The following is a 50,039-nucleotide window of genomic DNA, read 5'->3' as shown; positions in this document are numbered from 1 at the left end:
CACCCCGCCATCCCACGGATTGCCCGCTTTTGACGTTGCGGTTGCCGTTGATGTTGATTCGGCGGGTGCAGGGCGCAGCCCTGCATCAAACCCACCCCCCGTTACTTCTTCAGGAAGTTGTCCACCAGCAGATGCTTCACATCGTCGAACCGGCCGTTCAATACCGCCTTGGCCGCATACAGCGCGGTACCCGCGACCTGCTTCGCCTCGATCTGCGGCGGCATCACCAGCTCTGCGCGGCTGGTGTGCACATCCAGCAACGCCGGGCCGCGCTGGGACAGGAAGTCCTGCACCGCCTCTTCCAGATCCTCGCTGCGGGTGACGGTTCGGCCATGGAAGCCGATCACCTCGGCCAGGCGGCCGAAATCCGGGTTCTTCAGGTCGGTGTAGTTGTCCAGCAGGCCTTCCACCTTCTGTTCCAGCTCGACGAAATTCAGCGAGCCGTTGTTGTACACCACCACCTTGATCGGCAGGTTTTCCTGCACGGCGGTCAGCAGGTCGCCGAGCAGCATCGCCAGGCCGCCGTCGCCGGACAACGAGATCACCTGCCGCCCCGGGAACGCCTTCTGCAGGCCCAGCGCCTGTGGCATCGCGTTGGCCATCGTGCCGTGCAACAGGCTGGTCAGCGTACGGCGGCGGCCGTTGACCCGGATATGCCGCAGCACCCACACCATCGGTGAGCCACCGTCGGCGGTGAACAGCGCGTCGTCCGTCGCGTATTTCGACAACAACGCCGTCAGGTGCTGTGGATGGATCAGCTCGCCCTCGCCCGGCTGCTCTTCCTGTTCGCGCTTCTTCAGCGCCTTGTCGCGGCGCTCGATGCATTCGTCCAGGAAACTGCTGTCCTCGCGCGGCGGCAGCATCGGCAACAAGGCGTCCAGCGTCGGCGCGATGTCACCGACCACGCCCAGGTTCACCGGATGGCGGCGGCCCAGATGGCTGCCGTCGCGGTCGATCTGGATGATCGTGGCCTTGTCCGGATAGAACTGGCCCCACGCGAAATCGGCACCGAGCAGCAGCAACGTGTCGCACTCCATCAGCGTGTGGAAGCCCGACTCGATGCCGAAGATCCCGGTCATGCCCATGTTGAAGGGGTTGTCGGGCTCGACGAAATCCTTGGCGCGCGAGGTGTGCGCGACCGGCGCCTGCAGGCGCCGCGCCAGTTCCAGCAGCTGCGCGTGCGCGCCCTGGCAACCGGCACCGGCATAGATGCCGATGCGCCTGCCCTGCCCCAGCAGCTCGGCGATGCGCTGCAGCTCGGCATCAGAGGGGCGCAGCACCGGCTGGGTGTAGTGCACCGAGAACGGCACATCGTGCTTCACTTCGGCCTCGCTGATGTCGGCCGGCAGGATCACCACCGCCACGCCGCGGCGGCTGATCGCGGCCTGGCAGGCCAGCGCCACCACGCGCCGCGCCTGCGCGGGGCTGTGCACCTGTTCGCAGAACACCGTGCAGCTGCCATAGACCGCCTTGAAATCCACTTCCTGCGGGAACTCCATGCCCAGCTCGCTGGTGACGATCTGGCTGGCGATCAGCACCATCGGCGCGCGATTGCGATTGCTTTCGAAGATGCCGTTGATGAAATGCAGGCCACCGGGACCACAGGAACCGGCGCAGGCGGTCAATTCGCCACTCACCAGCGAATCGGCACCGGCAGCGAATGCGGCCACTTCCTCATGCCGCACGTGCACCCAGGCGATGTCACTGCCATGCATCGCATCGGTCACATGGTTGAGCGTATCGCCCACGATGCCATAACAGCGGCGGACGCCTGCCTGCTGCAGGGTGTCCACCACAATCTCGGCCACGCGCTTGCTCATCGGATACATCCTCGAACGGGGGAACGTCCGAGGCTAGACCCGGCGAAGTGATGCCTCCGTGGGCAAATTGCGCATCACCTCGATGTGCAAACTGCGGACGGATGTCCGGTCAATCGTTGACGTTGATCCAGCCCAGCACCGCACCGCGTTTCGGATTCTGGTAGCGCAGCTTCATCCAGCCGTCCTGTTCATCCAGCATTTCCACACGGTCGCCCTGCACCAGGTAACGCGGGGTGCTGGACGCGCCGGGCCTGTCGAACAGGAACAGGCGCGCTGGCACCACCGTTGCCTGCTGACCGCGCAGCGGCCCGTCGGGCGGTGCGCCCAGGCCATCGGCGATGGCGCTCTCACGTACTTTTCCAGCGGGGTCATAGGTCCGCCAGACCGCCAGTGGCCCTTGCTCGTCGCTTTGTTCCCAATGCAGCGCGGCGTTCAGCGTGTCGCCCAGCATCAATACGCTCTCGGCGCGGTACAGATAGAGCTTCGAACCTGCAAACCGGTACTGGTCGGCGTACCACATCGGGCCACTGCGGCAGCTGCTGGTCAGGGTGCGACTCGCACGATCGACCGTCAGCCCCATCAGGTCACCGCAGCTGTCCTTGCCATGGGTTTCAGCCCGCAGCGCACGGAACCCGCCACTGGCCGGATCAAAGCGGTACACCGCCACCGCTTCATTGACCATGCCCACCGATGCGCGTGCAACCAGTTCAGGGTAGCCATCGAAATCGACGTCCTCCAGTGACCAGCGCGAATTACCGTCGGCGTCCGCAGCGCCCGCCAGCGTCTGGCGCTTGCCCGACGGCGAGAGCTGCACCGCGATGCTGCCGCCCTGCTGCGGATCGGCGTGCGCCTGCACGTGAGCGGCCACCTGGAACCGCAGGGTTTCGCTGCCGTCCCCGCCCGCCTGCGCCGACGGTGCCAGCACGCCAGCCAGCACCACGCCCAGCACCCACTCCCTGTAATCCATCATCGCTCCCTGCGGCACCGCGGCGGCACCTTCAACTCAGAACGATACCTCGACCGGCTGCCGCGACCACAGCACCGACTGATGCCTGGTCTGCTGCTTCCAGGCCAGGCGGATCGCCTCGATGTCCGCCCGGCGCTGCGGGGTGTCCTCGTGCAGCACCACCAGCACCTTGGTGCGCAGGCGGTTGGGCGAGGCATCGCCGCGGAACAGCCACTGGCCGTAGGCATCGAACACGGTCAGGCCATCCGGGAAGCGCGGGGTCACTTCCTTGTCCAGGAACGCGCGCCACTGCGCCTCGCTGATGGTGTCGGCCTGCGGACGGCTGCCTGCGCCCTGCTCTTCGCCCACGCCGAAATACAGCTCGCTGCGCACCCAGCCGTGGCCGTCGGACGGGCGTGCCGCATCGCCCTTCAGTTCGGCGGTGGTGGCCGTGGCATACGCACTGGGCGCCTGCGAAGAGAGGCTGGCGCAGCCGCTGGTGGCCAGCAGCACGGCAAAGACGAGGCCAAGGTGTTTCATCGGTACAGCTCCGGGCAAATGGGGGGGACAGGGCGAGCCGGCAGCGTACAGCGCCACCGGCCCGGCGTGCTGATGCCGGCAGGGCATCAGCTCATGCCGGACCGGCAGGGGCTTGCATCGGCAGCGGTCATCACGCGAAGATAATATATCGCTTCATCCGGATGGATGTAAGTGAAACCATCTCCCCCTTCCCCGTCGTCGTTGTTGCTGGAGCCCCCATGTCCGCCCGCCTGCCCGCGTCGCCGCTCGGCCTCGCCATCGCCCTCGCGCTCTCCTCCGCCGCCGTCCCCGCCCTGGCCCAGGACGCCACCAACCTCGATACGGTGATCGTCACCGGCACCCGTGCCGCCGACCGCACCGTGCTCGAATCCACCTCGCCAGTGGACGTGCTCACTGCCGAGGACATCCGCAAGGCCGGCGTGGTCAACGGTGAACTGGGCAGCGCGCTGCAGGCGTTGCTGCCGTCGTTCAACTTCCCGCGCCAGTCCAACTCCGGCGGCGCCGATCACGTGCGCGCCGCGCAGCTGCGCGGCCTGTCGCCGGACCAGGTGCTGGTCCTGGTCAACGGCAAGCGCCGCCACCACACCGCGCTGGTCAACACCGACAGCAAGATCGGCAAAGGCACCACCCCGGTCGACTTCAACTCGATTCCGGTCAGCGCGATCAAGCGCATCGAAGTGCTGCGCGATGGCGCCGGTGCGCTGTACGGCTCGGATGCCGTGGCCGGCGTGATCAACGTGATCCTCGACAACGGCGGCGACGGTGGCGAGATCGAAGCCAGTTACGGCGCCAACCACACCGACCTCAAGCCGATCGGCCGCACCCTCACCGACGGCCAGACCGGCAACATCAGCGCCAAGGTCGGTACCGCGCTGGGCGAGGATGGCGGCTTCCTGCGCGTCGGCCTGGAGTACAAGCACCGCAACGGCACCAACCGCGCCGGCTTCGACCAGATTCCGCCGTGGGACCAGACCCCGGACAACCTCGCGTTGCAGGGCAAGCGCAACTACGTGCTGGGCGATGGCAAGAGCAAGGACATCAACCTGTGGCTGAACACCGAGATCCCGGTGGGCCAGACCTCGACCTTCTACGCCTTCGGCACCTTCAACCAGCGCGATACCGAAGGCGCGAACTACTTCCGCTACCCCGATGGCGATGCCAACTGGAAGCAGGTCTATCCGAACGGCTACCGGCCGATCTCCGAGGGCGAGAACCGCGACGTGCAGGCCGTGGCCGGGGTGCGCGGCCAGTGGGGCGAGTGGAACTACGACGGCAGCCTGGATTACGGCCAGAACGACTTCACCTACCGCCTGCGTGATTCGCTCAACGCGTCGCTGGGCCCGACCAGCCCGACCCGCTTCAAGACCGCCGATTACGAGTATGCGCAGACCGTGGGCAACCTCGACCTGAGCCGTGTGTTCACCCAGAGCGACAGCATCAGCCACACGCTGGGCCTGGGCGTGGAAGCACGCCACGAGCGCTACCAGACCCGCCCCGGCGACCCGGCCAGCTACGCCGCCGGCCCGTACACCGACCGCCCGACCGGTTCGCAGGCCGGTGGCGGTCTGACCCCGCAGGACGCGGCTACCCTGTCGCGCGATGTCGCCAGCGCCTATGCCAGCCTGTCCAGCCAGTTCGGCGAGAAGTTCTCCACCGACCTGGCAGCGCGCTACGAGCACAACGATGACTTCGGTGGCGAACTGACCGGCAAGCTCGGCCTGCGCTACGAATTCACCCCGGCCTTCGCGCTGCGCGGCGCGATCTCCAACAACTTCCGTGCACCGTCGCTGGCGCAGATCGGCTACGAATCCACCTCCACCGGCTACAACGCCGGCGGCCAGCTGGTGCAGGGCCGCCTGCTGTCGGTCAACAATCCGATCGCGCGCGGCCTGGGTGCGCAGAACCTGAAGCCGGAAAAGTCGCTCAACACCTCGCTGGGCTTCACCAGCCGCATCGGCGAGCACTTCGACCTGTCGCTGGACTTCTTCCAGATCGACATCGATGACCGCATCGCACTGTCGGAGAGCATCACCGGCGATGCGCTGACCGACTACGTGGCGGCCAACTACGGCGTCAGCGGCCTGCAGAGCGCCAGCTTCTTCGTCAACGCCGCCGACACCCGCACCCGCGGCGCCGAACTGGTGAGCAACTGGCGCCAATCGCTGGGCAACGGCCAGCTGCTGTTGACCGGCACCTATGCGTACACCAAGACCACGCTGAAGAACGTGCTGGCCACGCCGGCACAGCTGCGTGCACTGAACCCGGACTACGTGCTGTTCGGCATTGAAGAGACCAACACCCTCACCGACGCCACCCCGCGTACGCGCGGCAGTTTCTCGGCCGCATGGAGCAATGATCACTGGTCGCTGAGCACCCGCGTGAACCGCTACGGCAGCGCCACCCGCGTGTTCAACTTCGGTGATGGCTACATCCCGCGCCAGACCTACCAGGCCGAATGGCAGCTGGATGCGGAAGTGGAGTACCGCATCACCCCGCGCTGGAGCGTGGCCATCGGCGGCCAGAACCTGACCGACAACTACCCGGATCGATCCAACAGCGATATCCACTACTTCGGCAACCTGCCGTATGACGTGTTGTCGCCGATCGGCAGCAACGGCGCGTACTACTACGGCCGGGTCCGCTACACGTTCTGATTCACCCGTCCGGCACTACCCCAATTCGTAGCCTGACCTCGACCCCACGTACACGCCCACGCTGGCAAGCTGGGCATCATGGCTGAACCGCTCCCCCTGCGTCCGCCACCGCCATTGCTGGACGACGCCTGCGCGTTGTTCCTCGATGTCGACGGCACCCTGATCGAATTCGCTGCACGCCCGGATGCCGTGCAGTTGCTGCCGGATGTGCGTGAAGCCATCGGCCGCATCAGCGACCGCTTGGAAGGTGCCGTGGCACTGGTCAGTGGTCGCCCGCTTGAACAGCTGGACCAGCTGTTTGCACCGCTGCAACTGCCTGCCGCCGGCCTGCACGGCCACGAACTGCGCGCCCAGGACGGCCGCGTGCTGCGCGACGCGCACGACGACGATACCGCCGAGTGGCTGCACGCCCTGCACCAGCAGGCGATGCGCTTCGCCCATGGCCATCCCGGCGTACTGGTCGAAGACAAGGGCGTCGGCCTGGCGCTGCATTGGCGCGGCGCTCCGCACGCGGCCAGTGAGGTGCGCGCCTTCGCCGACCGCCACGTGCGCGGCCGTACCAGCTATCGCCTGCAGCCGGGTGACCATGTGGTCGAATTCGTTCCGGTGGGTACCGACAAGGGCCGCGCGGTGCGACGGATGATGCAGTACCTGCCCTTCCGCGGACGCCTGCCGGTGTTTCTCGGCGATGACCTCACCGACGAATTCGGCTTCGACGCCGCCAACGGCCAGCATGGCTGGAGCGTGCTGGTGGGCGAACGTGAACCCAGCGCGGCGGTGTTCGCGCTGCCCGACATACGCAGCGTGCACGCCTGGCTGCGTGAGAATGCCTATTGACCCGGCCACCCCCACGGCCGCAACCGACGAGATGTACCGCGTGATGACCCAACCCGATCTTGATCTGGGCGTGGTCGGCAACGGCAGCTTCGGCGCCCTGGTCGACAAACATGCCCGCGTTGTCTGGAGCTGCCTGCCCACCTTCGACGGCGATCCCACCTTCTGCGCCCTGCTCGGCCCCAACCAGCAGACCGGTGGCGACTTCGCCATCGAGCTGGAAGACTTCGCCAGCAGCGAACAGGAGTACCTGACCAACACCGCGATCCTGCGCACCGTGCTGCGCGATGCGCACGGTGGTGAACTGGAAATCCTCGACTTCGCCCCACGCTGGCGCCAGAACGACCGCTTCTACCGCCCGGTCAGCCTGATCCGGCAGGTGCGCCCCTTGGCCGGCAGCCCACGCATCACCGTGCATGCGCGCCCTCTGGCGGACTGGGGGGCACGCGTGCCCGAGTCCACCTGGGGCAGCAACCACGTGCGCTGGATCCTGCCCGAGCACGTGCTGCGGCTGACCACCGATGTGCCGGTGCGCTTCGTACGCGAGGGCCTGCCGTTCGTGCTCAACCATCCCATCCACCTGATCCTGGGTGTCGATGAATCACTCAACCGCTCGATCAGCGGCTATGTGCAGGAAGCCTTCCAGCGCACCCGCGATTACTGGCGCGAGTGGGTGCGCTACCTGTCCATTCCGCTGGAATGGCAGGACGCGGTGATCCGCAGCGCGATCACCCTGAAGCTCTGCCAGTACGAGGACAGCGGCGCGATCATCGCGGCGATGACCACCTCCATTCCAGAGGCACCGGGCAGCGTGCGCAACTGGGACTACCGCTACTGCTGGCTGCGCGATGCCGCGTTCGTGGTGCGTGCGCTGAACCGCCTGGGCGCGACGCGCACGATGGAACAGTTCCTCGGCTACATCTTCAACCTGGCCACCACCGACGGTACGCTGCAGCCGCTGTACGGCATCGGCTTCGAGGCCAAACTTGATGAGGACGAAGTGCCCAGCCTGTCCGGCTATCGCGGCATGGGCCCGGTGCGCCGTGGCAACCTGGCCTGGGTGCAGCGCCAGCACGATGTATACGGCAGCGTGGTGCTGGCCTCCACGCAGCTGTTCTTCGACCGCCGCCTGCAGGACCCGGGCGACGCGCACACCTTCGCCCGCCTGGAACCCCTGGGCGAACAGGCCTTTGCCCTGCATGACGTACCCGATGCGGGCCTGTGGGAATTCCGCGGCCGCACCGAGGTGCACACCTACACCAGCGCGATGTGCTGGGCGGCGTGCGACCGCCTGTGCAAGATCGCCGTGCGCCTCAAGCGCGACGACCGCGCACGCTACTGGCGCGAACGTGCCGACACCATCCACGCGCGCATCATGGCCGATTCCTGGAGCGAAGAGCTGGGCCACTTCACCGATACCTTCGGTGGCCATCGCCTGGATGCCTCGCTGCTGCTGCTGGCCGACATCGGCTTCATCGATGCGCTGGACGCCCGCTTCATCGCCACCGTCGACGCCATCGGCCGCGACCTCAAGCATGGCAATTCGCTGTACCGCTACGTCGCCCCGGATGACTTCGGCGAGCCGGAAACCAGCTTCACCATCTGCACGTTCTGGTACATCGACGCGCTGGCCGCGATCGGGCGCCTGGACGAGGCGCGCGCGATGTTCGAAACGCTGCTGCAGCAGCGCAACCACCTGGGCCTGCTGTCGGAGGATCTGGCGTTCGACAGTGGCGAGGCCTGGGGCAATTTCCCGCAGACCTATTCGCACGTCGGCCTGATCACCGCCGCGATGCGCCTGTCGCGGTCCTGGCAGGAGGCATCGTGAGTCGTCTTGTAGTGGTTTCAAACCGCGTGGCGGTGCCCGGCGAGAACCGTGCCGGCGGCCTGGCGGTCGGCCTGCTGGCCGCGTTGAAGGAACGCGGCGGCATGTGGTTCGGATGGAGCGGCAAGAGCGTACGCGAGGGTAGTGGCACGCTGCACACGCAGAAGGACGGCGACATCGAGTTCGTCACCCTGGACCTGAGCAAGCGCGAAGTTGACGGTTACTACAACGGCTTCGCCAACCGCACGTTGTGGCCGCTGCTGCACTTCCGCCTGGACCTGGTCGACTACGACCGTGGCACCCGCGAGACCTACCACAAGGTCAACGCATTGTTCGCCGACAAGCTCGCCCCGCTGCTGCGCGAGGACGACATCGTCTGGATCCACGACTACCACCTGATCCCGCTCGGTGCGCTGCTGCGCGAACGCGGCATCGGCTGCCGCATCGGCTTTTTCCTGCACATCCCGATGCCCTCGGCCGACCTGCTGCAGGCCATGCCCGATCACCTGCGCCTGTTCTCCGCGCTGTATGCCTACGACCTGGTCGGCTTCCAGACCCAGCGCGACGCCGATCGCTTCCAGACCTACCTGCGCCTGTTCGGCGGCGGCCGCGTGCTCGACAACGGCGAACTGGAAGCTCCCGGCGGGCGCCGTTTCCGCGCAGCCGCCTTCCCGATCGGCATCGACACCGACCTGATTGCGCGCCAGGCCGGCACCGCCGCCACCAAGGCCGCGGTGAAGAATCTGCGCAACAGCCTGCGTGACCGCCAGCTGGCGATCGGTGTCGACCGCCTGGACTACTCCAAGGGCCTGCCCGAGCGCTTCCTCGGCTTCGAGCGCTACCTGCAGCGCCATCCCGACCAGCGCGGCTCGCTGACCTACCTGCAGATCGCCCCGGTCTCGCGCGGCGACGTGACCGAGTACCGGCAACTGCGCAGCCAGCTGGAACAGATCGCCGGCCACATCAACGGCGGCCACGCCGAGCCGGACTGGACACCGCTGCGCTACGTCAACCAGAACTTCACCCATGCCACCCTCACCGGCTTCTACCGGGCGGCGGCCGTGGGCCTGGTGACACCGCTGCGCGACGGCATGAACCTGGTGGCCAAGGAGTACGTGGCCTCGCAGGACCCGGAGGATCCCGGGGTGCTGGTGCTGTCGCTGCTGGCCGGTGCCGCCGATGAACTGAAACAGGCGCTGCTGGTGAATCCACACGACCTGGACGGCGTGGCCGATGCGATCGCCACCGCTGCGACGATGTCGCTGCGCAGGCGCAAGGAGCGTTGGCACGCGATGATGGACCACCTGCGCACCTACGACATCAACCACTGGCGGCGCAGCTACCTGGACGCGCTGGAGAACTGAGGGATCGCGCCACCAGTCCAGCCATGAAGCGACAGAGGAGCGCCATGTGCGCTCGCAGATTGTCGCTTTAAGCCCGAAAGTAGGTGCACGTGAAACCATTCGCCGAACAGCAGAATGGCGCCCCTGCCCGTCCCAGCCGTCCCGGGCAGGCACGTAAGGCTCGCGTCGCACAAGGCCTCATCGTGTCCTGCCGCACGCTCTGCCGCATCGCCCGCCGGAACGAAAGATGCACCACCGCCAGCCTTTCACCATGCATTGACGCGCGCTCCCCAGAGTGGCGCCCCCAGAGATATCGCAATCCGTCGCGCTCGCTGCGCGGCGCGACGCACATCACATTCCGGGGAGTCACTGCATGTCTGCGTACGACCGTTTCATCGAAGATGCCGCAACACGCCTGGAGCTGGGCCATCGCGCCCGCTGGGTGGTGGAGGTCATCAGCGTCTGGATAACCTCCCATCACCAGGGCCTGGACGGTCTGCAGCAGCGGTTTGAACAGGCAGGTCTGGCCTCCCGTTTTCATTCCTGGCGGCAACCGGCAGCGTTGCGGCTGCCCATCGTCGCCAGTGAGCTCGAACGCGCGCTGGGCGCGCACACGCTGGCCATGATCGCGCACCGTTGTGGCATGTCACCCGGTGCTTTCAGGGTGGTCGCCTGCCATCTTCTGCCCGGGGTGGTCACGCTGATGGATGCGCCCGGCGGCCTGGTGCCTTCCCCCCATGTCCATCGCAGCATCGCGGGCCCATCGCCCCGGCGCATGACCGGCACGGTGCCATCGCGCGCGATGTATGGGAGGGCCGTGCGCAGCCTGTTGTGGCTGCTGGCCATCGTCGTTGTCCTTGGCCTCACCACCTGGCTGCAGCTGAAGGCCCGCACGCCCCTGTGGACGGTGCCGGACATTCCACTCGAACACGACGCCTACCTGTCCCTGCAGCAACACGGCACACAGATGCAGGTGCACGGCAACCTGCCCACCGAGGGGGATCGTCGCCGTATCTGGAGCACGCTGCTGGCGCTACACGGCCGGCAGAACGTGCAGGGCGGGATAACGCTGGACCCACGCGCACGCGCGCCGCGCTGGCTGGATCGCCTGATTGCCGATCTTCCGCAGCTGCAGGGCGACGGGCTGCGGCTGGAATTCGCCGGATCGCAGCTGCGCATCGACACATCGCTGATGGAGGACGCGCAGCGGCTGGCCATCTCGCACAGGTTGCGCCAGGACTTCCCGTCACTGGACATGAGCGGCCTGTGGGGCACGGGACTGGCGGCGCTGTCGCAGCTGCCGACGCACGCCGATGCCGCGCAGCGGATTGAAGCGCTGAACCAGACCACGCTGAAGTTCCACGCCGGTTCGTCCGAGTTGACCGGCGACTCGCGGCAGACCCTGGAGGCCGTCGCGGATGCGCTGCGCAGAGCGCCCGACGGCAAGCGCATTGAGATCGGCGCGCACACCGATGGTCGCGGCCACGCCCAAGCCAACCTGCAGCTCAGCCAGCAGCGCGCCGAGGCGGTATCACACGCGCTGCAGGCGCTGGGCGTCCCCGCCACCTCGCTGGTCGCGGTGGGCTACGGCCAGGACTGGCCGGTCGCCGACAATCGCAGCGACATCGGACGCGCGCAGAACCGTCGCATCGCCTATCAGCTGCTCGACTGAAAAAAGGGGACGGAGGGAATCAAGTCGTTTATGCATGAACGACTTGATTCCCTCCGTCCCCTTTTTGTTCAATCCAGGAAGCGCGCGGCCTGTTCTGGCGGCGGCAAAAGGCAGGCGTCATGCCGCCCGAACCAGCGGTAACGATTGCGCGCCAGCACCCCATACGCCGCATCACGCCAGCTTCGCGGTAGCGCACGCAGCACACCGCTCAGGCGCCAGGCGCCGCCCAACCCGGCCAGCACGCGCAGGATCGCGTCGGTGTCGGTCCATGCGCCCTGCGCATCCAGCAGCAGGAATGACCTGGGGTCCTGCGGATCCAGTCCATGCGCGCGCAGCAGCGCACTGCCCCGGGTGCCCTGCATCGCCGCGAAGCGATAGCGCCCGTTGGGATCGAAACGCAGCAGGAAGCGCACCCACCGGTTGCACAGCGCGCAGACACCGTCGAACACGATCACCGCGCCGTCGGCGGTGGTCTCACTGCGGTTCGAGCCAGCCTTCATAGCGGATCAGGGCTCCTGCCCAGGGCAAGGTCACATCAACCCGAAAAGTGTAACGCTGCCCCTGCCCTGCTTCGCGGCAGCGCACGCCGCCAAACCAGCGCGTGGGCAGCGGCAGCACCCCGAACGCCCACACCCGGCGCACCGACCAATCGATGCCGCCCTCGCGGGCCTGCAGGTCGAACTCGAAACGCACCGCGCCCAGCTGCTCACGCAGATGGCCCTCGTGCGCCCACAACCGCGACACCATCGGCCAGCGGCCGAACCGGCGCGCCCAGCGTTCGCCCTGCCCGTGTGCACTGAACACCACTTCGGTCGGCAGTGCCTCGCCCTCCCTCGGCAACTGCGCCAGGGCGGCCAGCAGCGGCACCAGCCAGTGCCGTCCGCGCTCGATCCGCGCCTGCCCCACGTAGCGGCAGGGCAGCGCAGCGGTATGCAGCGCCTGTACCGGCGCTGCCAGGGTGGCAAAGGCCGGCCCCAGCACGCGCGCGAACAGGGGCGTGCTCAGCGCGCGATCCAGGCCAGCGTCGCCATGCGCCCGGTGCGACGGTCGCGCCGGTGCGAGTACAGGTCCGGGTCGGCCATAGTCGACACCGTGCCGCCATACACCTGCGCCGGGTCCATGCCAGCGGCCTGCAGCCGTTGGCGGGCCAGGGTGAACAGGTCCACCTTCCAGTGCCCGGGCCGGGTCGCCGCGAAAGCCGCCTCCGCAGCCGGGTCGTGCCCGACAAAAGCGTGGAAGACCTCTTCGCCGATCTCGTAGTCTGCCGGCCCGGCGGCCGGGCCCAGCCAGGCCCGCAACTGCGCGGGCGGGGTCTGCAGGGCGGCCACGGTGGCCTCCAGCATGCCGTCGGCCAGCCCGCGCCAACCGGCATGGGCCGCGCCCACCTCGCTGCCATCGGCAGCGGCGAACACCACCGGCAGGCAATCCGCGGTCAGGATCGCCAGCACCACGCCCGGCACCGAAGTCACCGCGGCGTCGGCCACCGGCTCACTGGCGCCCAGCACCGGCGGCGCATCGAAGCGCAGCACGGTACTGCTGTGCACCTGGCGCAGCCAATGCGGCGCGGACGGCAGCGCCAATCCCTGCTGCAGCAGCTGGCGGTTGTGCTCGACATTGGCCGGGGTATCGCCATCGGCCGCGTGCCGGTTGCCCAGGTTGAACTGTGCGAACGGCGCCGGCGAGATGCCCGCGCCATGCCGGCGCGTGGTCAGCGCATGGACGCCTGCTGGCGCTGGCCAGTCGGCCTGCAGCAACGGCAGCGCGGCCGCCATCACCAGCGGTCCCGCTCGCGTGCGGCGAAGGCTTCGCTGTCTTCGCGCAGCACCTTCATCAGGTGCAGCATGTCTTCCGGCACCGGCGCGGTGTTGCGCACCGGCTCGCCGGTGATCGGATGGGTGAACTCCAGGGTCTCGGCGTGCAGGGCCTGGCGCTTGAAGCCGCGCAGCGCGGCCACCAGCTCGTCACTGGCGCCCTTGGGCAGCTTCAGCGCGCCGCCGTACAGCGGATCGCCGATGATCGGGTGGCGCACATGCGCCATGTGCACGCGGATCTGGTGGGTACGGCCGGTTTCCAGGCGGCACTCCAGCGCGGTGTGCGCACGGAAGCGCTCGCGCAGGCGGTAGTGGGTGATCGCTTCCTTGCCGTCCTCGCGCACGGCCATCTTCAGGCGGTCGCGCGGGTGGCGGTCGATCGGCGCATCGGCAGTACCGCCGGCCACCAGTGCGCCCATCACGATGGCCAGGTACTGGCGGTGCACGTCGCGTGCGGCCAGCTGCTCGACCAGCGCGGTCTGCGCCTCCAGGGTCTTGGCCACCACCATCACGCCGCTGGTGTCCTTGTCCAGGCGGTGCACGATGCCGGCGCGTGGCAGCACCGCCACCGACGGGTCGCGGAACAGCAGGGCATTGACCAGGGTGCCGCTGTGGTTGCCCGCGCCGGGGTGGACCACCAGCCCGACCGGCTTGTTGATCACCAGCAGGTGCTCGTCCTCGAACAGCACGTCCAGCGGGATGTCCTCCGGCTGGGCGTCGGTCTGGGTCTCGAGCACCACCGTGAGGGTGACCACCTCGCCGCCGCGCAGCGGGTCGCGCGGGCGCACCTGGGCGCCATCCAGCAGGACGTCGCCCGCCTTGATCCACTCGGTCAGGCGCGAACGCGAGTATTCGGGGAACAGTTCGGCCACGACGGCGTCGAAACGACGGCCGGCCGCGGTGTCGGGGACGATGGCCTGGCGGGCCGATTCAGAGGGTTGTTCAGACATGGCAGGGGGCATTCTTTGAAATTTTGGGGTCCCGGCGGCCGGTTTCAGTCGCTGGACAGGACACTAGGCTATCATCGACCCTTCGTATTCCAGCCGCGTCCCGCCTCGACCCCATGATCCGACGCTCCGCCATGCTCTCTGCGCCCGTCCGCCTCACCGCCCTGCTGCTGGTGCTGGTCATCGCCGCCACCGGCTGCCACCGTGGCGCCAAGAAGGGCGATCGCCCCGATGAAGGGACGCCGGTCGAACAGTTGTACGAGAAGAGCCACAAGCTGATGCAGGGTGGCAACTGGAGCGGTGCTGAGACCAGCTTCCGCCGCCTGGTGGCCCAGTATCCGTACGGTCCCTATACCGAGCAGGCGATGATCGAAACCGCCTACGCCCAGTACAAGGCCGGCAAGCACGACGATGCGGTGTCCAGCATCGACCGCTTCATCCGCACCTACCCGACCCACCGCAACATCGCGTACCTGTACTACCTGCGCGGTCTTGCCAACTCCAACCGCAGTACGGTTTTCCTGCGACGCGTATGGTCGCTGGACGCCAGCCGCCGCGACCTGTCCACGCCGCATCAGGCGTATTCGGACTTCAACATCGTGGTCGACCGCTACCCGAACAGCCGCTATGCCGCCGATGCGCGCAGCCGCATGCTGGAACTGCGTGACGTGTTTGCCCAGCACGAGCTGGACAACGCCCTGTACTACATGCGCCGCGGCGCCTGGGTCTCGGCGGCCGGCCGCGCCAACTACCTGCTGGAAACCTACCCGCAGAGCGCGTTCCAGTACGATGCCGTCGCCGTCCTTGCCGATTCCTACACCCACCTGGGCAACAAGACCCTGGCCGACGACGCCCGCCGCGTCCTGCAGCTGAACCAGCCGGACCACCCGTGGCTGGAAGGCAAGTGGCCGAAGTACCCGTGGATGATCCGCAAGCTGAACCCGTTCGCCGGCGAGAAGTCCGCCAGCACCGGCCAGCGCAACGCGCGACTGGAAAAGAAATAAGAAAGGGCCCCGCAAGGGGCCCTCTTCTTTTCTAGCGGTAGTGCCGGCCGCTGGCCGGCAACCCGATGGCCTGTCTGAGGGCCATGCAACAGCCGGCCAGTGGTCGGCTCCAGCCATCGGCCGGGCCACGCCCGGCGCCCCTGCCTCAGCCCTTGTAGCCGTTGCTGATCGGGTAGCGACGCTCGCGCCCGAACGCACGCCGCGATACCTTCGGGCCTGGTGCGGCCTGGTGCCGCTTCCACTCGCTGATGCGCACCAGGCGCAGCACGCGGTCGACCACGGCCGCATCGTAGCCGGCGGCCACGATCTCCCCGCGCGACTGCTCCTGATCGATGTAGCGGTACAGGATGCCGTCCAGCACGTCGTAGGCCGGCAGCGAATCCTGGTCCAGCTGGTTCTCGCGCAGTTCGGCCGACGGCGGGCGGCTGATCACCGCCGGCGGGATCACCGGCGCGCCACCCACGGTATTGCGCCACTTGGACAGGCCGAACACTTCGGTCTTGTACAGGTCCTTCAGCGGCGCATAGCCCCCGCACATGTCGCCGTAGATGGTGGCGTAGCCCACCGCGTACTCGCTCTTGTTGCCGGTGGTCAGCAGCAGTCCGCCGAACTTGTTGGCCAGCGCCATCAGGATCACGCCGCGGCTGCGCGACTGCAGGTTCTCCTCGGTCACGTCCGGCGTGGTGCCTTCGAACATCGGCGCCAGCGATTCCATCAGGCCCTTGAATGCCGGCTCGATCGACACCGCTTCCAGCTTCACCCCCAGCGCCTGGCACTGCTCGGTGGCCAGGTCGTTGGACAGGCCAGCGGTATAGCGCGACGGCAGGCGCACGGCGGTCACGTTCTCCGCGCCCATCGCATCCACCGCCAGCGCCAGCACCAGGGCCGAGTCGATGCCGCCGGACAGGCCCAGCCACACCTTCTTGAAGCCGTTCTTGCGGCAGTAGTCCTGGATGCCGCGCGTCACCGCACGCCAGGCCAGCGCGTCCATGCTCTCGTCGCCGTCGTCCATCCACACGTGCGGCAGGAACCGGCGGCTCTGGCCGTCGTAGTCCACCACCAGCCATTGGTCGACGAAGGCAGCGGCCGCCGGGTGCACGGTGCCGTCGCCATCGGCCACCACCGAGGCGCCATCGAACACCAGCGCATCCTGCCCCCCCACCACGTTGAGGTAGGCGATCGCCGCCCCGCTCTCGCGGGTGCGCGCGGCCAGCACCGCGTCGCGCTGGGCGTGCTTGCCACGCTCGTACGGCGACGCGTTGGGTACCACCACCAGCTGCGCACCGGCGCGCACGGTATCGGCCAGCGGTTCGGCGAACCACAGGTCCTCGCAGATCAGCAGTCCCACCGGAACGCCATTGACCTCGAACACGCAGCTGCCGCCGTCCGGGTCCACATCGAAGTAGCGACGCTCGTCGAATACCGCGTAGTTGGGCAGCTCGCGCTTGCGGTAGGTCTGCTCGACCAGGCCATCGCGCAGCACGCTGGCGGCGTTGTAGACCACCGCGCCGGCGGCCTGCGGCCAACCGACCACGGCGGTGATGCCGCGGCAGGCGGCGGCAATGCGGCCCATCGCCTGCTCGCACTCGTACAGGAAGCCCGGGCGCAGCAGCAGGTCCTCCGGCGGGTAACCGCTCACGGCCAGCTCGGGGAACATCACCAGCTCGGCGCCGTACTCGTCGCGCGCCTGGCCGATCATCTCGATGATGCGCTCGGTATTGCCGGCGACATCGCCGACCGGGAAGTCGAACTGCGCCATCGCGATGCGGATCGAAGCCATGGGAATCCAGCCTGTGGTTGCAATGCGCCCATTGTAGCGCCGCACCGTGTACGCACCCTGCCCAGCAGATCCACGCCATGGGTGGATGGGGTTGCCCGGATGGCCTGGACACCCGACGCAGAAAGGCCGCCCGGGGGCGGCCTTTCTGTTTCAAGCAGCCGGCCAGCGGCCGGCTCTACAGAATCGTCTGCCGGAGGCAGTCGATCTTATTTCACCAGCTTGGCGATGGCAGCGCCCAGGTCGCCCGGCGAACGCACGGTGACGACGCCAGCGGCTTCCATGGCGGCGAACTTGCCTTCCGCCGTGCCCTTGCCACCCGAGGCGATCGCACCGGCGTGGCCCATGCGCTTGCCGGCCGGAGCCGATGCACCGGCGATGAAACCGACGACCGGCTTCTTCACGTGGTTCTTGATGTACTCGGCACCGGCTTCTTCAGCGTCACCGCCGATTTCGCCGACCATGATGATGCCTTCGGTCTGCGGGTCTTCGTTGAACAGCTTCAGGCAGTCGACGAAGTTCAGGCCGTTGATCGGGTCACCACCGATGCCGATGCAGGTGGACTGGCCCAGGCCGACTTCGGTGGTCTGCTTGACCGCTTCATAGGTCAGGGTGCCCGAACGCGACACGATGCCGATCTTGCCCGGCTGGTGGATGTGGCCCGGCATGATGCCGATCTTGCACTCACCCGGGGTGATGACGCCCGGGCAGTTCGGCCCGATCAGCACGGTGTCCGGATGCGAACGGGTCAGCACGTTCTTGACGCGCAGCATGTCCAGCACCGGGATGCCTTCGGTGATGCAGACGATGACCTTGATACCGGCAGCAGCGGCTTCCAGGATCGCGTCAGCAGCGTACGGCGGCGGCACGTAGATGACCGAAGCGTTGGCGCCGGTGCTCTGCACGGCGTCGGCAACGGTGTTGAAGACCGGCAGGTCGATATGGGTGGTGCCACCCTTGCCCGGGGTCACGCCGCCCACAACCTGGGTGCCGTACTCGATCATCTGAGTGGCGTGGAAGGTGCCCTGCTGGCCGGTGAAGCCCTGCACGATCACCTTGGTGTTCTTGTTGATCAAAACAGACATTGGAATTCCTTGGTGTCGGTATCAGGCGGCGTTCTTGACAGCTTCAACGATCTTCTTGGCGCCATCGTTGATGTTGTCAGCCGGGATGATGGCCATGCCGCTGTCGCGCAGCAGCTGCTTGCCTTCTTCCACGTTGGTGCCTTCCAGGCGCACCACGACCGGAACCTTGACGCCCACTTCCTTCACGGCGGCGATGATGCCTTCGGCAATCATGTCGCAGCGGACGATGCCGCCGAAGATGTTGACGAAGATGCCTTCGACCTTGTCCGAGGACAGGATCAGCTTGAAGGCTTCGATGACGCGCTGCTTGTTGGCACCGCCGCCCACGTCCAGGAAGTTCGCCGGCTCGCCGCCGTTGAGCTTGATGACGTCCATGGTGGCCATGGCCAGGCCGGCGCCGTTCACCATGCAGCCGATGTTGCCGTCCATGGTGACGTAGTTGATGTCCAGCTCCGAAGCGATCACTTCGGTCGGATCTTCCTGGGTCTTGTCGCGCATGGCGACCAGCGCCTTCTGGCGGAACGCGGCGTTGTCGTCGCTGTCGAACTTGCCGTCCAGCGCGTACAGGTTGCCGTCGTCCAGGATGGCCAGCGGGTTGATTTCAACCAGGGCCAGGTCCTTCTCGTTGAACAGGCGGTACAGGTTCACCATGATGCTGGCGAACTGGCCGGCCTGCTTGGCGGTCAGGCCCAGCTTGAAGCCGAAATCACGGCCGTGGTAACCCTGCACGCCTTCGACGAAGTCGACGTTCAGCGAGTGGATCAGCTCCGGGGTTTCAGCAGCGACCTGCTCGATTTCCACGCCGCCTTCCGAAGAGGCGATGTAGGTGATGGTCTTGGTGCCACGGTCGACCAGCACCGACAGGTACAGTTCCTTGACGATCTCGCCGGCGGTGGTCACCAGCACCAGGTTGACCGGCAGTTCAACGCCAGCGGTCTGGTAGGTGGCCATCTTGGTGCCGAGCATCTTGGCCGCAGCGGCCTTCACGTCGTCGGTGGTCTTGCAGAACTTGACGCCGCCAGCCTTACCGCGGCCGCCAGCGTGGATCTGCGCCTTGACCATCCAGGGGCCCTGGCCCAGGGAGTTGGCAGCGGCAACCGCTTCGTCCGGGGTCGCAGCGACCTTGCCGGCCGGGACCGGGATGCCGTACTCGGCAAGCAGTTGTTTTGACTGGTATTCGTGGAAATTCATGCGTCACCGTGGGAATAGGAACGACCGCACGCAATTCCTCAGGGCCCCGGCGGGGCGCCGGCATGGACCGCGGCGGGCCCACTATTGTGGCCGAGCCAGCGCCGGGGCGCAAAGAAGTCTGTACAAAACGCCAGACCCGGCCAGATTTCCACCGTCATTCAGGCAGTTGCGCCGGGCCCGGCGCTGGCCACCGGTGTCCGCGGGCGGCCAAATGCGCGATCCGGGCCACTCCCACGGCACGCTTTGCGGGGGCCTATACTGGTCAGCCAGGGTGTGCAGCGTCGAGCCTGCTCGACCGCTTCCACCACGGGCCACATAGAAGCGACGCGCCGGCCCGGCTTCAGGGGACGCCGGACCGGTGCATCGCAGATTCCAGACCCAGGCAGCCAGAAGGGGAGTTCCGGCGTGTCACCCAGTGCTTCATTGATCGACCGCATCGAATCGATCCCGCGGCGTGAGCTGTATTTCTTCGCGCTGTACCGGGTGCTGATCGCAACCGTCATCGCCGCCCTGCTCTACAGCCCTCTGTCCGGCCTGGTCGGCGAGGCCCATCACCCGCGGCTGGCCGATGTGGTTGCGGTCATCTATCTGGCGTTGTCGCTGCTGGCCCTGGTGATCGGCCGCAACGAACGCTGGCTGCGGCCGATCGTGGTCAGCGGCGTGCTGGTGGACATCGTTGCCGCCACCCTGCTGTCGCATGCCCTGCCCGGTGCAAGCGCCGGCATCTCGATGTCGCTGCTGTTCAACATCGCCGCCGCCGCCACCCTGCTGCCACTCAGCCTCGGCCTGGGCCTGGCGCTGGCCGCCAGCCTGGCCACCGGCGTCGAATACACCTGGAAGCTGCTGGAAGGCGGCGACCCCACCCGCACCCTGGCCGAGCTGGCGATGTTCACCACCAGCTACCTGGCCCTGGCCTTCATCAGCTACCAGGTCGGCAACCGCGCCCGCCGCAACCAGCAGCTGGCCAACCAGCGCGGCGACGAAGTAGCCAACCTGTTCCAGATCAACGAACTGATCATCCGCCGCATGCGCACCGGCGTGCTGGTGGTGGACGCCGACAACCGCATCACCCTGGCCAACGAGGCCGCCTCGATGCTGCTGGGCGACAGCGACGGCAACGGCGAGAGCGGGCGCCTGGACCTGGCCAGCGCCGCGCCGGAACTGACCCGCCGCCTGCAGCGCTGGCGCAATGGCTGGGCACAGGACGAACTGCCGCTGCAGCTCAACCCCGACCAGCCGGAAGTGCAGCCGCGCTTCGCGCGCCTGCTGGCCGGCAGCGACCTGGCGCTGGTGTTCCTGGACGATTCCAGCGTGGTGTCCCGCCGCGCCGAATCGCTCACCCTGTCGGCGATGGGCCGCTTCTCGGCCAGCCTCGCCCACGAGATCCGCAACCCGCTGGCGGCCATCAACTATGCCGTGCAGCTGCTCGAGGAAGGCACCGGCTTCAACGAAAGCGAGCGCCGACTGCTGCAGATCATCCGCCAGCAATGCCAGCGCACCAACGGCATCGTCGAAAGCGTGCTGGGGCTGGCCCGACGCGAGCGCGCCACGCCCGAGAACGTGGACCTGGCCGCCTTCGTGCGCCGCTTCGTGCTGGAGTACAAGCAGGGGCAGACGCTGGAGACGGACAGCATCGAACCGATCATCAATGACACCGCGGTGATGGCCCAGGTCGATACCCGCCACCTGTACCAGGTGCTGACCGTGCTGGTGCACAACGCGCTCAAGTACGGGCGCATCGGCCAGCAGCCGGCGCGGGTGCGCCTGCGCGTGGCCCAGCACGAGCGCAGCGCGGTGATCGACGTGATGGACCGCGGCCCGGGCATTCCCGAGAGCGTGGCCGCGCAGTTGTTCCGCCCGTTCTTCACCACGTCCGAGCACGGCACCGGCCTGGGCCTGTATATCGCCCGCGAGCTGTGCCGGGCCAACCAGGCGCGGCTCGACTACATCCCGGTGCCGGCCGGTGGCTCCTGCTTCCGCCTGGTGCTGCCCGGTCCGCACACGCTGCTGCCCACCTGATTCCGATTCCGTGCGTCAAACATTTGTCGCATCCAGCCCCCTCGTTTATCTTTCACGCCCATGAACGAAACCCGCAGCGCCCTCGTCGTCGACGACGAACGCGACATCCGCGAACTGCTGGTACTGACCCTCGGCCGCATGGGGCTGCGCATCAGTACCGCCGCCAACCTGGCCGAAGCACGTGAACTGCTGGCCAGCAATCCGTATGACCTGTGCATCACCGACATGCGCTTGCCGGATGGCAACGGCATCGAACTGGTCAGCGAGATCGCCCAGCACTATCCGCGCACGCCGGTGGCGATGATCACCGCCTTCGGCAGCATGGATCTGGCGGTGGAAGCGCTGAAGGCCGGGGCCTTCGACTTCGTCAGCAAGCCGGTGGACATCTCGGTGCTGCGCGGCCTGGTCAAGCACGCACTGGAACTCAACAACACCGAACGCCCCACGCCCGGCCCCAGTGCCGAACAGGGTGCGCGCCTGCTCGGCGATTCGCCGGCCATGGACGTGCTGCGCACCACCATCGGCAAGGTCGCGCGCAGCCAGGCGCCGGTCTACATCCTGGGCGAGTCCGGGGTGGGCAAGGAGTTGGTCGCGCGCACCATCCATGCCCAGGGCGCGCGTGCGGCCGGCCCGTTCGTGCCGGTCAACTGCGGCGCCATCCCCGGCGAGCTGATGGAGAGTGAATTCTTCGGCCATCGCAAGGGCAGTTTCAGCGGCGCGCACGCCGACAAGCCGGGCCTGTTCCAGGCTGCCCATGGCGGCACCCTGTTCCTGGACGAAGTGGCCGAACTGCCGCTGCAGATGCAGGTGAAGCTGCTGCGCGCGATCCAGGAAAAATCGGTGCGCGCGGTCGGTGCACCCAACGAGGAACCGGTGGACGTGCGGATTCTCTCGGCCACCCACCGCGACCTGGCGGAACTGGTCGAAGACGGGCGCTTCCGCCACGACCTGTACTACCGCATCAACGTGATCGAACTGAAGGTGCCGCCGCTGCGTGAGCGCCGCCAGGACCTGCCGGAACTGGCCGCGGCAGTGCTGGCGCGGCTGGCCCGCAGCCATGGCCGCGCCACCCCGCTGCTGGCGCCGTCGGCACTGGAGGCGCTGGCCCAGTATGCCTTCCCCGGCAATGTGCGCGAGCTGGAGAACATCCTGGAACGTGCGCTGGCACTGGCCGAGGAAGACTGCATCGGTGCCGATGACCTGCGCCTGCCGCAGCACGCCCCGCGCGCCCCAGGCAGTGCCGCCCCGGCCGAAGCGGTGGCCGACCTGCAGCCGGGCAGCGCCGCCCTGCCCTCCTACATCGAGCAGCTCGAGCGCAGCGCCATCCAGCGCGCGCTGGAAGAGAACCGCTGGAACAAGACCCGCACCGCCGCGCAGCTGGGCATCACCTTCCGCGCGCTGCGCTACAAGCTGAAGAAGCTGGGAATGGAGTAGAGCCGGGACCACGCAGTCCCGATCACGAACGCAGACCCAAGCGGTAGTGCCGGCCGCTGGCCGGCAACCTCATGCATCGCGGCATCCACGCATGGCGTGGATCTACCTCAATCCTTGGTGACGCGATTGATCTCGGCCAGGCTGGTAATGCCCGCGGCCGCCTTCTTCAATGCCGACTGCCGCAGATCATTCACGCCGATCTGCTGCGCCGCTTCGGCAATCTGCAGCGCGTTGCCGCCCGCCAGCACGATCGTGGCGATCTCATCGGTCATCGGCATCACCTGGTAGATGCCGGTGCGGCCCTTGTAGCCCTCGGTGCACTCGTCGCAGCCGACCGCCTCGTACAGCTGGATGCCCGCATCCAGCTGCGCCTGGGTGAAGCCCTCGGCCAGCAGCGCATGCTCGGGCAGCGTGGCCAGGCGCTTGCAGTTGCCACACAGGCGGCGCGCCAGGCGCTGGGCGATCACCAGCGTCACCGAGCTGGTGATGTTGTACGGCGCGATGCCCATGTTCATCAGGCGCGCGATGGTCTGCGGCGCATCGTTGGTATGCAGCGTGGACAGCACCATGTGGCCGGTCTGCGCCGCCTTGATCGCAATCTCCGCCGTTTCCAGGTCGCGGATTTCGCCGACCATGATGATGTCCGGGTCCTGGCGCAGGAACGAGCGCAGCGCAGCGGCAAAGGTCATGCCGCGCTTGTTGTTCTGCTGCACCTGGTTGACGCCGGGCAGGCGGATTTCCACCGGGTCTTCGGCGGTGGAGATGTTGCGCGTCTCGTCGTTGAGGATGCCCAGCGCCGTATACAGCGACACGGTCTTGCCCGAACCGGTCGGGCCGGTCACCAGCACCATGCCGTAGGGCTTGTGGATGGCATCCTGGAACAGCTTCTGCTGGTCCGGCTCGTAGCCCAGCTTGTCGATGCCCAGCTTGGCCGCACTGCCATCCAGGATACGCAGCACCACCTTCTCGCCGAACAGGGTCGGCAGTGTGCTCACGCGGAAGTCGATCTGCTTGGTCTTGGACAGGTTGAGCTTGATGCGGCCGTCCTGCGGCACGCGCTTCTCGGCGATGTCCAGCTGCGCCATCACCTTCAGGCGCGCGGCGATGCGCTGATTGAGCTTCACCGGCGCGCGCGCCACCATCTTCAGCAACCCGTCGATGCGCAGGCGCACCCGGTAGTCGTCTTCATAGGGCTCGAAGTGGATGTCCGAGGCGCCCTTGCGGATGGCATCGACCAGCACCTTGTTGACGAACTTCACCACCGGGGTGTCGTCGCCCTTGGCATCGATTCCGGAATCACCGCCGGTGCCCAGGTCCTCGTCACCGGCGGAGACCTCCAGGTTGCCCATGCCTTCGTCGTCACCGCCCAGCGCGTCACCGAGCGTGTCGTGGCTGGCATGCCACTGCTCCAGCGTACGGCGGATCTGGTCTTCATCCACCAGGATCGGTTCCACCACCAGATTGGTGTGGAACTTGATCTCATCCAGCGAGTGGGTCGGGTTGCTGGTACCGACGAACAGCTTGCCGCCGCGTTTGAACAGCGGCAGCACGTTGTGCTTGCGCAGCAGTTCCTCGCTGACCAGGTTCATCGCGTTCTGGTTGGCGTCGAAGGTGGAGACATCGAACAGCGGCATGCCGAACTCGACCGCATTGGCCGCGGCCAGCTGCGCGGCACCGACCACCCTGTTCTGGGCGAACCAGGTTGGCAGAGGCTGGCGTGCGGCGGCAGCCTTGGCCATGGCATCGCGTGCGCCCGCTTCATCCAGGGCGCCGTCCTGGACCAGGCGGCGGGCCAGGCCGGTGATGCCGACGAGGTTGGCGGTGGTTACAGCATTCATATGAATCCTTGGCTCATGGGTCTGGCGGTACCACGCACCTTCCAGAGGCGCAGCACCGGGCAGCAGAACCTGCCACGGCCCCGTGACCGTCGGCATTGCCCATCCATAAGCAACACTGCCATGCCTGAACCTTCCGGCCCGGCAGGCATGATCCTGACTCCCCCGGGCATGATAGCCCCGTCAACGACCCGCCAACATCCCATTGGCGGGCCGGATTTCACTCAACAGCCTGCCGGACGATACCGCGCTTCGAAGGCACTGCCATCGCAGCTCCAGATGCCATCCGCCGCACGGCGGAGGATCAGATCCTTGCCCTGCACCGCGCTACCACCTTGCAGCGTGCAGGTAATGCTGCCGACACCCGCACTGTCCAGCTTCGCTTCAATCGTCGGGCAACGCTGTGTCGGCACAAGGCCGATATAGGCTGCCGTTACAACACTTGCATCTTTCGCATCCTGCGCCACGTACTCCATCGTGGTTTTCCCCGGTCGGATATCCGCCAGAGCAGCACCTACCTGTGCCTTGGCCATGTAGACCTGGTAAAGAGGCACAGCGATGGCAGAGAGGATTGCGATGATCGCGATGACGATCATCAGTTCGATGAGGGTGAACCCCTCTTCGTTTGGATGCTTCATGACCAGTCTGTCCCCAAACAGATTGTCTAAACCTAACCTTCGGACCCGTTGCTTCAACGTACCGATATCCCATAAACAAGAGCCCCGCATCGCGGGGCTCTTGCTCACATCATGAAAACCCGTAATCGATTACGGGTTTGCTGCGGCTTCGCCACAACCGGCCGGACGATACTTATCTTCCAAGTCAGTGGTGCAGGTCCAAGCACCGGCTGCACTGCGGTTCAGGGTGACATTCTTGGTCGCAACCTTGGAATTGCCCTTCAGCACGCAAGCAATCGAAGCGGTGCCGTCCTCGGCATCGCCGGTACCGGAGATGGCGCAGCGCTCAGTCGCCGCCGTCAGACCGATGCCAGCAGCGTCGGCGTAGCTCTTGCCTTCATTCAGCAGAACTTCGGCCTGGGTCTTGCCCGGGGTGATTTCAGCGAGGCCGGCAGTGGCCTGCGACTTGGCCACGTAGTCCTGGTACATCGGCAGAGCGATGGCGGCCAGGATGGCGATGATCGCGACGACGATCATCAGTTCGATAAGGGTGAAGCCCTTCTGGTTCTTCATTGTGGTACATCCCCAAGATAGTGGTGGTTGATATCAGCGGACAGGTTCGGTCCGGCCAGCGGCCAGTTGAGCGGGTCCTGCCCCCTGCGGGTGGATCAACGCAGGTTGCGTGCCAACCCCGGCACGCCTCCCCCTGGATTTCCCCGCGCCCATGATGGCAGCAATTCTGCGGATGGGAACCCCCCATATCCGAATCTGCGATGGACGCGGCAATGTGACGCAGTGCGTCACCTTTGGCCGGCCCCCGGCACGAAATCGCACGCTGGGCCGCCTTCCAACTGCCCAGACGGCCATGAACCGGCTACCATCGACGGCTAGACGCCCGCTGGGGATGGCGGGTCTTGGGGAGCCTATATGTCTGTCAGTGGCAGTGCGATCAAGAAGGAGCCCGTGGCGCGCAGCACCACGGAGCTGCAGCCGTTTGTCTGGGAGGGGACCGACAAGCGCGGAGTGAAGATGAAGGGTGAGCAGATGGCAAAGAACGCCAATCTGCTCAGGGCCGAACTACGCCGACAGGGCATCAACCCGGGCCAGGTCAAGGTCAAGCCCAAACCGCTTTTTGGTGCGGCAGGCAGCAAGATATCGCCGAAGGACATCGCCTTCTTCAGCCGCCAGATGGCGACCATGATGAAATCCGGCGTGCCGATCGTAACGGCGCTGGACATCATCGGCAGCGGGCACAAGAACCCGCGCATGAAGAAGATGGTGGACTCGCTCCGCACCGATATCGAGGGCGGTTCTTCGCTCTACGAGGCGGTCAGCAAGCACCCGGTGCAGTTCGATGAGCTGTACCGGAATCTGGTCAAGGCCGGTGAAGGCGCCGGTGTACTGGAGACGGTGCTTGATACCGTCGCTACCTACAAAGAGAACATCGAAGCCCTGAAGGGCAAGATCCGCAAGGCGATGTTCTACCCGGCCATGGTGCTGGCAGTCGCACTGATCGTCAGCGGCATCCTGCTGGTATGGGTTGTGCCGCAGTTCGAAGACGTGTTCAAGGGCTTCGGCGCGGACCTGCCGGCCTTCACGCAGATGATCGTCAACATGTCCCGGTTCATGGTGTCGTGGTGGTGGCTGATACTCATCGTCATCATCGGCTCCATCTTCGGCTTCATCGCCGCCTACAAGCGCTCGCCCAAACTGCAGCACACGATGGATCGGCTGGTCCTGAAGGTACCGGTGATCGGGCAGCTGATGCACAACAGTGCTATCGCCCGCTTCTCCCGTACAACGGCCGTCACCTTCAAGGCAGGTGTCCCGCTGGTGGAGGCGCTGGGCATCGTGGCCGGTGCCACCGGCAATACGGTGTACGAGGAGGCCGTCCTTCGCATGCGAGACGATGTCTCGGTGGGCTACCCCGTGAATGTGGCGATGAAGCAGCGCAACCTGTTCCCGCACATGGTCATCCAGATGACCGGCATCGGCGAAGAGGCCGGCGCCCTGGATGCGATGCTGTTCAAGGTGGCCGAGTACTATGAGCAGGAGGTCAACAATGCCGTTGACGCCCTGAGCAGCCTGCTGGAGCCGATCATCATGGTGATCATTGGTACCATCGTCGGCGGCATGGTCATTGGCATGTACCTGCCGATCTTCAAGCTCGCTTCCGTCGTCGGATAACACATACATGGCTTTTCTCGACCAGCATCCCGGCCTCGGCTACCCCGCCGTGGCCGCCCTGGGACTGCTGCTGGGCAGTTTCCTGAACGTCGTCATCCTGCGCCTGCCCAAGCGGCTGGAGTGGCAGTGGAAGCGCGATGCGCGCGAAGTCCTGGAGGAACCGGACTACTACGAACCGCCCCCACCGGGCATCGTGGTCGAGCCTTCGCACTGCCCGCACTGCAAGCACAAGCTGAGCTGGTACGAGAACATTCCCCTGTTCAGCTGGGTCATCCAGGGCGGCAAGTGCCGCCACTGTAAGGCGCCGATCTCGCTGCAGTACCCGCTGGTGGAGGCCATGACCTCGCTGCTGGTACTGGCCTGTGTCTGGCAGTTCGGCTTCGGCTGGCAGGGCTTCGGTGCCATCGTGCTGACCTGCTTCCTGATCGCCCTGTCCGGCATCGACCTGCGCACCCAGTTGTTGCCGGACCAGTTGACCCTGCCCCTGATGTGGCTGGGATTGATAGGCAGCATCGACAACCTGTACATGCCGGCCAAGCCCGCCCTGATCGGCGCAGCGCTGGGCTACCTGTCGCTTTGGGCGGTCTGGTGGCTGTTCAAGCAGCTGACCGGCAAGGAAGGCATGGGCCACGGCGATTTCAAGCTGCTGGCGGCACTCGGTGCCTGGTGCGGGCTGAAGGGCATCCTCCCGATCATCCTGCTGTCCTCGGTGCTGGGCGCCATCATCGGCTCGATCTGGCTGTACAGCCGGGGCCGTGATCGCGCCACGCCCATCCCGTTCGGGCCCTACCTGGCCATCGCCGGCTGGCTGTACTTCATGTGGGGCGGGCCGTTGGTGGAGCAGTATCTGGTCCTGAGCGGCCTGCGCTGAGGGGATTCCCCATGAGCCGGTACGTGGTTGGCCTGACCGGCGGCATCGCCGCCGGCAAGAGCGAGGTGACCCGGCGCTTCGAGGCGCTGGGCATCGTGGTGGCCGACGCCGATCTGGCCGCGCGCGCCGTGGTGGCCGCCGGCAGCCCGGCGCTGGGCCGTATCGCCGAACGCTTCGGCGCTGACATGCTGCTGGCCGACGGCAGCCTGGACCGGGCGCGCCTGCGCGCCCACGTCTTCGCCGACCCGGCCGAACGGGTGGCGCTGGAAGCCATCACCCACCCCGCCATCCGCCTGCTGATGCAACAGCAGTGCGAGCAGGCCACAAGCCCCTATGCGATTGCCGCCATTCCACTGCTGACCGAGGTTGGCGGACGCCAGGCCTATCCGTGGCTGGACCGGGTACTGCTGGTGGATGCCCCCGAAGCCGTGCAGCACGCGCGGCTGATGCAGCGCGATGGTATCGACGCCGCACTGGCCGACCGGATGATTGCCGCGCAGGCCAGCCCTGCGCAGCGGTTGGCGCTGACCGATGACGTGGTGGTCAATGATGGGCGGCCGGAGGATCTGCAGGTGCAGGTGGAACAGTTGCATGCGCGGTATCTGGGCTTGGCCGCGGGCTGAGACCTGGTTGCCGGCCAGCGGCCGGCACTACCGAAGCGCGTCCACGCACCGCGCGGCGCTACTCCACCTGTTGCCGCGCGTGGCGGACCAGCTCTCGGGCGCCCAACAGCAAGCCATCAACCACATCCGGGCTGAGCTGCTGGTGGGCACCGCCCTGCTCGCGTGCGGCTGCAGCGGCGTGCAGCACCTGGACCAGCACATCCAGGCCCGCCAACGTACGCCCGAGCCCAGCCCGGGTTGCGGCCTGCGCGGGGCTAAGACCCTGCACATCGCACCGCCGGCCATCCGGGCCGTCATGGCCATCCATGCGAGCCAGCAGGGTAGGCAACAGGTCTTCGGGGTCATCGAGCAGGGCTTCGAGCCGCTCGGCCGCATTGGCAGGCAGCCGGTTGGCGGCATCGCCAATCAGGGCGGAAAGATGGGGAAATTCGGGGCGTGCGGACATGGTGAGTTCCTCGCAGACGGCAAGCCACCTGCAGAAGCAAGGTGGCGGACGGTGCGGGTTGGCGTACCGGACAACTCCCAGATGGATGAAAACTCCGGCGGATTCTGACGAATCCCCACGCACCGTCCGCCATAAGACAGACGCGGTGCATTGTCCGCGACGCCGCGCAGGGCATCGGAAGCTTTCCATCTTGGAGTTGATTTCAGGACGCCAATCCCGGCCAAGGCACCCGCCCCGGCCCAGCCATCACGCCACCTCACGAAGCGCATTTCTGTAGGGAAAATCGCCACTGCAAGGATTCGTGCAACGACACACGCCAGAGGCGCGCAACGCATCACACAGGTGTCGCGATGCACCTCGGCGCTGAGCCGCACCAGTAGCGCCGAGCACGCCGGTTACGACACTCCGCGCGCTCCCTAGGCGGCCGCCTCCTCCGCACGCTGCCACCTGCGTGCCGATGCCTCGGCCACCGTCACGCCGGGCGGATTGAGATAGCAGGTGCGCCAGCGCAGATAGCCCCACTGCCAGTGGTACTCGCGCCCGGTCAGCTGCAATGCTTCATCGAAGTCGTCGGGGCGCTGCCGCCAGTCAGTCAGCGCTTCCAGCTCCTGCACCGACATTCCCAACGGCACCCGCGGCTGGAACATCTGCCCGGAGCGTTGCATGCGCTCGCGCTCCTGCCGATGGGACCGCTCAATCGCATCCAGCTCGCGCATCCGCTGCTGATACGCCTCACGCTCGCGCCGCTGCACGTGAACCCACTCGTCATCGTCCAGCCCGAACGGCTTGAACCACGCCCGCGAGTCGTGCACGTATCCATCCAGAAACGCTGCCACGGGTGCCGGCGGGGCCTGCCGCGAGTCCCAGATCGCTTGGATCTGGCCATCCAGCCACTGCTGTTCCTTTTTGCCCCGCAACCTCGCCTGCACGAAATCCTGCACGGGAATACCCTGGAACCGAGGCGGCGTGGCCATGCCGTGGTGGGCCGCGTAAGGTTCCTCGGTGCGCAGGCGGGCCGTGGCGTTGTTGTAGCGCATCGCCCGCGCCTCCTGCACCAGCTCGGCATTGCCGCCACCCAGGTCCGCGCGGTCCTGCTCAGGCGCCTGCAGGTAGCCCGGCAGGCGATCGAAGTCATCCAGATGCTGCCGACGCCACAGCAGGTACTGGCGATAATGGGCATACATCAGCACCGCGGTGCGGTTGGCCTTGGCGGCGGGGGTGCTGGCCGGCAGGAACGGCGCCATCGCCTGCAGGTACGCGTTGTAGTGCTGGCGCAGTTTCGGGGAGACCTCGAACTGAGCGGCGGTTTCCTTATCCGCTTCGTCCATCGGCAGCAACGGCACCCCTGCTGCCAGCGCATGCCGGTACATGTCGCATAGCGGAATCTGCGAAAGCTTGTCGGCATCCTTCGGCGAACGCCCCTGCTCACCGGGCGTGTAGCCGCCGCCCACATCCGAATGTACCCCGGGGTAGATGATCTGCTCGCAGTTCGCGCCGTCCACCAGGTCCACCGGGAACGAACCGCGTACTTCATGCGCAGCCACCATATGCACACAGCGGCGTACATCGGCTGGAATGCGCAGGTCTTCGGCCGACGCCCAACCACCGTGGCCATCGAACATCGACTCAAAGAAGCTCTGCGCGGCACCTACCGACGCGACCGTATCGAACAAGCCGACGAAATCGATCTGCACCGGAATTCCACACAAGCGCAGGGGCCCGGGACCTGGGTCGCACGCATCGCCGAGCCAGTTGCAGAACACGCGCGCCTCGGTGGCGCCGCGCGAGAAGCCGAACACCGATATACGGATGCGGTCTACACGGGGATTCTGTTTCTGGAACGGGGCCACCTTCTTCGCAAGAAAAGCGCGTCGCTCCTGCAAGACTGCCCGGCGCCCCACGTGATCGGCGCGCGCCAGATGGGTTCCGCGCACCCGCTGCAACGCGCCCACCATGTTCCAGAAGCCGCCGCTCAGTGAGTTGCGAAGATCGATTTCCTCCTGCCCTTGGTTGACCGCTAGGTAGTTGGACAGCGACATCCGCGCCGCCTGCGCCAAGCGCTCTACGTCCTGCAGGTGCAAGCGGAGATCGGCACTCATCTTGCGCGCGATGGGGACGGTGGAATCGAAGCCCATCGCGGTCGTGACGGTTGTCTCTGCAAAATGGGTCAAGAGGTGGTCCTGGACCTTCATCAGCATCCAATTCACCCGACCCTCGCCGCCCCAGCCCGCCGCCGCGCCGGCACGGGCATGCCAGCCGGTGCCGGTGTCGCCAATTTCTCTCAGCGCCTCGGTGCCGACGCCTTGGATGTAGCTCGCAAAATTGGTTGGCCGACGACCAATTCCTTTGGCTCGCCCTAGATCATAGACGTCGAAGAGTCGAGACACATTGCTCTCGCTCATGTCCTTACGCTTCTTCGATGCCAGCCTGTGATTACGAGTCCCATCGAAGAAGCAGCCCATTGACACGTCTACTCCGCAATCCGTTTCAGTCCCCATACGGGAAGAGGAGTATCTCCCTAGTTCAGTCAAACTGAGTTGCGCCGAAGGATCTGACACCGGAGGCGCCACATTTACTCTCATTCTGTCACCCCGCCCCTTGCCGTCACCTCAAGAAATCCATTGATCTTTTCTGGATCACGCTCGCTGTCGGCAAAATCAAGATCGTAAGCAAATTTAGGGAAACCCGGAAAATATGGCGTAGCTATGACCCTCACCTCATCATCAGGGAAATACATAAAGAAGATGAAACCATCCAAGAAGGGCTTGTAGTGCGGCACAAAAATCTCCTTCTCAATATAGCTATGCGGATCCTTAAGGAACATGCTACTCGTACGGTAAGCAACCGTTACTTTCAGGCCCGGATGCCAAAGCCGAGGAAGCGTCACGCAGCAGGTTCGGCCATTGCTACTGGCTCGGGCACGCATCGCACCACCCCACGCATCATTGATGAAGACTTTTCCTAATCCCTCATCAGAGTAGTTCGCAATTCCAATCATCAGATGCATTTCTGACGGCGCGTCGGTGATATCGTGGCCAGACGCAGCGTCAATGATGCGTGGCTTCGGAGGACTGGGCGGTGGTGGACCCATCCTGAAATCCATGAACTTCAGCACCAGACCCGCCAAGGCAAACAGCGCAAGCCCGATCAGTGCAATCCTGACAAACACCTTTTTCACCACGGCCATTCGCTCAACGCCCTTCATTCAAACGCACCCTCGTCTACGACGCAGGTTGGGGTAGATGATCTGCTCGCAGTTCGCGCCATCCACCAGGTCCACCGGGAACGAGCCGCGTACTTCATGCGCGGCCACCATGTGCACACAGCAACGCACATCGGCGGGAATGCGAAGCAGATCATTGAAAGATCCACACCGCAGTCGGATCCGATTTCCGACAATGAGGCCGCATATCGCCCCGCTTCACTGGAACTGAGCTGCGTTGGTTGCTCTGACGTCGGAGTAGATACCCTTACCCTCACCATTCCGCCTCCTTGCCCGCTGTTGCTTCCAGAAATCTCTTAATCTTTTCTAGATCATCGTGTCCATCACCGAAGTCGATGTCGTAAGCGAATCCTGGATATCCTGGGGAGTAGGAAGTGGCCGTGACCCGCACCTGATAACCCGGAAAGCAGAAGAAATCGCGATTAAAAATTTCAAAAAGGCGCGAGATGTTTGATTCAGTTTTATTACCCAGGCGATGATAATTCAGCCTGTGATTTCGCGCTCCATCGAAGAAGCAACCAATGAAGATCCCCGCACCACAATCGGAAGATGATTCGACATTCGCACCTTCATTGCGAGCTAGTTCACGATGACTCAAGCTGGCACTACTGTCAGAAGCCGGAGGTGATACAGCCACTCTCATTGCACTACCTCCTCAGCAGCGGTCTCCATAAGAAACCGTGCAATCTTTGCTTCGTCACGCTCACGCCCTGCAAACTGAATGTCGTATGCGAACCCAGGATAACCGGGCGTATAAGGTGTAGCTACCACCCTCACCTGATCACCTGGAAAGTAGAAGAAATAGATGAATCCATCTAGAAACGGCTCATATGGCGCGACAAGAATGTCCCTCTCAACGTAGCTCTGAGGATCCCTGAGAAACATGCTGCTGGTGCGATAGACCACCGTCACCTTCAACCCCGGATGCCAGAGACGAGGCAACGCTACGCAGCAGGTTGCAGCGTTCCCACTGGCTCGTGGCTCCATCCCACCCGCCCAAGCGTCATTAATGAAGACCGTCCCCAACCCGTCATCCGAGTAGTTGGCTACGCCGATTCTCAATGACATCTCCAGTGGCGCGTCAGTGATATCGTGACCAGTATCCGGCTCAATGATGCGTGGCTTCGGAGGACCTGGCGGTAGTGGACCAATCCTGAAATCCATGAACTTCAGCACCAGGCCTGCCAAAGCAAACAGCGCCAGTCCAATCAGAATCACCCTCGTCAGAAACTTCTTCATGGCGTCTCATCTTCGCCATGGCGCCCATTCCTCACGGCAACCTCCTTGATCGTCATCCGATGCGCCAGCGCGGGGTGATCGATGCCTCGGCGTGCCAAACGTTCCAGCACGTGCTCCGCGCAGCGATGCACCTGCGAGGGCAGCATGCCGTCCGGGCGCAGCACGGGCCGCTGCAGAATGAAGCGCGCGATGGCATCGGCCTGGCTTCCGCTCCGTAGTGTGGCCTCCTGCGCCGCGGTGAACGTGAGTGGCCTGGCGTCGGCATCGAACGGCACTCCTCCTTTGCCGGTCACGCACATCCAATCTCCGATGCGGGTAGGCAGGTGCCAGTCGTGCAGACCGCCCAGTACGCGCGTCCGCTGTGCATCGTCCAGCGCATCCAGCAGACGGGCGGCGGCACGCCCATCGGCCCAGCGCAGCAACCACGGCTGGCCGGTGCTGGAACGGCCCTCCCAGATGCGCCGGAGGTGCTCGGCCAATGCATGCGGGTCGCCGGTGCTGCGCAGCACCGACAGCATCGGTGCGCCGTTGCTCAGGTCCAGCAGCGCCTGCCAGCAGCGTTCGCGTGCTCTGGCTTCGTCCGGCAGGACCACCAGGCATGGCGACAACCGGTCCAACCCTTTGCCGGTATAGCGATGCGTAAACAGCGGCACCACGTCAGCGGCCAGCGCGCGCAGCTGCGTCCAGGCGTCCGGCGCGAATGCCATGTCCAGCAGTGCACAGGCGGGCCGCGCGTCCACACACTGGTCGCCGGGGGTCTGCCACGGCAACCGGGAATGCCGCCACGGATCGATCCACGGGGCGTCAGCCATTCTTCGTAGACCATGGCAGGCCGGCCTGCATCGCCTTCAGCAGGCACTCCACGCAGACCGTCTGTGCGAACTGCGGCAGCGGAAACAGCTCCTGCACCGGACCGGTGAAGTGCCGGTTGCCGGCCTTGAAGGTCAATGTGCCTGGACAGCTCACCCGCAGGTGCCCGTCCGCCAGGGTGATCGAAGCGCCGCCGGCCGTTGCGATGTGCAGCGTGTTGCCTGCCGCCAGTTGCACCTCCCCGTGCTGGCTGGCCGCCACCAGCCCAGCGCGCGCCTGCAGGTGCACGGCGTCTGCCTGCGCCTGCATATCAAGCACCTGTTGGCCAGCCACCACGCTCAACCCGGCACTCCCCGGAGTGCGTGTCGCGCCAGCCAGCACGCCGATGGCCTGGCGGCACTGCCAACGCCCATGGCCGGCAACGGTCACCGCCGAACTGCCGCCACTGGCCAGCAGCGTGCTGTGCCCCACCCCCAGCTGGATCGCCTGCCCGGCCACCTGGCAGATGCCTGCCGGTGCGGACAGGCCAAGCACCGCAGACCCGGTTGCAGGGATGTCTTCGTCAGCACCCTGCAGCCGCTGCGATGCCGCCACACTGTCGGCCAGGGTCTGCAGCACGCTGGCACCGTTGCCCTCGGCGGCGTGGCCGCGCAGCCGCACTGTGCGCTGCTGCCGTGCCGCTTCATCAAAGGAGTGCGCCAGCACGAGCGTCTGCCGCAACAGCGCGACCGGCGCGGCGCGCAGACCGGCCGGGGTGGCCGCAGAGCGCTGCATGCTGTCCAGCCACAGGCCTGCCGTGGCACGCACGGCGCCCCACGCGTCGCTGCGCAGTTCGAATCCACTTCCGCGCAGGCTGCCGCGGAAGTTGTGTTGCAGGTGACGCAGGTGACCCATGCTGATCGCGCTGTGGCATTGCGTTGTGCCAAGCCGCACCTGCAGCTGGTCGTCGCTATCGTCGAACTCGAGACTGTTGCCGCCAAGGCCGTCCCAGCTCTGCGAGCTGATGCCCCATACGGCGCCCACATTGCGCTGGGCCGATTCACCCGCGCCTGCAGCATGCCAGCGCGGGGCGTTGCCACCGGCCAGGTTGTTCTGGGCACTGCTGCCAGCATCGCTGGACAACGCCAGCGCTTCAGCGCGTGACTCGCCCCGGCCGTTGTAGAGCGCACCCATCACGATGGGGCGGCAGAGGTCGCCGTTGATGAAGTCCACCACCACCTCCTGGCCGACGCGGGGCAGGAACTGGCTGCCCCCGCCGGGGCCGGCAAAGGTCTGGGCGACGCGCAGCCAGCCGCTGTCAGCCCTGCTGTCGGTGGCAAAGCCGAACTGCACACGGATGCGCCCGTTGCTGTCCATGTACAGCGGCGCACCGTCATCGCCGCCGAGCACGGTGGCCAGTTGTGGGCCGGGGGCCGCCGACCGCCCTGCCCTGCCATCCGGAGAACGTCGCCATCGACGGTCGTACGGCATGGCCTCGAAGCGATTGGCATAGCCCAGCCTCTGCGCACGGTCGGCAGGCACGGTGTCGGGCAGTGCGTGCAGCGGCAGGTGCTGCTGCAGTTCGAGAACCTCAGGCAGCGTGTTGACCGCTGCGTGCTGCACCGCTGTAAGCAGCAACGCGGGTACCGCTCGCTGGCCGGGCTCTGGCAACACCTCGAATGCGTAGCCGGGCTGGAAGTCCGGCTCGGTGCCTTCGCCGGTCCAGCGCCGCTGCTCACACAACGCTGCCTCGGTGTCGCGCATCACCTCGGCCAAGGCCTCGCGCGAGGTCTCCCACGCCGCGTGGCGTGCCGGCGAATAGTCCTCCAATGGGCCACTGGCCACAGTGCGCACAGGCAGGCTGGCCGAAACCACACGCAACGGATCGTCCAGATCCGCCACCCGGGTCATGTGGGTCGGCACGACGCGACAGGTCTCATGCAACAGCGCGATGCCCGCGTCATCGGGCACGCGCTGGGTCTGGTGCAGGCGTCGGGGCCGTGACAGCAGCGAGCATCGGGTACTGTCGCCGAAGATCATCATCGTATGCCCGCCCGGTACATCGGGCAGCGTGCGGATGCACCAGCCCAGGCCTTCATCGGCCATCAGCTGCTGCAGGAACGCCATGTCCGATTGGCGGTACTGCACGCGATAGCCCCGGCACCGGCGGTCGATGGCAGCAGTACTTCCAACGTGCCAGGACCAATGCGCCAGCGGCGCGTGCACCGAGAGCACGGTGCTGATGATGCTGGCCACGTCCTGATCCTGGAACACGCGACTGTGGCGGCTGTCATGCAGCCAGGCAGTCCAGTCGGCCAGGTGCACGCGGTATCGCACAAGGTGGCCTGCGCAGGCCAGGCGCTCGACACTGCGGATCAGCCCTACCCGGACAACGTCTGCACCGTCCGGCAGGCGTGTGGTGATGCTTGCCGGCCGGGCCACCCAATCATCCAGGCTGTGCTCGCACGCCTCGCCCAGCAGATCGATCTGGCAGCGCAGGCCTTCGGACAACGATTCGCTGCCGTGCCAGCGCTCCACGATCAACCGCAACGCGGTAGGGCCGCAGAAGCGATGGACGCGCGACGACGCCTCGTGGGCAGCAACGAACGACGATCGGTGATCCATGGCAGTTCCTTGACAGACACAGCGCGCGAAGAAACGCGCTTTCCATGCTTCAAGCCTTGGCGGATCAATGCCGAGGACGCAATCCGAAAAGTGTCTGAAAAGCGTCGAAGATCAATTTCTGCTTGGTATTACAGCGCTTGCACGATGCATCGCGGGGGCGTGCAGCCGTTGCCGAGCCGCCAGGAAGGCGGAATACGACAGCGGCTGCGGGGCGGTGCCTCGCGCGCGGCGACTATTGCAGCGTCGCCGAACCCCGATTCCTTTCGGCCCGCAACTGCCGTTGTGCGTGGCTGGTCAGCTCCCGCGCAGCCAGCAGCAGGCCATTCATCGCATCCGGGGGCACGACCTGCGACGGGCCTCCCCGGGTGCGTGCGACATGCACGGCATACATCATCCGGGTCAAGCTCGTGATTCCTGCGACGGTGTGCCGGATGCCTGCCAGCGTGCCAGCCTCCGGGGCACTCAGCCCGGTGCGCTGCGTGGAACCGTCGATGTCCATCTGCCCCTTCAGCATCGGCATCAGGCCATCGGGCCCGGACAGTACGTCCTCGACGCGCTGGGCGATTTCGACAGACAGCTGCCTGATCGATTCGCCGACCAGTTGATACAGGTTCGGGTAATGGGTGCGGTATGACATGGCGCAGCTCCTGGCGGACGGTGGGTGATCCCGGCAGAAGCATCTGACTCTGTGCTCGTCGGTCCGTCAGGGGGCAAATGCGCCAACAGCGCAATCAGATCGCCGAACCGTGAGCCCTGACACGCAACAGCGCCACAACGCCCGCGGGGATCGCGAACCGGACGGCCCCGGACGGGCGTATTCGTGCTGCGTACGACAGTGGATTCACGCCCTGCGTGGGGCTCACGTGCCGACCAAGGTCGGCACCTACCAAAGCAGCGGCCCTTACAACGGCTTCGGCGAGAACGTGAGGGTGGCGATTACGCCGCGCTCGCCACCCGGGCGCACGCTTACCTGCCAGCCGTACAGATCGCACAGGCGGCTGACGATCGACAGGCCGATGCCGCCGCCCTGCGAATGGCCGGCATGGGTACCGCGATAGCCACGCTGGAACAGCTTGGCCGCGTCTTCTTCGCTCAGGCCCGGGCCGCTGTCGGTCACCGAAACCGCGTTGGCGCTCACATGCACGCGCACTTCGCCATCCTGCGAGTACTTCACGGCATTGCCGATCAGATTGCCCAGGGCCACCGACAAGGCCGCTTCCGGCGCGTCGATCACCAGATCGCGTTCGCCTTCCAGCGCCAGTTCCAGCGGCTTGCCACCCAGCTGTGCACGGTGCGCATCCAGCAGCTGCTCGGCCACCCGGGCCACGTTGCTGGTGCCCTGCCCGCGCTCGTTGCGCGACAGCAGCAGCAGCGCGCCGATCAGGTCGCTGCACTGCTGTTCGGCGCGCTGGATGCGCTGCAGGCGCTGCAGCACCTTCTCATCCAGGCCGGGGCGGGTCAGCAGCAGCTCGGTGGCGCCACGGATCACCGCCAGCGGCGTGCGCAGTTCATGGCTGACGTCGGCATTGAACTCGCGGTCGCGCTGCACCACCTCGGTCAACCGCGACGAGTAATCATCCAGCGCCTGTGCCAGCTGCCCCACCTCATCGTCGGGGAAGCGCGGCGCCAGCGGTTCGGGATCGCTGGTGCCGCCGCGATAGGCACGCAGCCGCGCTGCCAGATCCGAGACCGGCTTCATCACCTTCGACGCCGACCACCAGCCCAGCACCAGCGACAGCACGCTGAACACCAGCACCGACAACACCAGCGCGCGGTTGAGCTGTTTGCCACCGCGCACGCTGTCGGTCATGTCATAGGCAAGGAAGAACCAGGCATCATCGCTCTTGCGCACGGCCAGCTTGTAGGCATACGGCTGCCCTTGCTCGTCGGTGCCGCTCAGGTTGTAGTTGCCGGTCTGCAGATCGGCCCATTGCGGCCAGGACTCGCGCGCCTTGTCGAATTTGTCCGCCGAGTAGGCGTAAGCACGGATCTGCTGCACCGGCACGGCCGGGTTGCGCCCCGGGTGCTCGTAGAAGCGACGCGCGTACTCTTCGATGTTGTGGTTGATCACGTCTTCCACCAACTGGTTTTCCACCCGCATGCGGGCCCAGTTGGTGGCGAACGCGAACAGCGTTGTCAGGCAGAAGCCCAACAACACGAACGAGACGATGATGCGGCTGCGCAGGCGCCGCCGATAAGGCGTGCGCCGACGCTCCCCTTTCGCTGCCACCGAATCAGGCTTCCGGGGTAGCGATGCGGTATCCGATGCCATGGCGGGTCTGGATCAGCGGCACTTCAAACGGCTTGTCGACCACCGCACGCAGGCCATGGATGTGCACGCGCAGCGAATCGGAGTCGGGCAATTCCTCACCCCACACCCGGGTTTCCAGCTCCTGGCGGGTCACCACGGCCGGGGCCGCTTCCATAAGCGCCTGCAGGATCTTCAGTGCAGTCGGGTTGAGCTGCAGCAGCTTGCCCTGGCGACGCACTTCCAGCGTATCCAGGTTGTATTCCAGATCGCCGGTTTCCAGCACGCGGGTCTGCACGCCCTTTCCACGGCGCGACAGGGCATTCAGACGTACTTCCACTTCCTGCAGCGCGAACGGCTTGATCAGGTAGTCGTCGGCACCGGAATCGAAGCCGGCCAGCTTGTTGTCCAGCGAATCGCGCGCGGTCAGCATCAGCACCGGGGTCTGCTTGCGCGCTTCATTGCGCAGCTTCCGGCAGACTTCGATACCGTCCATGCCGGGCAGGTTGAGATCCAGCACGATCGCGTCGAACTCGTGCACCACGGCCAGATGCAGGCCGGTGACCCCGTCAGCCGCGAAGTCCACCGTGTGCCCGCGGTCCTCCAGGTAATCACCCAGATTGGCCGCAATGTCGCTGTTGTCTTCGATTACCAGAATTCTCACTGTCACCTCTAATTGACGAATTTGCCGGTGCGCTGGGCCTGGCTCATGTCACGCTGTGCCCTGTCCTTCTGCCGGGCGCGCTCGGCAACGGTGCTGCACTGCGTCGTGGACCGGTTCGAACCCGTCACCTTCTCGCGCTGGCATATTAGACGACTATCCTCACGCGCTTGTGTCAAAACCGTGTTCACGATCTGCTGGTCGTTGAAGATATCGGTTCGCACCTGTTCAGGCATCGAATCGCGGTTCGGATGCTGCTCGACGGCCGTGCGCATGCGCACCAGCGCCTCACGTACCCGGCTGCGATCGCTCTGCTTCAGTTCGCTGTAGGTCTCGCCATCGTTGAGCTGGATTTCGATGCGCTCGATCTGCTGCTGCAGCGGCTTGCCGGGCAGGAAGACTTCGCTGGACTCTTTGGACGCAGAGGCGACGGTGGCCAGGGTCAGCCCCGAGAACAGCACCGCCGACATCAGGAGGGACTTCATGACAAACGAATCCTTGTTTGAATGGATCGCTGACTGTATTCGCACCACCTTCACGCCAGCAAGTGCCAAGCGCAGGGGCGGCGGACGGCCTAGCGGTTGCCGGGAGGCGAGAGGTCGGTGAAGGTGCGCTGGTCATGGAGCAGGGCCTTGCCCTTCTCCTCGATGCGCCGCCGTTCGGCCACGGTCATGCAGCGGCTTTTGGGCATGTTGCTGCCGGTGGTGCGGGTGTATTGGTAGACCTGCCGGCTGTCATCATGGGCCCGGGCAAGCAGGGTATTGACCCGTTCCTGGTCGTTGAAGACGTCGTTCTGGACCTGCGGCGGCAGTTCCTGCAGCGTCTGGCGGTCCCCCATCCGCTGGGTGATGCGCGCCAGTGCCTGTCGCACCTGGGCGCGGTCATCTGCGGAGATCTCACTGTAGTCGCCGTCGTCCAGGGCCTTCTCGACCTTCCGGACCTGTTCGGCCACCGGCATCTGCCGGTCCATCTGTACAACGGCTTTTTCCGGCTTGGCGACAGCCGTGCCTGCCAGCCCCAGCAACAACGCGATCATGGTGACGCGATACATCGCTTGCCTCCGATCCATCCAGGAACGATGGAGGCCACTCTACGGCCGTCACGGCGCCTCCACAAGCGGTGCGCGACGCCCATAAAAAAGACCCAGGCGGTGCCCCCGCCTGGGTCTGAAGATGTATCCCGATACCGATCCTGCTGAGAGGCAGAGCTGCGGTTCGCTGAAGGCTACGCCGGGGCCGATTAAAGGCATGTTAAACCCGGCCTCATCAACCCATGAGATTTATAAGCAACTGAATAATCAAGGCTTTTTAAGCTTCTCCACGTGCTCGATGATGCGCGTGGCCACGTCCACCCCGCACGCCGCTTCGATGCCCTCCAGCCCCGGCGTGGAGTTGACCTCCAGCACCAGCGGGCCGCGCGCGGAACGGATCAGGTCCACCCCGCACACCGACAGGCCCAGCGCCTTGGCCGAACGTACCGCGACCTGCTGTTCGGCGCGGCTGGCCTTGGCCGCCACCGCCGTACCGCCCGCATGCAGGTTGGAGCGGAAGTCGCCCTCCGGCGCCTGTCGCTGCATCGAGGCCACCACCTGGTCACCGACCACGAAGCAGCGCAGGTCCGCGCCCTTGGCCTCGCCGATGAACTCCTGCATCAGGAAATTGGCGTACAGCCCACGCAGCGCCTCGACGATGCCACGCGAGGCGCTGGCCTTCTCGGTGAGGATCACACCGCGGCCCTGGGTGCCCTCGTTGAGCTTCACCACATGCGGCGGCGGGCCGAGCATGGACAGCAGGTCGACGGTGTCGTCGGGGTTGTCGCCGAACACGGTGACCGGCATGTCGATGCCCTTGGCAGCCAGCAGCTGGTGCGCACGCAGCTTGTCACGCGAGCGCAGGATCGCATCGGACGGGTTGGGCGTGCGGGCCCCCATCAGCTCGAACTGGCGCAGCACGGCCGTGCCATAGCGGGTGATCGAGGCACCGATGCGCGGGATGACCATGTCCACGCCGGTCATCGGCCGGCCCTTGTAGTGCATCGAGAAGCCATCGGCGGCGATGCGCATGTAGCAGCGCAGCGGGTCAAGGATACGCACGGTGTGGCCGCGCGCGCGCGCCGCCTCGACCAGCCGGCGGGTGGAATACAGGGAGCTGTTGCGGGACAGGATGGCGAGCTTCATCGCGGCGGGATCGGGCGGCAGGCGCGCAGCATAGCGCGCGCGTGTGGCGGGCGGATGATGCCGCGCCCGATGACGCCGGCACCGCCGCAGAGGCTGTGCCAAGATGGCCACGCCGGCCACAGGACAGGAACACGGCCGGCTTACACAACCCAAGGAGAACCACAGATGCGAATGGGAATTCCGCTGTTGTTGCTGTTTGGCCTGGCGGGTGGCGCCACCGAAGTGCATGCCGCGCCCACCCATGCAGTCTCCCGGCTCTATTTCGACGCCAGCAACACGCTGATTGGCCAGAGCCTGCGCTACTGCACCGGCAGAACCCAACACCAGGGGGCTGCCTCACATACCAACACCCGCTGGATCGATGTCACCTATGCCTGCAACGGCGACTCGACCGAGGTGAGCTACGGAGGCTGGGTACCGGCCGACCTGCGGCAGGATTTCTGCGGCCTGTATGACGCCTGCACCTTGTTGATGCCGTGGCCGGAACACACGTTGCCCGGTCCGCTGGCCCCCGGCTTCAATTCCGACTGACCGGCCGCCCCGCGACAACGTCTCCGGCGATGGAACCATCGTTGCCGGAGACACCTTTCGACAGTGCGATGATTTCCTCCATCCGTGCGCGCGCCTGTTGCATCTGCTCGGGCGCAAGCGCCCCATGGCTGTACAGCTCCTCAAGCGAGTTGTAACCACACACACCGGCGCGGCACATGCGTTGGAGGATGGGGGAATCGGCGCCGCACGGTACGCCCTTTCGGCAGCCCGCCAGCATCCATGCAGCTTCCTCGACGGCTGTGCCCGCCTTGTAGGGCTTCAACGCTTCGATGCGGTGGGAGGCGGCTTCCCCCATGGTTGCCGCAAGTGCCATGTAGGCTTCACCGTCGTCCTGCATGAGCACGGCTTCGACAAACGTCTTGTGGTCCTCCACCGAAAGATCCTGATCAGCGAGGTGGAGGCCAGGCGCCGCCTGTTCGATCTGTGCAGCAAGGCTTCCCTGATTCACCGCCAGTTCCCGGTAGCGCTTCAGATTGCGGAAGCCGCTCACAACGTCCTCGGGCATTCCTTCGCATCGCGCCTTGAACCACGCCGTGCTGCGCTGGAGTGCGACCTTCTTTTCCTGTGCGATGTCCAATCCCGCGAGCGAGCCCCAGTCAGGAATGACGGCACAGTCGTCATGGATGCGGCTGAGTACAAAACTCGCGTTCGCGTCGCCGCTCCTGGACAGGAATTCAAGGTCCGCCATCAACGGCTGAACGTTTCGAGCGGTGTAGTACTTCCGATAGGCGGCGGGCGCATTTCCCGTGGCCGCCATGCCGGAGTTCGCGACTCCTGTGGCGGGGATGACCGTGGCGCTTGCGGTGCGCGCTGCATGTCCGGCTTCAGAAGGGGCCGTGCTGTCCGTGCACGCTGTCGTTGCCAGTGCCAGCACTGGAGCCAGCAGAAAGGTGTTCCATCGTGAGCTGGCCCGCATCCTCATTCCTTGTCCCAACGTCATCATCCGTCGTGAAGGGGCATTCACTCTAGTGATGCTGCACGTCGGTCACAAGGCTGGATCGACAGGCATACGAAAGCGGGCATCGAGCGCCCGAATCTGCGGTGCAAAAGAAGGAGGTGCGATGGAGCGGGCGATGGGAATCGAACCCACGTCAGTAGCTTGGGAAGCTACAGCTCTACCATTGAGCTACGCCCGCGTTGCGGTGGAAAGTCTATGCGCTGGGGCCGGTGTTGCGCAATGGTTGGCCGCGCCGCATGCGCCGGACACGGTCCGGCGCTGTTGTCAGGCATCCCGGGCACCGTGCGGTGCCCGGGATGACGCGTGGATCAGAAGCTGCCGCTGAAGTTGGCGAACAGCGTCGCGTCCTGGGCACGCTTCTGCCCGGCCGAAGCGCTCAGGCCGAAGTTGCTCTGCAGGCCGAACATCTCCGTACGGGCACCCAGTACGACGGTGGCGTAGTTCTTGTCGAAGTTCAGGCCCGGCACGCGATAGCTGCCCAGTTCCGGCAGGGTCTGCAGCCAGGCGCTGGCCTGCTTGGTGTCTTCGAACTCGTGGTCGTAGGTCAGCTGTGCGTACGGCTTGACCGCACCGCCGTCGAAGCGGGCCTGCCAGCCGATGCGGCCGACGGTCGAATCGACATTCTGGCGGTCATAGCCCAGCGCGGTGGCCAGCGTACCGGTCGCGGCGCTTTCGGTGTAACCGTCGATCTTCACCTTCTGCCAGATCACCGAAGCGATCGGGCCGTGGCGGAAACCACCCTCGGTGCCGAACTCGTAACCGGCGTTCAGCGCTGCGGTCAGGTTGCTGCCGTCCGGCGAACCGCCGTGCTCGCGGGTGGCCGGGCCCAGCTGGACCTTGCGGTTCACGTCATAGGACAGCCAAGTGTAGCTGACCTGGCCGTTGACCCAGATGCGGTCGTGGTACCAGCCTGCGAACAGACCGGCGGTGGTGTCCTTCTGGGTGAAGTCACCGCGGCTGTTGCCGAAGTCGGCATTGAGGCGGCCGAAGCCGGCGAAGCCGCCGAACACCATGCCGTCGCGTGCCCAGTCGACACCGAACAGGCCGGCCGGCGCCAGGCCGTCGTACAGGTCGGCGTGGTCGTAGCGCTGCAGGTCGCCGCGCACGCCGCCCCACCAGGACAGGCCGTCGGCCGGACGCCCACCCAGGTGCATGCTGACCTGGTCGGCGCGCGAACGGCCGATGGTCTGCGCCGAGTGGCTCAGCACCTGCTGCAGGCGCGGGGCCTCCAGCACCGAGACCGCGTACTGGCCCAGCAACTGGTGGCCGGCCGTGGTCGGATGCACGCCATCGGCGAAAAGATAGGTATTGGCCGCATCCGGGCTGACATAGCTGGTCGGGTTGCAGGTCAGGATGCTCTGCGTCGGATTGGTCGGATCGATCTTGCAGGCGGTGCTGGTGACGTTGGTGAAGCCGTACATGGCCGGGTTGGCGGCCACTTCGCCCAGCACGGTGAAGGTGTCGAGCGGAATGAACTCGATGCCGGCCTGCTTCAGGCCGCCGTACAGGGCCTTGTTGTAACCGGCCGACAGCGCGGTGGCGGCACCGGCATTCGGGCCACGGAACGACGGGGTCAGGCCGACGTTGGGCAGGTTGGGCACCAGCACGTACTGCGCGCCGGCCTGCTTGAGCGCGCCGACCAGGGCGATCTGGTCGGTGACGGCCGCGCCGATGATGGCCTGCGCCTGTGCCGGCGCTGCCGCTGCCGCGAACAGGTCGTTGGCGCCACCCCAGACGGTATACAGGGCATTTGCGTCAGCCTTGCCGCCATTTGCGGCGAGGTAACGAGCGGCCTGCGACTTCAGCGAGGGAATCGGACCCAGCGCGCCGCTGCCTTCCACCGACACGCGGGCACCGCCCACGGCGTAGTTGTCACCGTTCTGGCCGTTGCCGTTGGCTGCGCCGTTGAGACCGTAGTAATTGGCCAGCTGCTGCGACCAGACCCAGCCCGGGTTGGTGGTGAACTGGCCGGTGACCGGCTGCACGCCGGGCGGCAGCAGCGGGCGGAAGTAGCCGGCGTCGGTCAGGCTGTCGCCGAAGAACACCGCGTGGGTATACGGGGATTCGCCTGCCATGGCCGGAACCGCGGCCAGCGCGATCGCGGCCGCCATCAGGGAGCGGATCGGGCGTTTGCTGAGCAGCATGTAAAGAACTCCTGTGGGGAAATCGTTGAGGACCCGGCGGACGTACGCCGGCGCACGGTGAATGGTTTCACCGCGCCGCCTTTTGCTCACGCTGCGCCGCCGCATGGATTGTCACCCGGCCCTGCGCCAGCGTGCTGTGCAGGACGTGGCATATGGCGCAGATTGCAACGGTTCCGATCCCGCCGGGCTATCAGCGACAATGCGCCGATGAACATCCAGCTCAATGGCGAACCCCGTACCCTGCCCGCTTCGGCGACCCTTCACGATCTGCTTGAGGCCGAGCAGCTGCTGCAGCGCCGGGTGGCGGTGGAGGTCAACGGCGAGATCGTCAGCCGCAGCCACCATGGCGAGCATGTCCTGGCCGAGGGCGACGTGGTGGAGATCGTGCACGCGCTGGGCGGCGGTTGAGGCCATTCCGGGTAGTGCCGGCCGCTGGCCGGCCATCCGACGCTGTCTGACGCCTCACATCTGCCGGCCAGCGGCCGGCACTACCTTTGGTTGCGTGACCCCATCTTCAGGCGGATAAGCGATAATCGCGCCATGAACGTTCATGTCTCCCCCGATTCGCTGGTGATCGCCGGCAAGACCTATGGCTCGCGGCTGCTGACCGGCACCGGCAAGTTCAAGGACCTGGAAGAAACCCGCCTGGCCACCGAGGCTGCAGGCGCCCAGATCGTCACCGTGGCCATCCGCCGGACCAACATCGGCCAGAACCCGGGCGAACCTAACCTGCTGGACGTGCTGCCGCCGGACCGTTACACCATCCTGCCCAACACCGCTGGCTGCTACACCGCCGAGGACGCCGTGCGCACCTGCCGCCTGGCCCGTGAGCTGCTGGACGGCCACAACCTGACCAAGCTGGAAGTGTTGGGCGACCAGAAGTCGCTGTACCCGGACGTGGTGCAGACCCTCAAGGCCGCCGAACAGCTGGTCAAGGATGGCTTCGAGGTGATGGTCTACACCTCCGACGACCCGATCCTGGCCAAGCGCCTGGAAGAGATCGGCTGCGCCGCGGTGATGCCGCTGGCCGCGCCGATCGGCTCGGGCCTGGGCATCCAGAACAAGTACAACCTGCTGCAGATCATCGAAGACGCCAAGGTGCCGATCATCGTCGACGCCGGCGTCGGCACCGCCTCGGATGCGGCGATCGCAATGGAGCTGGGCTGCGACGGCGTGCTGATGAACACCGCCATCGCCGGCGCGCGCAGCCCGGTGCTGATGGCCAGCGCGATGCGCAAGGCGGTCGAAGCCGGCCGCGAGGCGTTCCTGGCCGGGCGCATCCCGCGCAAGCGCTACGCCAGCGCCTCATCTCCGGTGGATGGGCTGATCGGCTGATGACCAATCCTTTCGACAGCGCCGGCTCCAAGGCCCCGCCCAAGCCTTTCACCGTCAGCGAAGGCCGCCGTGAAGTGCGCAGCTTCGTGCTGCGCCAGGGCCGATTCACGCCCGCCCAGCAGCGTGCGTTCGACGAACGCTGGCCGCGTTTCGGCATCGACTACAACGGCCAGCCGCGCGATCTGGATGCCACCTTCGGTCGCCCCGCCCACAAGGTGCTGGAAATCGGCTTCGGCAACGGCGCCGCGCTGCGCTTCGCGGCCCAGCACGATCCGTCACGCGACTACATTGGCATCGAGGTGCATGCACCCGGCGTGGGCCGCCTGCTGAACGCGCTGGCCGACGACAACGCCGACCACGTGCGCCTGTACCACCACGATGCGGTGGAAGTGCTGCAGAACGAGATCGCCGACGGCGCGCTGGATGAAGTGCGCATCTACTTCCCGGACCCGTGGCACAAGAAGCGCCACAACAAGCGCCGCCTGCTGCAGCCGGCGTTCGCCGACCTGCTGGTGCGCAAGCTGCGCCCGGGTGGCCGCCTGCACTGCGCGACCGACTGGGAAGACTACGCCGAGCAGATGTGGGACGTGCTCGACGCCACCGCCGGCCTGGTCAACCGTGCCGGCCCGCGCGGCAGCGTGCCGCGCCCGGACTGGCGCCCGCAGACCCACTTCGAGACCCGCGGCCAGAAGCTCGGCCATGGCGTCTGGGACCTGTTGTACGACCGCACCTGACGATCGCCTGAGGACATCGCGCCCCACATGGATACCGCGCTGACGCTGACCAACGACATGAAGCTCGTGCTTGGGCTGGTCGGCTTCACGATGGCGATGTTCCTGTTCGAGCGCATCCGTGCCGACGTGGTCGCACTGGTGGTGCTGGTGGTGCTAGGCGTCACCGGGCTGATCGCGCCGGAGGAGATCTTCGGCGGTTTCTCCGGTAACGCGGTGATGAGCATCATCGCCACCACCATCCTCGGTGCGGGCCTGGACCGCACCGGGGCACTGAACCGCTTGGCCGCCTGGTTGCTGCGGCGCGGCCATGGCGTCGAGCAGCGGCTGCTGATGATGACCACGGCCATTGCCGGCCTGAACTCGTCCTTCATGCAGAACCCGTCGGTGATGGCGCTGTACCTGCCGGTCGCCTCGCGACTGGCCGCGCGCACCGGGCTGACCCTGCAGCGCCTGCTGCTGCCGATCTCGGCGGCGATCGTGATGGGCGGCGCGCTGACCATGGTCGGCAACTCGCCGCTGATCCTGCTGAACGATCTTCTGGCCTCGGCCAACAACAACCTGCCCTCGGGCCTGGCCACCATCGAGCCGCTGCGCATGTTCGCGCCGCTGCCGATCGGCGTGGCGCTGCTGGTTGCCTCGCTGCTGTACTTCCGCTACTACGGCGACCGCAAGCTGATCGAGGAAGAGAACCTGGTCAACGACGGGGTCACCCCGGCACGTACCGAAAGCTACTTCGCCAAGACCTACGGCATCGAAGGTGATGTGTTCGAGCTGGTGGTCAGCGCCGAAAGCCCGCTGGTGGGCATGACCCTGGGCGAGGCGGAGAACCTGCACGATGCACCGCTGCTGCTGGCCCTGAAGACCGGCAACGACACCCGCCTGGCACCGCCTGCGGAGATGCGCATCTGGGTCGGCAGCGTGCTCGGTGCGATGGGCCGGCGCCAGCAGATCAGCGACTTCGCGCAGAACCAGTTCCTGCGCATGTCCTCGCGCCTGAAGCACCTGGGCGACCTGTTCAATCCCAGCCGCGCCGGTATTTCCGAGGCGGTGGTGCCGCCGACCTCGAACGTGATCGGCAAGAGCGCGGCCGACCTGCGCCTGCGCAAGGAGCGCGGCATCAGCCTGCTGGCGATCAACCGCGACAAGCAGGTGATCCGCGAAGACGTGCGCGACGTGCAGCTGCGCGCGGGCGACATGCTGGTCTTCCACAGCATCTGGACCGACCTGGCACAGGCCGCCAGGAGCCGGGACTTCGTGGTGGTGACCGATTACCCGACCGGCGAGCAGCGCCCGCACAAGTTCAAGATCGCAATGGCGATCTTCGCGTTGACCATCCTGATCGCGCTGACCAGCAAGCTGCCGGTGGCGCTGACCCTGATGACCGGCGTGGCGGGCATGCTGCTGACCGGCGTGCTGCGCATGGACGAGGCCTATGCCTCGATCAACTGGAAGACGGTGTTCATGATGGCCGGGCTGATTCCGCTGGGCTGGGCAATGGACTCCAGTGGCGCGGCGGCGTGGGTGGCCGGCCATACCATCGACAAGCTGCCCACCGGTATTCCGCTGTGGGTGCTGGAAGTGGCGCTGGCGTTGCTGACCACCGCGTTCTCGCTGGTGATCAGCCATGTGGGTGCGACCATCGTGATGGTCCCCATCGCGGTGAACCTGGCGCTGGCTGCCGGCGGCAGCCCGACCGCATTCGCGCTGATCGTGGCGCTGTCGGCGTCCAACAACCTGATGACGGCCTCCAATCCGGTGATCTCGATGATCACCGGTCCGGCCAACTACACCCCGCGCGAGATGTGGCGGGTCGGCGGCCCGCTGTCGCTGATCTACACCTGCGTGGTGGTGTTGATGATCAACCTGATGTTCTGA

The 50,039-nt window shown here is 66.0% G+C and carries 44 protein-coding genes and 1 tRNA gene; 17 read left to right on the top strand and 28 right to left on the bottom strand.

The window, feature by feature from the left end; all coding sequences use genetic code 11:
- Positions 1-101: 101 nt before the first annotated feature.
- The 3 genes from N7590_RS11130 to N7590_RS11120 form a co-directional block, all read right to left on the bottom strand.
- Complete coding sequence (locus N7590_RS11130) at positions 102-1,820, bottom strand: thiamine pyrophosphate-dependent enzyme (RefSeq protein ID WP_164242400.1); 1,719 nt, start codon at positions 1,818-1,820, stop codon at positions 102-104.
- Positions 1,821-1,929: 109 nt separating this feature from the next.
- Positions 1,930-2,787: an SH3 domain-containing protein gene (locus N7590_RS11125; protein WP_164242423.1), complete on the bottom strand. Its 858-nt coding sequence runs from the start codon at positions 2,785-2,787 to the stop codon at positions 1,930-1,932.
- A 36-nt stretch (positions 2,788-2,823) separates the two neighbouring features.
- Entirely contained in the window at positions 2,824-3,306 is a 483-nt protein-coding gene (locus tag N7590_RS11120) for a DUF3574 domain-containing protein (RefSeq protein ID WP_008265564.1), read from the bottom strand.
- Positions 3,307-3,524: 218 nt separating this feature from the next.
- On the opposite strand from N7590_RS11120, the gene N7590_RS11115 reads away from it, so the two are divergent.
- From N7590_RS11115 to N7590_RS11095, 5 genes are all read left to right on the top strand, one after another.
- Complete coding sequence (locus N7590_RS11115; protein ID WP_164242403.1) at positions 3,525-5,960, top strand: TonB-dependent receptor; 2,436 nt, start codon at positions 3,525-3,527, stop codon at positions 5,958-5,960.
- A 78-nt stretch (positions 5,961-6,038) separates the two neighbouring features.
- Entirely contained in the window at positions 6,039-6,797 is a 759-nt protein-coding gene (gene otsB, locus N7590_RS11110) for a trehalose-phosphatase (protein WP_053450603.1), read from the top strand.
- A gap of 43 nt (positions 6,798-6,840) precedes the next feature.
- Positions 6,841-8,622, top strand: a complete 1,782-nt coding sequence (locus N7590_RS11105) for a glycoside hydrolase family 15 protein (RefSeq protein WP_164242424.1) — start codon at positions 6,841-6,843, stop codon at positions 8,620-8,622.
- On the top strand, positions 8,619-9,983 hold the full coding sequence (otsA, locus tag N7590_RS11100) for an alpha,alpha-trehalose-phosphate synthase (UDP-forming) (protein ID WP_004154451.1): 1,365 nt from the start codon (positions 8,619-8,621) through the stop codon (positions 9,981-9,983). Before N7590_RS11105 ends, otsA begins: the two co-directional genes overlap by 4 nt.
- 352 nt (positions 9,984-10,335) lie before the next feature.
- The gene (locus N7590_RS11095; RefSeq protein WP_164242405.1) at positions 10,336-11,634 is read left to right on the top strand and encodes an OmpA family protein; all 1,299 of its coding nucleotides are present in this window, start codon (positions 10,336-10,338) and stop codon (positions 11,632-11,634) included.
- Between the two features lie 68 nt (positions 11,635-11,702).
- Here the strand turns inward: N7590_RS11095 and N7590_RS11090 are convergent, their stop codons facing one another.
- The 4 genes from N7590_RS11090 to rluD are packed head-to-tail and all read right to left on the bottom strand — an operon-like array spanning position 11,703 to position 14,395.
- Positions 11,703-12,134: a thiol-disulfide oxidoreductase DCC family protein gene (locus N7590_RS11090; protein WP_164242406.1), complete on the bottom strand. Its 432-nt coding sequence runs from the start codon at positions 12,132-12,134 to the stop codon at positions 11,703-11,705.
- Positions 12,109-12,615: a DUF4166 domain-containing protein gene (locus tag N7590_RS11085; protein ID WP_164242408.1), complete on the bottom strand. Its 507-nt coding sequence runs from the start codon at positions 12,613-12,615 to the stop codon at positions 12,109-12,111. Before N7590_RS11085 ends, N7590_RS11090 begins: the two co-directional genes overlap by 26 nt.
- Before the next feature lie 20 nt (positions 12,616-12,635).
- Positions 12,636-13,406, bottom strand: a complete 771-nt coding sequence (gene pgeF / locus N7590_RS11080; protein ID WP_164242410.1) for a peptidoglycan editing factor PgeF — start codon at positions 13,404-13,406, stop codon at positions 12,636-12,638.
- Positions 13,406-14,395, bottom strand: coding sequence for a 23S rRNA pseudouridine(1911/1915/1917) synthase RluD (gene rluD, locus N7590_RS11075; protein ID WP_080357259.1), 990 nt, complete (start codon positions 14,393-14,395; stop codon positions 13,406-13,408). Before rluD ends, pgeF begins: the two co-directional genes overlap by 1 nt.
- A 113-nt stretch (positions 14,396-14,508) precedes the next feature.
- Between rluD and N7590_RS11070 the strand changes: the two genes are divergently transcribed.
- On the top strand, positions 14,509-15,396 hold the full coding sequence (locus N7590_RS11070) for an outer membrane protein assembly factor BamD (protein ID WP_004154436.1): 888 nt from the start codon (positions 14,509-14,511) through the stop codon (positions 15,394-15,396).
- Between the two features lie 145 nt (positions 15,397-15,541).
- Here N7590_RS11070 and N7590_RS11065 read toward each other — a convergent pair whose 3' ends face one another.
- From N7590_RS11065 to sucC, 3 genes are all read right to left on the bottom strand, one after another.
- Positions 15,542-17,176 carry an NAD+ synthase gene (locus N7590_RS11065; protein ID WP_279935494.1) on the bottom strand — a complete coding sequence of 545 codons (1,635 nt, stop codon included), beginning with the start codon at positions 17,174-17,176 and terminating at the stop codon, positions 15,542-15,544.
- A gap of 206 nt (positions 17,177-17,382) precedes the next feature.
- Positions 17,383-18,258 carry a succinate--CoA ligase subunit alpha gene (gene sucD, locus N7590_RS11060; protein WP_005410793.1) on the bottom strand — a complete coding sequence of 292 codons (876 nt, stop codon included), beginning with the start codon at positions 18,256-18,258 and terminating at the stop codon, positions 17,383-17,385.
- 21 nt (positions 18,259-18,279) lie between these two features.
- On the bottom strand, positions 18,280-19,449 hold the full coding sequence (gene sucC / locus N7590_RS11055) for an ADP-forming succinate--CoA ligase subunit beta (RefSeq protein WP_004154430.1): 1,170 nt from the start codon (positions 19,447-19,449) through the stop codon (positions 18,280-18,282).
- A 405-nt stretch (positions 19,450-19,854) separates the two neighbouring features.
- Here sucC and N7590_RS11050 point away from each other — a divergent pair, with 405 nt between their 5' ends.
- A complete protein-coding gene (locus tag N7590_RS11050) occupies positions 19,855-21,468 on the top strand; it encodes an ATP-binding protein (RefSeq protein WP_164242417.1) in 1,614 nt (537 codons plus the stop codon).
- A gap of 60 nt (positions 21,469-21,528) precedes the next feature.
- On the top strand, positions 21,529-22,902 hold the full coding sequence (locus tag N7590_RS11045) for a sigma-54 dependent transcriptional regulator (protein WP_053510575.1): 1,374 nt from the start codon (positions 21,529-21,531) through the stop codon (positions 22,900-22,902).
- A 107-nt stretch (positions 22,903-23,009) separates the two neighbouring features.
- Here the strand turns inward: N7590_RS11045 and pilB are convergent, their stop codons facing one another.
- The 3 genes from pilB to N7590_RS11030 form a co-directional block, all read right to left on the bottom strand.
- A complete protein-coding gene (gene pilB / locus N7590_RS11040) occupies positions 23,010-24,740 on the bottom strand; it encodes a type IV-A pilus assembly ATPase PilB (RefSeq protein ID WP_164242418.1) in 1,731 nt (576 codons plus the stop codon).
- A gap of 221 nt (positions 24,741-24,961) precedes the next feature.
- Complete coding sequence (locus N7590_RS11035; protein ID WP_053510599.1) at positions 24,962-25,375, bottom strand: pilin; 414 nt, start codon at positions 25,373-25,375, stop codon at positions 24,962-24,964.
- A gap of 129 nt (positions 25,376-25,504) precedes the next feature.
- On the bottom strand, positions 25,505-25,927 hold the full coding sequence (locus N7590_RS11030; RefSeq protein WP_004154422.1) for a pilin: 423 nt from the start codon (positions 25,925-25,927) through the stop codon (positions 25,505-25,507).
- A 354-nt stretch (positions 25,928-26,281) separates the two neighbouring features.
- Here N7590_RS11030 and N7590_RS11025 point away from each other — a divergent pair, with 354 nt between their 5' ends.
- From N7590_RS11025 to N7590_RS11010, 4 genes are read left to right on the top strand one after another with little or no spacing between them, the layout of a single operon-like run.
- Entirely contained in the window at positions 26,282-27,541 is a 1,260-nt protein-coding gene (locus N7590_RS11025; protein WP_053510579.1) for a type II secretion system F family protein, read from the top strand.
- 7 nt (positions 27,542-27,548) lie between these two features.
- Positions 27,549-28,412 (top strand): A24 family peptidase, encoded by an 864-nt coding sequence (locus N7590_RS11020; protein WP_279935493.1) that lies wholly within the window; start codon positions 27,549-27,551, stop codon positions 28,410-28,412.
- Between the two features lie 11 nt (positions 28,413-28,423).
- Entirely contained in the window at positions 28,424-29,035 is a 612-nt protein-coding gene (gene coaE / locus N7590_RS11015; protein WP_164242420.1) for a dephospho-CoA kinase, read from the top strand.
- Complete coding sequence (locus N7590_RS11010) at positions 29,004-29,588, top strand: hypothetical protein (RefSeq protein WP_279935492.1); 585 nt, start codon at positions 29,004-29,006, stop codon at positions 29,586-29,588. The genes coaE and N7590_RS11010 overlap by 32 nt, the downstream gene beginning before the upstream one ends.
- A 308-nt stretch (positions 29,589-29,896) precedes the next feature.
- On the opposite strand, the gene N7590_RS11005 is transcribed toward N7590_RS11010, so the two are convergent.
- The 12 genes from N7590_RS11005 to rimK all read right to left on the bottom strand — a co-directional run bounded on the left by N7590_RS11005 (position 29,897) and on the right by rimK (position 42,441).
- Positions 29,897-31,882, bottom strand: a complete 1,986-nt coding sequence (locus N7590_RS11005; protein WP_239544457.1) for a DUF2235 domain-containing protein — start codon at positions 31,880-31,882, stop codon at positions 29,897-29,899.
- Positions 31,883-32,058: 176 nt separating this feature from the next.
- Positions 32,059-32,685: a DUF3304 domain-containing protein gene (locus N7590_RS11000; RefSeq protein ID WP_164242274.1), complete on the bottom strand. Its 627-nt coding sequence runs from the start codon at positions 32,683-32,685 to the stop codon at positions 32,059-32,061.
- Positions 32,686-32,956: 271 nt separating this feature from the next.
- Entirely contained in the window at positions 32,957-33,301 is a 345-nt protein-coding gene (locus tag N7590_RS10995) for a hypothetical protein (RefSeq protein ID WP_279935490.1), read from the bottom strand.
- Between the two features lie 41 nt (positions 33,302-33,342).
- Positions 33,343-33,942, bottom strand: a complete 600-nt coding sequence (locus tag N7590_RS10990) for a DUF3304 domain-containing protein (protein WP_164242270.1) — start codon at positions 33,940-33,942, stop codon at positions 33,343-33,345.
- Positions 33,939-34,754 (bottom strand): DUF4123 domain-containing protein, encoded by an 816-nt coding sequence (locus tag N7590_RS10985; protein WP_164242268.1) that lies wholly within the window; start codon positions 34,752-34,754, stop codon positions 33,939-33,941. The genes N7590_RS10990 and N7590_RS10985 overlap by 4 nt, the downstream gene beginning before the upstream one ends.
- Positions 34,747-37,356, bottom strand: a complete 2,610-nt coding sequence (gene tssI / locus N7590_RS10980) for a type VI secretion system Vgr family protein (RefSeq protein WP_164242266.1) — start codon at positions 37,354-37,356, stop codon at positions 34,747-34,749. Before tssI ends, N7590_RS10985 begins: the two co-directional genes overlap by 8 nt.
- Positions 37,357-37,588: 232 nt before the next feature.
- On the bottom strand, positions 37,589-37,993 hold the full coding sequence (locus N7590_RS10975; protein ID WP_053510694.1) for a hypothetical protein: 405 nt from the start codon (positions 37,991-37,993) through the stop codon (positions 37,589-37,591).
- Positions 37,994-38,257: 264 nt separating this feature from the next.
- A complete protein-coding gene (locus N7590_RS10970) occupies positions 38,258-39,628 on the bottom strand; it encodes a HAMP domain-containing sensor histidine kinase (RefSeq protein WP_053510696.1) in 1,371 nt (456 codons plus the stop codon).
- Positions 39,591-40,268: a response regulator transcription factor gene (locus tag N7590_RS10965; protein WP_005410804.1), complete on the bottom strand. Its 678-nt coding sequence runs from the start codon at positions 40,266-40,268 to the stop codon at positions 39,591-39,593. The genes N7590_RS10970 and N7590_RS10965 overlap by 38 nt, the downstream gene beginning before the upstream one ends.
- Before the next feature lie 8 nt (positions 40,269-40,276).
- A complete protein-coding gene (locus N7590_RS10960; protein ID WP_053450628.1) occupies positions 40,277-40,750 on the bottom strand; it encodes a hypothetical protein in 474 nt (157 codons plus the stop codon).
- Positions 40,751-40,839: 89 nt separating this feature from the next.
- Complete coding sequence (locus N7590_RS10955) at positions 40,840-41,316, bottom strand: hypothetical protein (RefSeq protein WP_279935487.1); 477 nt, start codon at positions 41,314-41,316, stop codon at positions 40,840-40,842.
- Between the two features lie 246 nt (positions 41,317-41,562).
- Positions 41,563-42,441: a 30S ribosomal protein S6--L-glutamate ligase gene (rimK, locus tag N7590_RS10950; RefSeq protein WP_005410807.1), complete on the bottom strand. Its 879-nt coding sequence runs from the start codon at positions 42,439-42,441 to the stop codon at positions 41,563-41,565.
- A 171-nt stretch (positions 42,442-42,612) separates the two neighbouring features.
- Between rimK and N7590_RS10945 the strand changes: the two genes are divergently transcribed.
- A complete protein-coding gene (locus N7590_RS10945) occupies positions 42,613-42,972 on the top strand; it encodes a hypothetical protein (RefSeq protein WP_053450631.1) in 360 nt (119 codons plus the stop codon).
- Here the strand turns inward: N7590_RS10945 and N7590_RS10940 are convergent.
- The 3 genes from N7590_RS10940 to N7590_RS10930 all read right to left on the bottom strand — a co-directional run bounded on the left by N7590_RS10940 (position 42,959) and on the right by N7590_RS10930 (position 46,095).
- A complete protein-coding gene (locus N7590_RS10940; protein WP_164242264.1) occupies positions 42,959-43,909 on the bottom strand; it encodes a hypothetical protein in 951 nt (316 codons plus the stop codon). The genes N7590_RS10945 and N7590_RS10940 overlap by 14 nt on opposite strands.
- Positions 43,910-44,055: 146 nt before the next feature.
- Positions 44,056-44,129: transfer RNA gene (locus N7590_RS10935), tRNA-Gly, on the bottom strand.
- 130 nt (positions 44,130-44,259) lie between these two features.
- Complete coding sequence (locus tag N7590_RS10930) at positions 44,260-46,095, bottom strand: autotransporter domain-containing protein (protein WP_164086917.1); 1,836 nt, start codon at positions 46,093-46,095, stop codon at positions 44,260-44,262.
- 207 nt (positions 46,096-46,302) lie between these two features.
- Between N7590_RS10930 and thiS the strand changes: the two genes are divergently transcribed.
- The 4 genes from thiS to N7590_RS10910 all read left to right on the top strand — a co-directional run bounded on the left by thiS (position 46,303) and on the right by N7590_RS10910 (position 50,039).
- Positions 46,303-46,503 (top strand): sulfur carrier protein ThiS, encoded by a 201-nt coding sequence (gene thiS / locus N7590_RS10925; RefSeq protein WP_164242262.1) that lies wholly within the window; start codon positions 46,303-46,305, stop codon positions 46,501-46,503.
- A gap of 132 nt (positions 46,504-46,635) precedes the next feature.
- Entirely contained in the window at positions 46,636-47,430 is a 795-nt protein-coding gene (locus N7590_RS10920; RefSeq protein WP_053450634.1) for a thiazole synthase, read from the top strand.
- The gene (trmB, locus tag N7590_RS10915; RefSeq protein ID WP_008268324.1) at positions 47,430-48,164 is read left to right on the top strand and encodes a tRNA (guanosine(46)-N7)-methyltransferase TrmB; all 735 of its coding nucleotides are present in this window, start codon (positions 47,430-47,432) and stop codon (positions 48,162-48,164) included. Before N7590_RS10920 ends, trmB begins: the two co-directional genes overlap by 1 nt.
- A 27-nt stretch (positions 48,165-48,191) precedes the next feature.
- Positions 48,192-50,039: an SLC13 family permease gene (locus tag N7590_RS10910; protein WP_279935482.1), complete on the top strand. Its 1,848-nt coding sequence runs from the start codon at positions 48,192-48,194 to the stop codon at positions 50,037-50,039.

This window comes from Stenotrophomonas sp. GD04024, from assembly GCF_029837545.1.
GTDB lineage: Bacteria > Pseudomonadota > Gammaproteobacteria > Xanthomonadales > Xanthomonadaceae > Stenotrophomonas > Stenotrophomonas forensis.
The sequence above is the reverse complement of the archived record's forward strand: the minus strand, read 5'-3'. Positions and strand labels throughout refer to the sequence as shown.

Excerpts from the sequence above, each read along its gene's own strand:
- N7590_RS11020 (WP_279935493.1), top strand. The coding sequence starts at position 27,549 with ATGGCTTTTCTCGACCAGCATCCCGGCCTCGGCTACCCCGCCGTGGCC.
- N7590_RS11010 (WP_279935492.1), top strand. The coding sequence starts at position 29,004 with ATGCGCGGTATCTGGGCTTGGCCGCGGGCTGAGACCTGGTTGCCGGCC.
- sucD (WP_005410793.1), bottom strand. The coding sequence starts at position 18,258 with ATGTCTGTTTTGATCAACAAGAACACCAAGGTGATCGTGCAGGGCTTC.
- N7590_RS10985 (WP_164242268.1), bottom strand. The coding sequence starts at position 34,754 with ATGGCTGACGCCCCGTGGATCGATCCGTGGCGGCATTCCCGGTTGCCG.
- thiS (WP_164242262.1), top strand. The coding sequence starts at position 46,303 with ATGAACATCCAGCTCAATGGCGAACCCCGTACCCTGCCCGCTTCGGCG.
- N7590_RS11090 (WP_164242406.1), bottom strand. The coding sequence starts at position 12,134 with ATGAAGGCTGGCTCGAACCGCAGTGAGACCACCGCCGACGGCGCGGTG.
- pgeF (WP_164242410.1), bottom strand. The coding sequence starts at position 13,406 with ATGGCGGCCGCGCTGCCGTTGCTGCAGGCCGACTGGCCAGCGCCAGCA.
- N7590_RS11070 (WP_004154436.1), top strand. The coding sequence starts at position 14,509 with ATGATCCGACGCTCCGCCATGCTCTCTGCGCCCGTCCGCCTCACCGCC.
- N7590_RS10975 (WP_053510694.1), bottom strand. The coding sequence starts at position 37,993 with ATGTCATACCGCACCCATTACCCGAACCTGTATCAACTGGTCGGCGAA.
- N7590_RS11130 (WP_164242400.1), bottom strand. The coding sequence starts at position 1,820 with ATGAGCAAGCGCGTGGCCGAGATTGTGGTGGACACCCTGCAGCAGGCA.
- N7590_RS10955 (WP_279935487.1), bottom strand. The coding sequence starts at position 41,316 with ATGTATCGCGTCACCATGATCGCGTTGTTGCTGGGGCTGGCAGGCACG.
- N7590_RS11030 (WP_004154422.1), bottom strand. The coding sequence starts at position 25,927 with ATGAAGAACCAGAAGGGCTTCACCCTTATCGAACTGATGATCGTCGTC.
- N7590_RS10945 (WP_053450631.1), top strand. The coding sequence starts at position 42,613 with ATGGGAATTCCGCTGTTGTTGCTGTTTGGCCTGGCGGGTGGCGCCACC.
- rluD (WP_080357259.1), bottom strand. The coding sequence starts at position 14,395 with ATGTCTGAACAACCCTCTGAATCGGCCCGCCAGGCCATCGTCCCCGAC.
- N7590_RS10990 (WP_164242270.1), bottom strand. The coding sequence starts at position 33,942 with ATGAAGAAGTTTCTGACGAGGGTGATTCTGATTGGACTGGCGCTGTTT.
- N7590_RS11120 (WP_008265564.1), bottom strand. The coding sequence starts at position 3,306 with ATGAAACACCTTGGCCTCGTCTTTGCCGTGCTGCTGGCCACCAGCGGC.
- N7590_RS11000 (WP_164242274.1), bottom strand. The coding sequence starts at position 32,685 with ATGAAGGGCGTTGAGCGAATGGCCGTGGTGAAAAAGGTGTTTGTCAGG.
- coaE (WP_164242420.1), top strand. The coding sequence starts at position 28,424 with ATGAGCCGGTACGTGGTTGGCCTGACCGGCGGCATCGCCGCCGGCAAG.
- N7590_RS10970 (WP_053510696.1), bottom strand. The coding sequence starts at position 39,628 with ATGGCATCGGATACCGCATCGCTACCCCGGAAGCCTGATTCGGTGGCA.
- N7590_RS11025 (WP_053510579.1), top strand. The coding sequence starts at position 26,282 with ATGTCTGTCAGTGGCAGTGCGATCAAGAAGGAGCCCGTGGCGCGCAGC.
- N7590_RS11035 (WP_053510599.1), bottom strand. The coding sequence starts at position 25,375 with ATGAAGCATCCAAACGAAGAGGGGTTCACCCTCATCGAACTGATGATC.
- otsB (WP_053450603.1), top strand. The coding sequence starts at position 6,039 with ATGGCTGAACCGCTCCCCCTGCGTCCGCCACCGCCATTGCTGGACGAC.
- trmB (WP_008268324.1), top strand. The coding sequence starts at position 47,430 with ATGACCAATCCTTTCGACAGCGCCGGCTCCAAGGCCCCGCCCAAGCCT.
- tssI (WP_164242266.1), bottom strand. The coding sequence starts at position 37,356 with ATGGATCACCGATCGTCGTTCGTTGCTGCCCACGAGGCGTCGTCGCGC.
- N7590_RS11095 (WP_164242405.1), top strand. The coding sequence starts at position 10,336 with ATGTCTGCGTACGACCGTTTCATCGAAGATGCCGCAACACGCCTGGAG.
- N7590_RS11065 (WP_279935494.1), bottom strand. The coding sequence starts at position 17,176 with ATGGCTTCGATCCGCATCGCGATGGCGCAGTTCGACTTCCCGGTCGGC.
- N7590_RS11105 (WP_164242424.1), top strand. The coding sequence starts at position 6,841 with ATGACCCAACCCGATCTTGATCTGGGCGTGGTCGGCAACGGCAGCTTC.
- N7590_RS10960 (WP_053450628.1), bottom strand. The coding sequence starts at position 40,750 with ATGAAGTCCCTCCTGATGTCGGCGGTGCTGTTCTCGGGGCTGACCCTG.
- N7590_RS10930 (WP_164086917.1), bottom strand. The coding sequence starts at position 46,095 with ATGCTGCTCAGCAAACGCCCGATCCGCTCCCTGATGGCGGCCGCGATC.
- N7590_RS11005 (WP_239544457.1), bottom strand. The coding sequence starts at position 31,882 with ATGAGCGAGAGCAATGTGTCTCGACTCTTCGACGTCTATGATCTAGGG.
- N7590_RS11125 (WP_164242423.1), bottom strand. The coding sequence starts at position 2,787 with ATGGATTACAGGGAGTGGGTGCTGGGCGTGGTGCTGGCTGGCGTGCTG.
- N7590_RS10940 (WP_164242264.1), bottom strand. The coding sequence starts at position 43,909 with ATGCGGGCCAGCTCACGATGGAACACCTTTCTGCTGGCTCCAGTGCTG.
- rimK (WP_005410807.1), bottom strand. The coding sequence starts at position 42,441 with ATGAAGCTCGCCATCCTGTCCCGCAACAGCTCCCTGTATTCCACCCGC.
- pilB (WP_164242418.1), bottom strand. The coding sequence starts at position 24,740 with ATGAATGCTGTAACCACCGCCAACCTCGTCGGCATCACCGGCCTGGCC.
- N7590_RS10910 (WP_279935482.1), top strand. The coding sequence starts at position 48,192 with ATGGATACCGCGCTGACGCTGACCAACGACATGAAGCTCGTGCTTGGG.
- N7590_RS11115 (WP_164242403.1), top strand. The coding sequence starts at position 3,525 with ATGTCCGCCCGCCTGCCCGCGTCGCCGCTCGGCCTCGCCATCGCCCTC.
- N7590_RS11045 (WP_053510575.1), top strand. The coding sequence starts at position 21,529 with ATGAACGAAACCCGCAGCGCCCTCGTCGTCGACGACGAACGCGACATC.
- N7590_RS10920 (WP_053450634.1), top strand. The coding sequence starts at position 46,636 with ATGAACGTTCATGTCTCCCCCGATTCGCTGGTGATCGCCGGCAAGACC.
- sucC (WP_004154430.1), bottom strand. The coding sequence starts at position 19,449 with ATGAATTTCCACGAATACCAGTCAAAACAACTGCTTGCCGAGTACGGC.